General features: G+C 66.6%; 53 protein-coding genes and 1 pseudogene (1 of these 54 running past the window's edge). 26 read left to right on the forward strand and 28 right to left on the reverse strand.

The window, feature by feature from the left end; genetic code table 11:
- Positions 1 to 689: pseudogene (locus AWC07_RS27880) on the forward strand (PPE family protein); the annotation flags it as partial.
- Between the two features lie 10 nt (positions 690 to 699).
- On the opposite strand, the gene AWC07_RS26090 reads toward AWC07_RS27880, so the two are convergent.
- From AWC07_RS26090 to AWC07_RS26135, 10 genes are all read right to left on the reverse strand, one after another.
- Positions 700 to 1002: an ANTAR domain-containing protein gene (locus AWC07_RS26090; RefSeq protein WP_051508244.1), complete on the reverse strand. Its 303-nt coding sequence runs from the start codon at positions 1000 to 1002 to the stop codon at positions 700 to 702.
- A gap of 220 nt (positions 1003 to 1222) precedes the next feature.
- The gene (locus AWC07_RS26095) at positions 1223 to 2587 is read right to left on the reverse strand and encodes a wax ester/triacylglycerol synthase domain-containing protein (RefSeq protein WP_036418932.1); all 1365 of its coding nucleotides are present in this window, start codon (positions 2585 to 2587) and stop codon (positions 1223 to 1225) included.
- Between the two features lie 102 nt (positions 2588 to 2689).
- Entirely contained in the window at positions 2690 to 3976 is a 1287-nt protein-coding gene (locus AWC07_RS26100; RefSeq protein WP_036418929.1) for a D-arabinono-1,4-lactone oxidase, read from the reverse strand.
- Positions 3973 to 5178 (reverse strand): M28 family metallopeptidase, encoded by a 1206-nt coding sequence (locus AWC07_RS26105; protein WP_036418926.1) that lies wholly within the window; start codon positions 5176 to 5178, stop codon positions 3973 to 3975. Before AWC07_RS26105 ends, AWC07_RS26100 begins: the two co-directional genes overlap by 4 nt.
- Positions 5179 to 5221: 43 nt before the next feature.
- Complete coding sequence (locus tag AWC07_RS26110) at positions 5222 to 6463, reverse strand: amino acid deaminase/aldolase (protein WP_036418925.1); 1242 nt, start codon at positions 6461 to 6463, stop codon at positions 5222 to 5224.
- 110 nt (positions 6464 to 6573) lie between these two features.
- Positions 6574 to 8463 (reverse strand): PE family protein, encoded by a 1890-nt coding sequence (locus AWC07_RS26115; protein ID WP_036418922.1) that lies wholly within the window; start codon positions 8461 to 8463, stop codon positions 6574 to 6576.
- Between the two features lie 175 nt (positions 8464 to 8638).
- Positions 8639 to 8995 (reverse strand): carboxymuconolactone decarboxylase family protein, encoded by a 357-nt coding sequence (locus AWC07_RS26120; protein WP_036418944.1) that lies wholly within the window; start codon positions 8993 to 8995, stop codon positions 8639 to 8641.
- 46 nt (positions 8996 to 9041) lie between these two features.
- Positions 9042 to 9464: a DUF302 domain-containing protein gene (locus tag AWC07_RS26125; protein WP_036418919.1), complete on the reverse strand. Its 423-nt coding sequence runs from the start codon at positions 9462 to 9464 to the stop codon at positions 9042 to 9044.
- Positions 9465 to 9509: 45 nt separating this feature from the next.
- Positions 9510 to 9779, reverse strand: a complete 270-nt coding sequence (locus tag AWC07_RS26130) for a metal-sensitive transcriptional regulator (RefSeq protein WP_036418942.1) — start codon at positions 9777 to 9779, stop codon at positions 9510 to 9512.
- Between the two features lie 406 nt (positions 9780 to 10185).
- Positions 10186 to 11406: a CaiB/BaiF CoA transferase family protein gene (locus AWC07_RS26135; RefSeq protein WP_036418939.1), complete on the reverse strand. Its 1221-nt coding sequence runs from the start codon at positions 11404 to 11406 to the stop codon at positions 10186 to 10188.
- A 232-nt stretch (positions 11407 to 11638) separates the two neighbouring features.
- Between AWC07_RS26135 and AWC07_RS26140 the strand changes: the two genes are divergently transcribed.
- The 8 genes from AWC07_RS26140 to AWC07_RS26175 are packed head-to-tail and all read left to right on the forward strand — an operon-like array spanning position 11639 to position 20290.
- Positions 11639 to 12514: a mycofactocin-coupled SDR family oxidoreductase gene (locus AWC07_RS26140; protein ID WP_036418936.1), complete on the forward strand. Its 876-nt coding sequence runs from the start codon at positions 11639 to 11641 to the stop codon at positions 12512 to 12514.
- Positions 12515 to 12560: 46 nt separating this feature from the next.
- Complete coding sequence (locus AWC07_RS26145) at positions 12561 to 13547, forward strand: thiamine pyrophosphate-dependent dehydrogenase E1 component subunit alpha (RefSeq protein ID WP_085105290.1); 987 nt, start codon at positions 12561 to 12563, stop codon at positions 13545 to 13547.
- An 11-nt stretch (positions 13548 to 13558) separates the two neighbouring features.
- Positions 13559 to 14557, forward strand: coding sequence for an alpha-ketoacid dehydrogenase subunit beta (locus AWC07_RS26150; protein WP_036415712.1), 999 nt, complete (start codon positions 13559 to 13561; stop codon positions 14555 to 14557).
- Positions 14550 to 14786, forward strand: coding sequence for a biotin/lipoyl-containing protein (locus AWC07_RS26155; protein WP_036415709.1), 237 nt, complete (start codon positions 14550 to 14552; stop codon positions 14784 to 14786). Before AWC07_RS26150 ends, AWC07_RS26155 begins: the two co-directional genes overlap by 8 nt.
- A 13-nt stretch (positions 14787 to 14799) precedes the next feature.
- The gene (locus AWC07_RS26160; RefSeq protein WP_036415706.1) at positions 14800 to 15672 is read left to right on the forward strand and encodes an enoyl-CoA hydratase-related protein; all 873 of its coding nucleotides are present in this window, start codon (positions 14800 to 14802) and stop codon (positions 15670 to 15672) included.
- 27 nt (positions 15673 to 15699) lie between these two features.
- The gene (locus AWC07_RS26165; protein WP_085105291.1) at positions 15700 to 17226 is read left to right on the forward strand and encodes an acyl-CoA synthetase; all 1527 of its coding nucleotides are present in this window, start codon (positions 15700 to 15702) and stop codon (positions 17224 to 17226) included.
- 23 nt (positions 17227 to 17249) lie between these two features.
- Positions 17250 to 18623 (forward strand): aromatic ring-hydroxylating oxygenase subunit alpha, encoded by a 1374-nt coding sequence (locus AWC07_RS26170; RefSeq protein WP_085105292.1) that lies wholly within the window; start codon positions 17250 to 17252, stop codon positions 18621 to 18623.
- Positions 18620 to 20290: an FAD-binding protein gene (locus AWC07_RS26175; RefSeq protein ID WP_036419685.1), complete on the forward strand. Its 1671-nt coding sequence runs from the start codon at positions 18620 to 18622 to the stop codon at positions 20288 to 20290. Before AWC07_RS26170 ends, AWC07_RS26175 begins: the two co-directional genes overlap by 4 nt.
- A gap of 38 nt (positions 20291 to 20328) precedes the next feature.
- Here the strand turns inward: AWC07_RS26175 and AWC07_RS26180 are convergent, their stop codons facing one another.
- The 4 genes from AWC07_RS26180 to AWC07_RS26195 all read right to left on the reverse strand — a co-directional run bounded on the left by AWC07_RS26180 (position 20329) and on the right by AWC07_RS26195 (position 23936).
- Complete coding sequence (locus tag AWC07_RS26180; protein ID WP_085105293.1) at positions 20329 to 21171, reverse strand: enoyl-CoA hydratase-related protein; 843 nt, start codon at positions 21169 to 21171, stop codon at positions 20329 to 20331.
- Positions 21172 to 21202: 31 nt separating this feature from the next.
- Positions 21203 to 22366, reverse strand: coding sequence for an acyl-CoA dehydrogenase family protein (locus AWC07_RS26185; protein WP_036415356.1), 1164 nt, complete (start codon positions 22364 to 22366; stop codon positions 21203 to 21205).
- A gap of 272 nt (positions 22367 to 22638) precedes the next feature.
- On the reverse strand, positions 22639 to 23184 hold the full coding sequence (locus AWC07_RS26190; protein WP_036415347.1) for a class I SAM-dependent methyltransferase: 546 nt from the start codon (positions 23182 to 23184) through the stop codon (positions 22639 to 22641).
- 122 nt (positions 23185 to 23306) lie between these two features.
- Positions 23307 to 23936 carry a TetR/AcrR family transcriptional regulator gene (locus AWC07_RS26195; RefSeq protein WP_208622476.1) on the reverse strand — a complete coding sequence of 210 codons (630 nt, stop codon included), beginning with the start codon at positions 23934 to 23936 and terminating at the stop codon, positions 23307 to 23309.
- 405 nt (positions 23937 to 24341) lie between these two features.
- Here AWC07_RS26195 and AWC07_RS26200 point away from each other — a divergent pair, with 405 nt between their 5' ends.
- From AWC07_RS26200 to AWC07_RS26225, 6 genes are all read left to right on the forward strand, one after another.
- Positions 24342 to 24824, forward strand: a complete 483-nt coding sequence (locus AWC07_RS26200) for a hypothetical protein (RefSeq protein ID WP_208622477.1) — start codon at positions 24342 to 24344, stop codon at positions 24822 to 24824.
- 103 nt (positions 24825 to 24927) lie between these two features.
- On the forward strand, positions 24928 to 26139 hold the full coding sequence (locus AWC07_RS26205; RefSeq protein WP_085105294.1) for a cytochrome P450: 1212 nt from the start codon (positions 24928 to 24930) through the stop codon (positions 26137 to 26139).
- Complete coding sequence (locus AWC07_RS26210; RefSeq protein WP_036416785.1) at positions 26136 to 26330, forward strand: ferredoxin; 195 nt, start codon at positions 26136 to 26138, stop codon at positions 26328 to 26330. Before AWC07_RS26205 ends, AWC07_RS26210 begins: the two co-directional genes overlap by 4 nt.
- A gap of 162 nt (positions 26331 to 26492) precedes the next feature.
- Entirely contained in the window at positions 26493 to 27281 is a 789-nt protein-coding gene (locus AWC07_RS26215) for a heavy metal-binding domain-containing protein (protein WP_036416788.1), read from the forward strand.
- Positions 27281 to 27664, forward strand: coding sequence for a DUF5073 family protein (locus AWC07_RS26220; protein WP_036416790.1), 384 nt, complete (start codon positions 27281 to 27283; stop codon positions 27662 to 27664). Before AWC07_RS26215 ends, AWC07_RS26220 begins: the two co-directional genes overlap by 1 nt.
- 57 nt (positions 27665 to 27721) lie before the next feature.
- The gene (locus tag AWC07_RS26225) at positions 27722 to 28798 is read left to right on the forward strand and encodes a hypothetical protein (protein ID WP_036416792.1); all 1077 of its coding nucleotides are present in this window, start codon (positions 27722 to 27724) and stop codon (positions 28796 to 28798) included.
- 224 nt (positions 28799 to 29022) lie between these two features.
- Here AWC07_RS26225 and AWC07_RS26230 read toward each other — a convergent pair whose 3' ends face one another.
- Complete coding sequence (locus tag AWC07_RS26230) at positions 29023 to 30129, reverse strand: sulfite oxidase (RefSeq protein ID WP_085105295.1); 1107 nt, start codon at positions 30127 to 30129, stop codon at positions 29023 to 29025.
- 251 nt (positions 30130 to 30380) lie between these two features.
- Here AWC07_RS26230 and AWC07_RS26235 point away from each other — a divergent pair, with 251 nt between their 5' ends.
- Both AWC07_RS26235 and AWC07_RS26240 read left to right on the forward strand, forming a co-directional pair.
- Positions 30381 to 31247: a DUF4344 domain-containing metallopeptidase gene (locus tag AWC07_RS26235; RefSeq protein WP_036419586.1), complete on the forward strand. Its 867-nt coding sequence runs from the start codon at positions 30381 to 30383 to the stop codon at positions 31245 to 31247.
- 112 nt (positions 31248 to 31359) lie between these two features.
- Positions 31360 to 32541, forward strand: coding sequence for a glycosyltransferase (locus AWC07_RS26240; protein ID WP_084293766.1), 1182 nt, complete (start codon positions 31360 to 31362; stop codon positions 32539 to 32541).
- Between the two features lie 418 nt (positions 32542 to 32959).
- Here AWC07_RS26240 and AWC07_RS26250 read toward each other — a convergent pair whose 3' ends face one another.
- On the reverse strand, positions 32960 to 34183 hold the full coding sequence (locus AWC07_RS26250) for an FAD-dependent oxidoreductase (RefSeq protein ID WP_084293508.1): 1224 nt from the start codon (positions 34181 to 34183) through the stop codon (positions 32960 to 32962).
- Positions 34184 to 34350: 167 nt separating this feature from the next.
- Between AWC07_RS26250 and fadD1 the strand changes: the two genes are divergently transcribed.
- Positions 34351 to 35937: a fatty-acid--CoA ligase FadD1 gene (gene fadD1 / locus AWC07_RS26255; RefSeq protein WP_036413027.1), complete on the forward strand. Its 1587-nt coding sequence runs from the start codon at positions 34351 to 34353 to the stop codon at positions 35935 to 35937.
- Here the strand turns inward: fadD1 and AWC07_RS26260 are convergent.
- Together AWC07_RS26260 and AWC07_RS26265 are read right to left on the reverse strand one after the other, a co-directional pair.
- Positions 35934 to 36353 (reverse strand): Zn-ribbon domain-containing OB-fold protein, encoded by a 420-nt coding sequence (locus tag AWC07_RS26260; RefSeq protein WP_036413029.1) that lies wholly within the window; start codon positions 36351 to 36353, stop codon positions 35934 to 35936. The genes fadD1 and AWC07_RS26260 overlap by 4 nt on opposite strands.
- The gene (locus AWC07_RS26265) at positions 36350 to 37513 is read right to left on the reverse strand and encodes a thiolase family protein (RefSeq protein ID WP_036413031.1); all 1164 of its coding nucleotides are present in this window, start codon (positions 37511 to 37513) and stop codon (positions 36350 to 36352) included. The genes AWC07_RS26260 and AWC07_RS26265 overlap by 4 nt, the downstream gene beginning before the upstream one ends.
- A gap of 52 nt (positions 37514 to 37565) precedes the next feature.
- Here AWC07_RS26265 and AWC07_RS26270 point away from each other — a divergent pair, with 52 nt between their 5' ends.
- Positions 37566 to 38435, forward strand: a complete 870-nt coding sequence (locus tag AWC07_RS26270; RefSeq protein WP_036413045.1) for an NYN domain-containing protein — start codon at positions 37566 to 37568, stop codon at positions 38433 to 38435.
- A 44-nt stretch (positions 38436 to 38479) separates the two neighbouring features.
- Here the strand turns inward: AWC07_RS26270 and AWC07_RS26275 are convergent, their stop codons facing one another.
- Positions 38480 to 39142: a hypothetical protein gene (locus AWC07_RS26275; RefSeq protein WP_036413033.1), complete on the reverse strand. Its 663-nt coding sequence runs from the start codon at positions 39140 to 39142 to the stop codon at positions 38480 to 38482.
- 997 nt (positions 39143 to 40139) lie between these two features.
- On the opposite strand from AWC07_RS26275, the gene AWC07_RS26280 reads away from it, so the two are divergent.
- Together AWC07_RS26280 and AWC07_RS26285 are read left to right on the forward strand one after the other, a co-directional pair.
- Positions 40140 to 40496, forward strand: a complete 357-nt coding sequence (locus AWC07_RS26280; RefSeq protein ID WP_084293507.1) for a DUF732 domain-containing protein — start codon at positions 40140 to 40142, stop codon at positions 40494 to 40496.
- A gap of 419 nt (positions 40497 to 40915) precedes the next feature.
- Entirely contained in the window at positions 40916 to 42418 is a 1503-nt protein-coding gene (locus AWC07_RS26285; RefSeq protein WP_036413035.1) for an HNH endonuclease signature motif containing protein, read from the forward strand.
- Positions 42419 to 42459: 41 nt separating this feature from the next.
- On the opposite strand, the gene AWC07_RS29205 is transcribed toward AWC07_RS26285, so the two are convergent.
- Genes AWC07_RS29205 through AWC07_RS26295 form a run of 3 tightly spaced genes read right to left on the reverse strand, consistent with a single transcriptional unit; the run spans position 42460 to position 43919 of the window.
- On the reverse strand, positions 42460 to 42747 hold the full coding sequence (locus AWC07_RS29205; RefSeq protein WP_244187712.1) for an SDR family oxidoreductase: 288 nt from the start codon (positions 42745 to 42747) through the stop codon (positions 42460 to 42462).
- A gap of 59 nt (positions 42748 to 42806) precedes the next feature.
- The gene (locus AWC07_RS29210) at positions 42807 to 43073 is read right to left on the reverse strand and encodes an SDR family NAD(P)-dependent oxidoreductase (RefSeq protein WP_244187713.1); all 267 of its coding nucleotides are present in this window, start codon (positions 43071 to 43073) and stop codon (positions 42807 to 42809) included.
- Between the two features lie 27 nt (positions 43074 to 43100).
- The gene (locus AWC07_RS26295; protein WP_036413037.1) at positions 43101 to 43919 is read right to left on the reverse strand and encodes a class I SAM-dependent methyltransferase; all 819 of its coding nucleotides are present in this window, start codon (positions 43917 to 43919) and stop codon (positions 43101 to 43103) included.
- A 105-nt stretch (positions 43920 to 44024) separates the two neighbouring features.
- On the opposite strand from AWC07_RS26295, the gene AWC07_RS26300 reads away from it, so the two are divergent.
- Complete coding sequence (locus AWC07_RS26300) at positions 44025 to 44807, forward strand: SDR family oxidoreductase (RefSeq protein ID WP_036413039.1); 783 nt, start codon at positions 44025 to 44027, stop codon at positions 44805 to 44807.
- A 103-nt stretch (positions 44808 to 44910) separates the two neighbouring features.
- Entirely contained in the window at positions 44911 to 45327 is a 417-nt protein-coding gene (locus AWC07_RS26305) for a CBS domain-containing protein (protein WP_036413040.1), read from the forward strand.
- A 13-nt stretch (positions 45328 to 45340) separates the two neighbouring features.
- On the opposite strand, the gene AWC07_RS26310 is transcribed toward AWC07_RS26305, so the two are convergent.
- Genes AWC07_RS26310 through AWC07_RS26320 form a run of 3 tightly spaced genes read right to left on the reverse strand, consistent with a single transcriptional unit; the run spans position 45341 to position 48997 of the window.
- Positions 45341 to 46609, reverse strand: a complete 1269-nt coding sequence (locus AWC07_RS26310) for an amidohydrolase family protein (protein WP_036413041.1) — start codon at positions 46607 to 46609, stop codon at positions 45341 to 45343.
- A 5-nt stretch (positions 46610 to 46614) separates the two neighbouring features.
- The gene (locus tag AWC07_RS26315) at positions 46615 to 47388 is read right to left on the reverse strand and encodes a class II aldolase/adducin family protein (protein WP_051507975.1); all 774 of its coding nucleotides are present in this window, start codon (positions 47386 to 47388) and stop codon (positions 46615 to 46617) included.
- Complete coding sequence (locus tag AWC07_RS26320) at positions 47375 to 48997, reverse strand: class I adenylate-forming enzyme family protein (RefSeq protein ID WP_036413049.1); 1623 nt, start codon at positions 48995 to 48997, stop codon at positions 47375 to 47377. Before AWC07_RS26320 ends, AWC07_RS26315 begins: the two co-directional genes overlap by 14 nt.
- Positions 48998 to 49099: 102 nt before the next feature.
- Between AWC07_RS26320 and AWC07_RS26325 the strand changes: the two genes are divergently transcribed.
- The gene (locus AWC07_RS26325) at positions 49100 to 49621 is read left to right on the forward strand and encodes a GNAT family N-acetyltransferase (RefSeq protein ID WP_244187714.1); all 522 of its coding nucleotides are present in this window, start codon (positions 49100 to 49102) and stop codon (positions 49619 to 49621) included.
- 19 nt (positions 49622 to 49640) lie between these two features.
- Here AWC07_RS26325 and AWC07_RS26330 read toward each other — a convergent pair whose 3' ends face one another.
- Positions 49641 to 52298 carry an FHA domain-containing protein gene (locus AWC07_RS26330; RefSeq protein ID WP_036417639.1) on the reverse strand — a complete coding sequence of 886 codons (2658 nt, stop codon included), beginning with the start codon at positions 52296 to 52298 and terminating at the stop codon, positions 49641 to 49643.
- 286 nt (positions 52299 to 52584) lie between these two features.
- On the opposite strand from AWC07_RS26330, the gene AWC07_RS26335 reads away from it, so the two are divergent.
- Entirely contained in the window at positions 52585 to 52890 is a 306-nt protein-coding gene (locus AWC07_RS26335) for a hypothetical protein (RefSeq protein WP_036411851.1), read from the forward strand.
- 10 nt (positions 52891 to 52900) lie between these two features.
- Here AWC07_RS26335 and AWC07_RS26340 read toward each other — a convergent pair whose 3' ends face one another.
- Positions 52901 to 54328 carry a serine/threonine-protein kinase gene (locus AWC07_RS26340; protein ID WP_036411861.1) on the reverse strand — a complete coding sequence of 476 codons (1428 nt, stop codon included), beginning with the start codon at positions 54326 to 54328 and terminating at the stop codon, positions 52901 to 52903.
- Positions 54329 to 54500: 172 nt separating this feature from the next.
- Between AWC07_RS26340 and AWC07_RS26345 the strand changes: the two genes are divergently transcribed.
- A complete protein-coding gene (locus AWC07_RS26345) occupies positions 54501 to 54761 on the forward strand; it encodes a hypothetical protein (RefSeq protein WP_084293454.1) in 261 nt (86 codons plus the stop codon).
- A gap of 10 nt (positions 54762 to 54771) precedes the next feature.
- Here AWC07_RS26345 and AWC07_RS26350 read toward each other — a convergent pair whose 3' ends face one another.
- Positions 54772 to 56330: the 3' end of a PPE domain-containing protein gene (locus tag AWC07_RS26350; RefSeq protein WP_036411854.1), read on the reverse strand. Its footprint extends 3538 nt past the window's final position; the window shows 1559 of its 5097 coding nt (coding positions 3539–5097); its start codon lies beyond the right edge, outside the window — the gene reads right to left on this strand; its stop codon occupies positions 54772 to 54774.

Genomic DNA, 56330 nt, shown 5'->3' on the forward strand with positions numbered 1-56330 from the left:
CCACCACTCCGTTCACCATCAACCCGATCGGCGTGGACTCCTTCGGCCTGCCGCCGATCACCCTGCCCGACATCAACATCCCGCCGATCAAGCTGGGCGCCTTCAGCATTCCGGGGGCCACCACCACTCCGTTCACCATCAACCCGATCGGCGTGGACTCCTTCGGCCTGCCGCCGATCACCCTGCCCGACATCAACGTCCCGCCGATCAAGCTGGGCGCCTTCAGCATTCCCGAACTCGCCGTCAATCCCATCAAGCTCGATCCCTTCACCATTCCGGGCCTGACGATCCCGCCCGTGCACCTCGACGGCTTCACGGTCCCGGGCCTCACGATTCCCAGCATCACGCTGCCCAGCACCACGATCGCGAGTTTCGACGTCCCGCCGCCGCCGGGTTTCGGCAACACCAGCACCGCACCCTCGTCGGGATTCTTCAACACCGGCGGCGGGGGCAGCTCAGGGTTCGGCAATCGTGGGTTGGGCCTCTCGGGTCTGTTCAACGTGAATCCCGCCGGACTTTTCGGCGGCTCGGGTTACCAAAACGTCGGCACCAGCACCTCAGGGCTGTTCAACTTCGGTAGCGCGGTATCGGGCCTCGCGAACACCGGAACCCTTCCGCTGACCCTGCCCAACCTGCTCGCCGGCATTTTCGGCTTCGGAAACACCGGCGCGGGCTTGTTCAGATTCTGAGTGCCGGCCCTCAGCCGGTCGACCCGGCGGGAGAACCAGCCGGGCGGGCAAACCATTGACCCCACTCGCGCCGAACCGCCGATTGGGCATCGGCGAATACGTGAGATGTTGCGCCGTCACCCGCGAGATGGACCAACGCCCATGCCATCGCGAACACCGACACCTTGTGACGTTGTGCCGCCGTGTGCAACTCATCGAGTGCAGTCCCCGGGGGGCACCGGCGCAGCCCGATGAGAATGCCCCGCGCGGTGTCGAGAATGCGACCAGCGTTCGGGCCACCCGAGATCTGGGTCGGCACCCAGTTGGCCGTCATGCCCTGTCAACTCCTGTCGAATCGTCCCGATACCCACCACAAACACCTCGGCCCCGGGGGCGGGTCACCAGGGTGAGCCGCACCGGCTACCGTGCCATGATTCGGGTATCGGCTCCGCAGTGCCAGGCCGCCGCCCACATTGGTATCCGCCCGTGATCACCTCGATACCGGCAACCGAGGCGAGTGCCTCATCCGGTGTCAGGTCCACCGTCAGCGCCAATTAGCCTGCGAGCGCCAATACTTCGTCGAAGCCGGCGACGAGAGCGTCATGGAAGACGTCGTAGTCGGGGATGGCGGCGGTGTCGACGTCGATGCCCAGTGCGCAGGTATCGACATAGGACAGCAGCGTGACGTTGACGGCCGAGCCGATCGTCGGGCCGAACGCGTATTGCGTGCGCACTGCCGCACCTCCGAGGAACACCGGCACCGGGATCCCGGGTACGTCGCTGGTCAGGAAATCAACGTGGCGCAGCACCGAGCCGATATACCAACGCGGCATCAGGTTGAGAACGCCAGCAATCACCTGGGTGTAGGGCAGCGACTTTTCCTGCCGCACCGCGCCGACGCGCTCGTGAATGGCCTTGATCCGTTTCGCCGGGTCAGCCTCGCCGACGGGAATGTCGAACCGCATCAACGTGATTCGGTTTCCACCCATGTCATCGGTGTCCGTCCGCAAGCTGATCGGCATGGTCAGGTGCAAATCGCCAACCGCAACGCCGTGCTTTTCGTGATAGATGCGTAACCCGCCGGCCACCCCGGCGACAAACGCATCGTTGAGCGCGCCGCCACACCGGTGCGCGGCATCGCGCAATTGCAGCCGCGGCACCTCGTGCACCCCGAGGCGCCGGATCAGGCCGCGCTCCCTGATCAGTGGTGAACCCGTGCGGTTGAGCGGCCGGACCGTCCGGTAGACCGAGGCCGCGTTGGCCGCTGCCGACCGGAGCGTCGAGATGGGCCGCCGGATACCGCCGTACACCAGTTGCGGTACCTGCCGTGCCGTGCCGGTCACCACGTTGGCAAGCAACGAGGCGCTATAGCGCCACGAATCGCGGTATCCCTCCAGGCGAGACGGCTGGGGTATCTCCGGTGCGGCGGGCAGTGACTCCAGCTCGTAATGCTCTGCGGAAAGGTCGAATAGCCGCATCGCGATCTGGATGCCCCCGACACCGTCGGTGAGGGCATGGTGGAACTTGCAGATCACCGCCGCGGCGCCGTCGTGCAGGCCCTCGACCAGCGTCGCCTCCCAGAGGGCCCGGGCCCGGTCGAAATCCTGCATCGCGGCCACTCGGGCCATCTCGAGCACGTCGTCGAGGGTGCCGGCTCCCGAAACGGCCACCCGCCGCATGTGATAGTCCAAGTCGAAGTCCGCGTCGTCCTCCCACCGCGGCGGGGCGGGCGGCGGAGATTCCACCACCCGCTGGCGAAACATCGGCAGTTCCCGGCTGATCAGGTCGAATCGTCGCCGCACCTCGTCCCAGTCCGGGGTCCGATCCAGCAGCACGAGCGTGACCACCGTCGATCGCAGCCGTGGGTCGGTTTCCATGGCCCAGGTAAAGGCATCGCTGTTGCGCATGAATTCAGTCATGATTGCTCCACCGACAAACGTACGATGCCTGCCGGCTGCGGTCACTAGCGTGTTGGTAGCCAAGGACTTTGGTCCCTGCAAGTGGGGCCATTGGTCGCCTCGTCAGGGGCCGAGCACCCGCCGGGTGTAGTCGTTGAGAAAGACCCGGTTGGGGTCGAGGCGGTCGCGGACCGCCGCGAAGCGGTCCCACGCGGGATACCGATCACGAAGCGTGCCGGCGCTCTGATAGTGGCGCTTACCCCAATGCGGCCGGCCCGCATACTCGTCCATGATTTCTTCGACGGCGCGGAAATAGGTTTCGAACTCCATGCCGGTGTACTGGTGCACGGCGATGTAGCAGGTGTCCCGGTCGTGCGCGGTCGACAAGAACGCGTCGTCGGGGGCGCCGAAGCGGACCTCGAGCGGGAACATGATCGGCAGGTTGCGGCGGCGCACAAGGTCGATGACCCGCTGCACGCCCTCGCGCGCGTGTTCACGCGGGATCGCGTATTCCATCTCGGTGAACTTGACGTTGCGCGCGCTCGCGTAGACCTTCCAGCCATGATCCCGGACGGTGGCCGGCGACATCAAGTTCGTCATGAGTCGGTTCAATGACGGTGCGGTACTGGGGAATTGCCGGCCGGCGCGGCAGATCAGGCTTAGCCCGGCATTTTCGGCATAGTCGTGGATCGTGCGTTTCCACACCGGCACCGGCCTGGGCTCCTCGTCACTGCGCCGGGTGGTGCGGGTCAGCGCCGTATCGCCGTAGGGAAACACGAAGAACTCGAAGTGGTCGTTGTTATCGACATGCTCGTCGAGTCGCTCGAGCGTATCGGCCAGCGGGCGCAGCTCGTCGTCGCGATGCAGCGTGAACAGCGGCACGACCTTGAGCGTGACCTGAGAGATCACCCCCAGCGCGCCGATCGACACCCGCGCTGCCAGGTAGTCGTCACCCTCCGACAAGGTCAGGATGTCACCACTGGCGGTGACCAAGCGCAGCGAGACGACCTGCGCCGACACGTTGGTAAAGCGCGCCCCGGTGCCGTGCGTGGCGGTTGCGGCTGCTCCGGTGATCGACTGCTTGTCGATGTCGCCCTGGTTTTCCAGCCCTAGCCCACGCTCGGCCAGCTGTGCGAACAGCGGGTGCAGCTTGGCCCCACCTTGCACCGTCGCCAGACCTGCCGCCGCGTCCACGTCGATGACCCGCTGCATGCCGCTCATGTCGAGCATCACCCCGTCGGTGCACGCGCAGTCGGTGAACGAATGCCCGGTGCCGACGGCGCGCACGCATTCGCCACGCCGGGCAGCCTTGACGACGACGTCCGCAAGCTCGGCTTCCGAGGTGGGCCGGACGATCTCCGACGGGGCGCACACCTGATCGCCGGCCCAGTTGCGCCACACGGTGCTCACCGGGCCAGCTCCCGCACCACGGACTCGGCCACCGTCGCCGCGTGCATCACCGTCTCGTAGACGACGTTTTCCGCGGTATCGGACATTTGGTGGTAGTTCGACAGCGCCTTGTGTCGGTCAAACGACGAGAAGCAGGCGGTCGGATAGCCCGCCCGACTCATGATCACGGCGTCGGTGCTGTTACGTGATCGCAGGCCCCGCCGCAGCGGCGCGTCGGCGCGCTCGGCGGCGCGGGCCACCAGATCACGGAACGGCCGATAGTAGTAGTCCTCCATGACCGTGGTGCCCTCGCCTTCGAGCATGATGAGTTCGGGCGAGCCGACGGTGTCGAAGTTGAGGAAATACGTGTGGTCACGGTCCAGCTCGGACTTGTGGCGGGCGATGAAACCGTAGATGCCACCCTGCAATTGCTCCTCGGCCCCTAGCGATACCAGCAGCACCCGCACACCCTGCACCGGGCGGTCGCGTAGCCGCTCGGCCAACGCGACGATCAGCGCGACGGCGGAAAGGTTGTCGTTGGCGCCGGGCACGATCGGGCTGCGGGCGATGTCGGTGAACGCCGCCACCCCGATCGCGCTCATCACGGCCCCGGCGAGCATCATCTTGCGGCTGCCCCGCAGCGCGCCGGCACCGGCCACCGCCGGCGCCAGGATCGACGGCCACCAGTTCGGCAGTGAGGTGTCGATGCGTTCGACGATCCCCGGGAATCGCTCGACGAAGAATCGCTGATAGCCGGGTTCGAAGAACTTGCCGCTGTGCGCGGCGTCGTGATGAGCGCACACCACGACCGTCCGCTCTCCGGTGGGGTCACCGGCTTCGGCCACGACATTCCATGTCGTTCGGGGCTGTTGGAGTCGCTTGCGCACGACGCGTACCCCGTTGGAACAGTCGTCGGCGATCGCCAGCCCCGCACCCAGACCCGCCAGCCCGGCAGGCACCCGCAACCGTCGGCTGATCAGCCCCGCGACAGCGGCCCCGACGCCAACCGCCGACAGCTTGGCGTGCAGCTGTGGGTAGCCGTCATAGAACTGTTCCTCTTCGATCCGCGCGTTCTGCGCCCCGGCGGCGCGTAGGTATTCGACGATCTTGACCGCAGCCTCCTGCTCGCCGGGGTCGCCGGCGCCGCGTTCGATCGGTGCGAGTGTCTCGATGACCTCACGCATCGTGGCCAATTCGGTCGGCAATGCGGTGATCGCAGTCATGGCAGCTCCTTGTCGCGCGGTCCGTCGGCGAACCATTCCATCATTAAAGAAACGTGCGAGCCTCACCCCGGTAGGTCGGGACGGTGTCGATGATCTGCGCGCCCCGAACCAAATACAACCGATCGAACCGCTCACACAGCTCGCCGGCCTTGGTGTGACGGAAGTAGACGTTGTCGCCGATCTTCAGTTGCCGCGCCGCCGCGCCGGACAGCGGCGTCTGGACCTCACCGGTGCCTTCCATCGGGTCCAGTTTGAGCCCGCTCGGTAGGTACGGGGTGGGCATGCGGTCTTTCGCGCCGACGCCGCTGGCCAAATAGCCGCCTCCGAGCGCGGTCACGGTGTTGGCGTCGGGCCGGCGGCATACCGGCAGTGCGAACATCGCCGCCGGCCGCAAGGCGAACGTCGAGTAGGAGTCGAACAGCGTCGGCGCGTAGAACCCCGAGCCGGCGGTGGCCTCGGTGATCGCCGGCTCCTGGGCAACCAGCTGAAGGTCGCCAGTGCCGCCGGCGTTGACGATCTTGATGTCGGCGACCTCGCGCACCAGCTCGACGGCGCGGGCGCGACGTTCCCGCAACTCCGCGAAGGACCGCCGCTGCATCCACCGAACGGCCGCGTTCTGGGCGGACTTGCCGGCCACGTTGTCGCCGAACCCGGCGATATGACCCTCGTAGGACATCAACGCCACCAGCGTCAGCGACGGCCGGCGCGCGATCTCCACCGCGAGCGCTCGGGCCTGTTCCGGCGTATGCAACGGTGAGCGCTTGGGCCCGATCTTCACCCGCCCGCGGGCTCGCCAGTAGCCGGCGTCGAGGTCCAGGCACAGCCGCACCGGCTTGGTTGTTGCATTTTCGATCAGGTCGAGATGTTCGACGCTGTCGACCATGACGATCGGTGCCCGTTCGGGGTCCTCGGCGGTGAGCTCGCCGAGCTTGGGCAGTGCCGCCCTATCGGTCGTCGGATAGGCGAGTAACAGGTTGTCGAAGCCGTGGCCGGCCAACCACAGAGTCTCGGCCAGCGTGAACGTCATCAGCCCGTCGAATCGAGCGTTCGAGTCGAGGATTTCGCGCTGTAACGGCCTGCACCGCAACGACTTCGACGCCACCCGGATCGGCTTGTCACCCGCGCGGGAAAGCAGCTGACCGGCATTGGCCCACATCGCGTCGAGGTCGACGAAGGCAAACGGTGCGTCCAGAGCGGCGAATGCCTTCTCGTACCGTCGCAGCCGACCGTGCGCGTCGAGCCTGAGCGGCTCGTCGGCACGCTGCTCGCGACCCACCTCAGGCACGCCGTCACCTTACTGAACGTGACGGACTCTGGCAGCAGATCGATGATGTATGCCGAATGGCGTGCCGGCTGCGCCGTTTGCGATAGGCGGCCGCGGTGCGTCCCGCCGGATCAGGGCGACCCGGTCGTCCCGTTTTGGCCGAAGAGGAATCCGCCGGCCCCGCCGCTGCCCCCGGCTGCCAAGCCGGTGCCGTTTCCGCCGTTGCCGCCGTTGCCGATGATCACCGCACTGCCGCCGTTACCGCCCGCGCCGAAGCCGCCGGGGGCGCCGTTACCGCCGGCACCGCCGTTGCCGAAGAACACCGCACCCGACCCGCCGGAGCCGCCGGCGCCCTGGCCGTTGGCGCCGCCGGTGCCGCCGGCACCGCCGTTGCCGAAGAAGAACGAGCCGTTGCCGCCCTGGCCACCGCTGCCGACACTGGTGCCGCCGCCGGCGCCACCGTTGCCACCGGTGCCGCCGTTGCCGAAGATCAGGCCGCCGTTGCCGCCATTGCCGCCGCTGGCATACAGCGCTCCGTTGGTGCTGGTGGCCCCGCCGTTGCCGCCGTTGCCACCTGTGCCGAACAGATATCCGGAGCGACCGCCGTTGCCGCCGATGCCGCCCACCGGCTGCGAAGTGACCGGCACCGCGGCCGTGGTGCCGGCGCCGATACCACCGCCGTTGCCGCCGACACCTCCGATCCCGAGCAGCTGGGCATCGCCGCCGGCGCCGCCGAACCCGCCCGAGCCGGCAAAGCCGGTGGTGCCGCCGGGGCCGCCATTGCCACCGAGTGCGCCGTTGCCGCCCGCGCCGCCATTGCCGATCAGCAGACCACCGGGGCTTCCGGTGCCGCCGAGACCGCCGATGCCGCCCTGGCCACCCTGGCCGACGCCTCCGCTACCGCCGTCGCCCCCCAGCCCGCCGTCACCGCCGACTGCGCCGTTGCCTAACAGGCCGGTCGCGCCCCCGTCTCCACCGGACCCACCGTGGCCGCCGAAGCTGGCGAAGGTTCCGTCCCCGGCTCCACCGGCTCCACCTGCTCCGCCGGCGCCCGGGGCGCCGTACAGCAGTCCGCTCTGTCCGCCCAGACCACCCATGCCGCCGTAGCCACCCACGCTCTGGACCGTCGCGTTGCTGAGGCCGCCGGCCCCGCCGGTCCCGCCCGCGCCACCGACGCCGAACAGGGCCGCCGCCCCGCCGCCGGCTCCGCCGGTCCCGCCGACACCGCCCGCGGGGATGATGCCCGGCGAGGGACCGATGGCCGGCGCGGCTCCCCCGATTCCGCCGTTTCCACCTGCGCCACCCAAGCCGTAGATCAGCCCGGCGCCGCCGCCGTTGCCGCCGTTGCCGCCGGTGGTGCCAACGCCACCGGCCAGTGGCGCAGGGCCGCCGTTGCCGCCGGCGCCACCGGCACCGCCGTTGCCCCACAGCAGGCCGCCGTTGCCCCCGGCGCCGCCGTTGAACCCGTTGAGACCGGCGGTGGTCGAGTTCCCCGCGGCTCCCCCGGCACCGCCATTGCCCCACAGGCCGGCGTTGCCGCCGTTACCACCGCCCTGGTTGATGCCGCCGGACCCGCCGTTGCCGCCGTTGCCGATCAAGATCCCGCCGTCACCGCCGCTTTGACCCGTCCCCGGCGCTCCGTTGGTGCCGTTGCCGATCAGTGGACGCCCGAACAGCGCCTGGGTGGGCGCGTTGATCAGGTCGAGCACGTCCTGCTGCAATGATTGTGCGGCCGAGACATTGGCCGCCTCGGCCAGGGAATACGAGCCCGCACCCGCGGTGAGCAGCCGCACAAACTGCTCATGGAATGCCGCTGCCTGGGTGCTGAGCAGCTGATAGGCCTGAGCATGCGCCCCGAACAGGGCAGCGATGGCGGCCGACACCTCGTCGGCACCGGCCGCCAGCACTGCCGTCGTAGGCGCGGCGGCGGCAGCGTTGGCCGCACTTATCGACGAACCAACACTCGCCAGATCCGTTGCCGCAGCCGCCACCAGCTCTGGGGCCGCGATGAGATACGACATCAGGGACCTCCCACCACGTCACGGAAACCCGGCGGTCGCCCGGTCGCCATCAACCCTCGGCAAAGGGTATCGCCATCGGGTCAGCACACCCCGCATTTCCGGGAGACCTACCGATGTTTCGCCGGATGGCCCCGCAATGTTTCAGCGATCTCGCGGCTGCCGCCGGCTGCTTGGCTCAGGATGGCTTGGTCTCGGCGAATTCGCAGAACGCGGTGTAGGCCCGAGCGCCGTAGATGGTGGCCGGTCCCCCATGCATGAGGATGGTGACACCGATCGCCTCGGCGGCTTCCTCGGCCGTGGCACCGGCGCGGGCCGCGGCCTGGGCATGGGAGGCGATGCAGCCGTCGCACCCCTGTACGACCCCGATCGCCATCGCCATGAGTTCCTTGACCTTACGGCTGAGGGCGCCGTCGGTGAGCGCGGCGCCGCTCAGGGCCGCAAATCCCTTGTAGACGTCCGGAATCTGATTCCGAAGCGCCCGGTGTTGCGGCCGCAGATCCTCGAGGACCTGATGATGGTGTTCATCTGACATAGCCGTCATTACACCCTGCGTATGGGTGGGACCGGACCGATTTCACCTATGACCTTTCGGTCGCGGCATCCGAACGTTGCAGCTCGTCAATGACGGCTTGGATCCGGCCGGTGACTTCATCGGCGATCGGGGCAAGCTTCGGTTCACCGGTGACGTCGGCCAACAGCCGCGGGTTCATCGCTTCGATGACGATGGTGCCGGCCTGTTCGGGGTCCGATCGCACCACGACATTGCAGGGCAGCAGGGTGCCGATCTGGCGGGTCGCCTCGATTGCGCGGTGCGCCAGCGGCGGATTGCAGGCGCCGAGGATCAGGTAGTTCTCCATGTCCTCGTCGAGTTTGGCTTTCAGGGTTGCCTTCACGTCGATCTCGGTCAAGACGCCAAAGCCTTGCTGAGCCAGCGCTTCGCGGGTGCGCTTGACCGCCTCGTCGAAGCCGGTGTGCAACGTGGTCGACAATGCAATATCCATCACCAATATCTCCTCTATTCTTTTCGGACTCTTTCGGAACTCTGTTCAGGCCAGTGCCAGGAAAAGCTTCTCCAACTCGGCTTCGCTCAACGGCGCGGCGCCGTCGGACCGGGCTCCGGTGATGCATTCCCGTAGGCCGGTGGCCACAATCTTGAACCCGGCCCGGTCGAGCGCCCGCGACACCGCCGCCAGCTGGGTAACCACGTCTTTGCAGTCGCGGCCCTGCTCGATCATCGAAATCACTCCGGCAAGCTGCCCTTGGGCGCGCCGCAGCCGGTTCAGTACCGCAGCCATGCTGTCTTGGTCACCAATCATGGTGGATCCTCCCGTCTCATCGGTCTTATCGACCATAGTACCCCGGGGGGTATGAATAGCCAGCGAAGACACCGGTATATACCCCATGGGGTATTTGTTCTTGGATCAGTATCCTCGGATGGAAGGACCGACAATGACCACCGTCAATCTTACCCACGACACGTTCGAGTCCGCCGTTACCGACAATCCACTTGTGCTGGTTGACTTTTGGGCAATCCTACGGCCGCCCTTGCCACGCGTTCGCCCCGATCTACGAGAGGTCCGCCGGTGGCATCGCGCCGGGCTGGCTGTAGACCAGTACTGGTGCTGGCGAATCTGATCGACCAGATGAAATCACCGGACATGGATACCGTGCGCGCCAAGATCGCCGCCCGCCGGGCAGCCCCCGCTCGGTAGCCGTCCGCTCTCACAGGATCGCTTTGAGATCCTTGGCCCGTGCGATGTCGTCCCAGTCCACCTCGAGCTCGAGCAGAATCTCCTCGGTGTGCTGCCCGTGCTCCGGGGCACGCGCGGGAGCCGGCGGTGTTTCGTTGAACTGAACCGGCGCGGCCACGATCCGGTATGGCTGCCCGTGGTCGTCGAGGTTGGTCACCACGTACCCGTTGGGTTGCACCTGCGGATCGTTGAGGGTTTCCCGCGGCGTCGCCAGGGCCGCCCACACGCCGGGCTCGTCCTCGAGCACCTGCTGCCAGTGTGCGAGATCGTGACCGGCAAACGCGGTGGCGAAGATCTGCGTGGCTTCGGCCGCATTGGCAATGAGGTTGCGCGACGGCACGAACCGCTCGTCCGCGGCCAACTTGGCAAGTCCCATCCGCCGGCAAAATCCGGCCCAGTATTTGTCGGGTTGTAAGAACACCAGCTGAATCCACCTGCCGTCTCTGGTTTTGTACCGGTTCACCAGCGGATTGACGGCCAACCCGGGCGGCGCCCCGGGAATGCCGTCAATGTCGAAAAAGTCGGCCGCCGAAATCGACGGCGCGATGGCCCACATCGCCTGAGCCAGTAGCGACGAGTCGACGATGCACGGCTCCCCGGTGCGTTCCCGGTGAAACAACGCGGCGCACACCCCGCCGGCGAGTGTCGCCCCGCCCTGCAAGTCGCCGAACGCCGGCCCCTGCACAGCGGGGGTCTCGCTGCCGAAGGGTGTGAGGGTGTATGCGACCCCGCCGCGGGCCAGGTAGGTGGCGGCGTCGAAGCCACCGCGATCGCGATCCGGGCCGCGCACGCCTAGTCCCGTTCCTCTGGCGATGATGATCTTGGGGTTGAACGAGCGGATGTCCTCGACGGTCAGCCGGGCGCGCTGGAGGGCGCCGGGCAGCCAATTGGTCAGGAACACATCGGCACTGGCCAGCAGGCGGCCAAACAGCTCACGGCCGGCCTCGGATTTGATGTCGATCGCGATGCTGCGTTTGCCGCGGTTACCCAACTCGAGGATGAAGTCGGCGTCGACCCGGGCCGCTTCGCGGGTGAAACCACCCACCACCAATGCCCGGCCGGGATCGCCCGCCGCGACGCCCTCCACCTTGATCACGTCGGCGCCCCAATCCGACAGGGCGGCACCGGCCGACGGTACGTAGGTCCACGACGCCAGCTCGACAACCCGGACACCGTTGAGCACCCCTGTCATGCAATCCCCTTGGTCACCGCACGCCATTCCTTGCTATTTTAGATATTCTAGCTAGCGTAGCGAATGAAGATACCCCGGCTGCAGGTACGCGCGGTTCTTTCGGAAGAGATGCGATGGGAACCACCGATGGTTCGACGCCGGTGCGGTGCACCCGTGGGCTGTTGCCGCAGGCGGCGAACGGCTTTGACTCCCAATGCGGGTCGTCGGTTCCGGTACGCGGGCAGGGGTGGTGATGAGCCGGACAGCGGGCCGGGTAGCCGGTAAGGCAGCGGTCATCAGTGGAGCGGCCCGCGGGCAGGGACGCTCGCACGCACGGTTGCTCGCCGCCGAGGGCGCCGACATCGTCGCCGTAGACCTGTGCGCCGACATCGAAACGAACGAGTACCCGCTGGCCCGGCCCGAGGACCTCGCCGAGACGGCACGTCTGGTGGAAAACGAAGGCCGGCGCGCCATCACCGCTATCGCCGACGTGCGCGACCGTGCCGCGTTGTCGACGGCGATCGACAACGCGGTTGCCGAGCTGGGCCATCTCGACATCGTGGTTGCCAACGCCGGCATCTGCCCGCTGACGGCCGGCCTGCCACCGCAGGCCTTCGCCGACGCGGTGGACGTGGACCTGGTCGGGGTGCTCAACCTGGTGCACGCCAGTCTCAAACATCTGAGCGCCGGCGCGTCGATCATCGTCATCGGTTCCAATGCGGCGTTCATGTCGTCGATGAACACCACCGGCATCGACGGCGGCCCCGGCGGAGCCGGCTACGCCTTCGCGAAAATCGCTGCCGCGCACTACGTCAACGACTTCGCCCTGGCGCTGGCCCCTTTCTCCATCCGGATGAACGCCATACACCCGACCAATGTCAACACCGACATGTTGCACAGTGCCCCCATGTACCGGGCTTTCCGGCCGGACTTGAAGAACCCCACCCGCGAGGATGCTGAACCGGTTTTTCCGGTGGTGCAAGCGATGCCGATCCCCTACGTCGAACCCGAGGACATCAGCGAGGCCGTGTTGTTCCTCGCCTCCGATGCGGCGCGCTACGTCACCGGCCAGCAGCTGCGGGTGGACGGCGGCGGCTTTCTCAAGGTCAAGCCGTGGTCCGGCGGGTGACGGCGATGAGGTTAATTCGGCTGCAGCACATAGGCATTGGAGGGCCATGGTGAGCCCCGACGGTTCGGTTGCCTTCCGACGCCTCTATGAGCTGATGGCGCTGATGAAAGCGGCCGACGACCGGCTGGCCAAGGGCATCAGCACCGGGGAGCTCATCTGCGTGTACTGGCCTTCCCGTGGGCAGGAGGCCATCGCCGCGGCCATGGGCGTGGTGTTGCGGCCCGACGATCAACTGGTGACGACCTACCGGGGGCTGCACGATCTGATCGGCAAGGGAGTGCCGCTGACGGAGATCTTCGGGGAGATGCTGGGGCGCACGGTCGGCGCGAGCCGAGGCAAGGGCGGCACCATGCACATCGCCAATCCGGCTGTGGGCGTGATGCTTTCGACCGGCATCGTCGGGGCCGGGCCGCCGGTGGCCGTCGGACTGGCGCTGGCCGGCAAACGCAAGGGCCTGGACCGGGTCACGGTGGTCAGCTTCGGCGACGGCGCCACCAACACGGGTTCCTTCCACGAGGCGGCCAACATGGCCGCGCTCTGGGACCTCCCCCTGGTGTTCGTGTGCCAGAACAATCTGTATGCCGAGATGACACCGACGTCGGCCACGATGAAGCTCCAACATGTCGCGGACCGGGCCGCCGGTTACGGCATGCCGGGCGTCACGGTCGACGGCAACGACCCGCTGGCGGTCAAGTCGGCACTCGACGACGCGGTGAACACCGCCCGCGGCGGCGGCGGTCCCACCTTCGTCGAGTGCGTGACGTTTCGCTTCCGCGGTCACTACTTCGGTGACCGGATGCCCTACATGCCAAGGGATCAGCTGGCGGCGGCCATGGCGGCCGACCCGGTGCCACGCTTGCGCAACCACCTCGCAGAAGCCGGAATCTGCGGGGAGGACGAGCTCAGCGCCATCGACGACGCTGCACTGTATGCCGTGGAGACGGCTTTGAGTGCGGTGCTCAACGCCGAGTCACCGTCTGTCGACGAACTCGAACGTGACGTGTACGCCACGCCGGTCGGGTTTCCGGGGTAAGGCGGGGCAGCATGACCGAACAAGAGATGACGATGCGCGAGGCGCTCAACCTCGCACTCGATCAGGCGCTACGGGCCGACGAGAGGGTGATGCTGATCGGCGAAGACATCGCCGATCCCGGCGCGTCCGGGCCCACCGCGGGTCTGTCGACGAAGTACGGCGCCGATCGGGTGGTGGACACGCCGATCTCGGAGGCCGCCATCATGGGCGCGGCGATCGGCGCGGCCATCGACGGAATGCTGCCGGTAGCCGAGATCATGATCATGGATTTCATCGGCCTCGCCGCCGACCAGTTGATCAACCATGCCGCCAAGCTGCGCTTCATGACGGGCGGACGCACCACCGCGCCGATCACCGTGCGCACCCAGGTGTACGCCGGATTGGGCACCGGCGCCACGCATTCGCAGACGTTGGAGGCGTGGTTCATGCACATCCCCGGGATGAAGGTGATCGTGCCGTCCACCCCGCGCGACGGCAAGGGCCTACTGACCGCCGCGATCTTCGACGAGGACCCGTGCCTGTTCGTCGAGACGATCCGTCTGCAAGGCCAACGCGGACCCGTCCCCGTCGACCCGGGTTTCTCGATTCCGTTGGGCCAGGCCGATATCAAGCGCACCGGCACCGACGTCAGCCTGATCGGCTACGGGCGCAGCGTGTACGACGCGCTCGCGGCGGCGGCCGCGCTGCAGGAACAGGGCATCAGCGCCGAGGTTGTCGATCTGCGCACCCTGGTGCCACTCGATGTCGAGACCGTCATCGAATCCGTGCGTCGCACAACAAGAGCCGTCGTGGTGCACGACGCGGTGCAATTCGGCGGGCCCGGGGCGGAGATCGCCGCGATACTGCAATCGGAATTGTTCGGCGAACTGGTCGCGCCGGTCGAGCGGGTCGGCGCGCGGTTCGTCCCCAACCCGGCAGCCGCGGCGCTGGAGGCGCAGGTGTATCCCTCACCGGAGCGGATCGTCGGAGCCGCGCAGCGGACCCTGGACGGAACGAGAGTGCATGGCTGACTTCGTCATTCGAATCCCGCGCGTCTCGGTCGCGGTATCCGAAGCCGAACTCGTCGAACTTCTCGTCGACAGCGGCCAGCAGGTCGAGGAGGGCACCCCGATCTACGTCATCGCAACCGAGAAGGCTGAACAGGAGATCGAGGCCGGCGCGTCCGGCGTCGTGCAGTGGACCGCAGCAGCCGGTGGGATCTACGAGATCGGAGTACCGATCGGCGTCGTCACCTCATGATTCAGGAGAAGGCATGGACCTCAAGGAAACTCGCGAACGCATCATCTACGAGAAGACCGGCGCGATAGCGCGGGTCACGCTGAACTGGCCGGAGAAGGCCAATGCCCAGGACCAGAAGCTCGCCGAGGAAGTCGACGCCGCACTGGCCGACGCGGACCGCGATTACGACGTCAAGGTGCTGATCCTCAAGGCCAACGGCAAGGGGTTCTGCTCGGGACACGCGATCGGCAACAACGCGGTCGACTATCCGGCCTTCGTCGAGGGCGCCAAGGTCATGGGCACGCCGTGGAAACCGCAATCCGACCTGTTCGTCAAACCGGTGCTCAACCTGTGGGAGTTCGCCAAACCGACGATCGCCCAGGTGCACGGCTACTGCGTCGGCGGAGGCACCCACTACGGGTTGACCACCGATATCGTGATCGCCGCCGACGACGCCTACTTTCAGTACCCGCCGCTGCAGGGGTTCGGCATGCCGTCGGGCGAGTGCTCGATCGAGCCGTGGGTGTTCATGAATTGGCGGCGGGCGTCCTATTACCTCTACCTGAACGAAGTGATCGACGCGCAGAAGGCGCTGGCGGTGGGTCTGGTCAACGAGGTGGTCCCCCGCGATCAACTCGACGCCCGGGTGGACGCGATTGCCCGGCACATCGCGCAGGCCCCGCTGACGACGCTGTTGGCCACCAAGGCCAACATCAAACGGGCCTGGGAGTTGATGGGCATGCGGGTGCATTGGCAAAGCTCCAACGACCTGGTGGCGTTGGCCTCGATCAGCGCCGACGTGCAGGCTTTGGTGCAGCAGGTGCTGAAGGGCAAGATCAAGCCCGCGGAGATGGCGCGCCGCCAGGCGGCGGCGGCCGAGTCGGCAGACGGTGGCCAGGCGACGTAATACGCAGGGACGCAGGACGTTACGCCGATGAACCTGACCGACCACGCCGATAGCGCCGCCCCGGCACTCATCGTGGGTGACGGGCCGGCCATCTGCTACGCGCAGTTGCACGCCCGGAGCCGACGGGTCGCCGCGCTGCTGCACGAGGCGGGGCTCAGGCGCGGCGAGGGGGTGGCTCTCCTGGTGGCCAACCGCCCAGAGTTTCTCGAAATCACCTGGGGCTGCCAGCTTTCCGGGCTCTACTACACGCCGGTGAACACCCACCTCACCGTCGACGAGGTCGCCTACATCGTCGAGGACTGCGAGGCCCGGGCATTGTTCGTCGACTCCGCTGTGGCCGATCTGGCCGGCACGCTGGCCGAACGCAACCCGCGGCCCGAGCTCCTGGTCTGCGTCGGCGGGTCGTTACCCGGCTGGCGTTGTTACCGGGACGCGCTGGCCGGCTCCGGTTCGGAATTCCCGGCGTCCGACGGCAGCGAGATGCTGTATTCGTCGGGCACCACCGGCCGGCCCAAGGCGGTGCGCCGTGCGCTGCCCACCGCCAACGGCTCCTGGGCCCAGGCGGTTCTGGAGATGGCGCTGACGCAGCGCTACGGGATGAGCCCGGCCAGCGTGTACCTCTCCCCCGCGCCGCTCTACCACGCCGCCGGCGTGAACTACGCCATGGCCGTCCACCGTGTCGGGGCCACCGTCGTCATCATGGGCAAGTTCGACGCCGAGACCGTGCTGCGGCTGATCGAAACGCACCGGGTCACCCACGCCCAGTTCGTGCCGACGATGTTCGTGCGGATGCTCAAGTTGCCCGAGCCGGTGCGCCGCGCCTATGACGTCTCCAGTCTGCAGTGCGTGCTGCACGCGGCCGCCCCCTGCCCGGTGGACGTCAAGTACCGGATGATGGACTGGTTCGGACCCATCATTCACGAATACTATGGGGGCACAGAGGGATTCGCAGGCACCACGATCGGCCCACGGGAGTGGCTGGCTCACCCTGGCTCGGTCGGCAAGCCGTTGAGCCCGGTGCATGTCGTCGGCGACAACGGAACCGAGCTGCCCGTCGGGCAGTGCGGCGAGCTCTATTTCGAGGGCGGCCCGCCGTTCGAGTACTTCAAAGATCCCGTCAAGACCGCGTCGGTGTGCAACGAACACGGGTGGCGCTCCTTGGGCGACATGGGCTACCTGGACGCGGACGGATACCTCTACCTCACCGACCGCTCGACGTTCATGATCGTCTCCGGCGGAGTCAACATCTATCCGCAAGAGGCGGAGAACCTGCTCGTCATGCACCCCAAGCTGGTCGACGCGGCGGTATTCGGCGTTCCCAACGACGAATTCGGTGAGGAGGTCAAGGCCGTGGTGCAACCGGTGGACGGCGTTATGGCCGGACCCGACCTGGAGGCGGAGCTCATCGACTACTGCCGTGCGCACCTGGCCTCCTACAAGTGCCCGCGCAGCGTCGACTTCGCCGCGGAGCTGCCCCGGGACCCGAACGGAAAGCTCTACAAGCGGCGCATTCGCGAACGCTACTGGCAGGGCCGAACATCGCGGATCGTGTGAGCATCGTGTGAGGGAGAAACCAGATGGTGAGCATTGAGGTGAACTGGACTCCGCTGCCGGTGCCGTGGGCGGTCCAGACCGCCGACCGGATTCCCAAGCAGCGCTATTACGACCCCGAGTTCTACGCGCTGGAAACTGAACTGTTGTGGCCTCGCGTCTGGCAGATGGCCTGCCGGCTCGAAGAGATCCCCAAGCCCGGCGACTACGTGGAGTACCAGATCCTGGATGAGTCGATCATCGTGGTGCGGGTAGCCGGTGACGACGTGCGGGCCTACCACAACGCATGCCGGCATCGTGGGGTAAAGCTGGTGGACGGCAACGGCTCTCGGCGCACCTTCGTCTGCCCCTTCCACGGCTGGTGCTGGGGCATCGACGGACACAACACCTATGTGCCGCGACCGGAGGTGTTCGACGAGCGCAACCTGTGCCCCGAAGACCTGCAACTCGTGTCGGTCCGGTGCGAACTGTGGGGCGGTTGCGCGTGGATCAACCTCGACGACGGAGCACCGGCGTTGCGTGCCTGCCTGGAGCCCTTCGCCTCCGTCTACGACGCCTGGAGGGTCGAATCGCTACGCACCGAGTGGTGGCAGTCGTGCCGGCTGCCGGTGAACTGGAAGCTGGCCACGGCAGCGTTCATGGAGGGCTATCACGTGCCGCAGACCCACCCGCAGCTGTTGCCGTCGGCGCAGGGCAACCGTCCGTCCGCGCCGCGCACCCACCCGGTCATCCAGAGCAGCCTGTATTTCATGCGGACGCTCGGCGTGGGCATGGGCGGCATGACCCACGCCAACGACATTCGCATCGCCGAAGGCCTGCAGCACATCGAGTTGCCGGCCGATCCCGCCGAGGCGGTGACCGCGTGGCGCGGCATACTCAATGACGCCGTCGTCGCCTGGCATCGGGCGCGGGGTTGCGATGTTCCCGATCTGAACGAGTTGGCGCGCCGCGGCATCGTCGACGCGATCGGGTTCGGCTTCCCGCATTACTTCCTGTTGCCGCAATACAGCAGCGCCTCGTCGTACCGGATCCGTCCGCTGGGGCCGGAGGAGACGTTGTTCGAGATCTGGTCGCTCACCCGGATCCCGCCCGATCAGGTCACCAAGCCCACCCCACCGGAACCCAAGGCGCCCGACGACCCGGCCTGGCCGCCGATTCCCGCGCAGGACTTCTCCAACCTGCCGCGGCAGCAAAAAGGGCTGCACTCCAAGGGCTTTGAATACATGCGATTGTCGAACCAGATCGAAGGACTGATCTCGAACTTCGAGCGGGTCATCGACGGGTTCCTGGCCGGGCTGCCCTACGACACGCTGGTGCCCGCGATCCAGCAGACCAACACCACCATCGACGTGCCGATCGCCGACCTGGGATTCACTTCAGGCGTTTCGGCGGCACAATGAGCGCCCGGTGGGACCGCTCGGTCGACCTGCTCATCGTGGGCAGCGGCGGGGGCGGCATGGTGGCGGGGCTGGCCGCACTCGACTGCGGCCTCGAGCCGCTCATCGTCGAAAAGCAAACCCTGGTCGGCGGTTCCACGGGGCTCTCCGGCGGTATCGTCTGGCTGCCCAACAATCCGTTGATGCGGGCCGAGGGCATCGCCGACACCCACGAAGACGGGCTTGCCTACCTGGCCGACGTGGTCGGCGACATCGGCGCCGCCTCCTCCCCCGCCCGCCGGGAGATGTTCCTCACCGCCGGCTACGAGATGATCGATTTCCTTGTCCGCAAAGGGGTTCGGCTGATCCGGTGTGCCGGCTGGAGCGACTACTACCCGAATCACCACGGCGGCAACGCCGCCGGCCGTGCCGTCGAGGGAGTTCCGTTCAACGCCGCCGAGCTGGGGGTCTGGAGCGATCGGCTGCAGCCGCCGCTGGCCAAGAACTACGGCCACGTGGTGCTGACCAACGAGTTGCGGTCGGTGCAGTACTTCAACAGGTCGCCACGCGCCTTCGCGGTAGCGGCCCGGGTATTTCTGCGCAGCCGCGCCGCGCGGGTCCGCGGCCGCCACATCCTCACCAACGGGGCATCATTGATCGGCCAGTTGCTCAAGGTGCTCATCGACCTCAGCGACGGCCGGCCGCCGCTGTGGACCAGCGCCGCCATGGACGATCTCATTGTCGACGACGGCCGGGTGGTCGGGGCACGCGTCACCCACGACGGCGTTGCGATGAGTATCGAGGCGCGTAAGGGAGTCCTGCTGGCCGCCGGTGGCTTTGGCCACAACGCCGAGATGCGACGGCAATACAGCGGCGATCAGCCCAACGACGGTAAGTGGTCGATCGCCAATGCCGGCGACACCGGGGAGGCGCTGCAGGCGGCCATACGGCTGGGCGCGAAAACCGACCTGCTCGACGAAGCGTGGTGGCTGCCTTCGGTATTCATCCCCAACGGCGGAGCGGCGGCGGCGTCACTGGGGTCCGGACGGCAACGGCCGGGCGCCATCTACGTCGACTCGACCGGCCGCCGATTCTGTAACGAGTCGAACTCCTACGTCGAAGTCGGCAAGGCCATGTACGCCGCCAAGGCGGTGCCGTGCTGGATGATCTTCGACCACGGCTACGTCCGCCGCTACGTCACGGGCGCCAACCCCCTCAAGCGGCGGTTGCCGCCCGAGTTCGTCGCAAGCGGCGCCGTCAAGCGCGGCGACACCATCGGCGAGCTAGCCCGCGGGATCGGAGTTCCCGTCGACGTGCTGACGCGAACGATCCAGCGGTTCAACCACTTTGCGGCCCAGGGCCTTGATCCCGACTTCGGGCGCGGTCAGTCGGCGTACAACATCTGCCTGGGCGACCCGGGCTATCGGCCCAACGCCGCCCTCGGCCCGCTGCGCCGGGGGCCCTATTACGCAACCAGGGTGTTCCCGGCCGACGTCGGGACCTGCGGTGGTGTGCTCACCAACGAGCACGCCCAGGTTCTCGACGGGGATGACCGGGTGATCGAGGGCCTCTACGCCACCGGCAATACCACCGCGACCGTGATGGGCCGAACGTATCCGGGCGCCGGCGCGAGCATCGCCAGTTCGATGGTGTTCGGCTACGTCGCCGCCCGGCACTTGCGCCGAGCGTGACGCTATCGTCACGCTCGGCTGCGAATGTGACTGCAGCGTCACGTTGGCGGCAGGTCGGAATCGTCGACGAAATCGCGCGGCGTCATTCCGGACTGCATCAGCTCGGCTCGCCGGGCCTGAACATCGGAGGCGGCGCCCACCATATTCGTCAGAATATGGCTGACCTGAAGGTGCACCCGCATACCCATCAGCTCCCAGGCCCGCTTCACGTTGTTCTTCACCGCCATCAGCGTGGTGAGCGGGATCTGGGCGATCTTGCGGGCCATCTCCTCCACGGTGGCTTCGAGGTCTTCGCGGGGTACGACCCGGTTAAGCAGGCCCCAGTCGAGGGCTTGCTGTGCGGACAGGGTTGGCGCCAGCAGCAGCCAGTCCATGGTGCGGTGCCAGTTCATCAGCAACCACGGCTCGATCATGGTGTGCCCGCCGGGCTCGCCAAGGCTTTGGGCAAGCGGCATCTGGAAGTACGCGTCCTCGGACGCGACACAGAAGTCGGTCAACAGGCCAAGATAGATGCCGCCGCCCATGCAGTAGCCGTGGATCTGGGAGATCGTCGGCTTGGGGAATTCCCACAGATACAGCGTGGGCCACAGGAACAGATCAGCGGTGCCCTTGTACAGGTCCTCGAAGGTATTGCCGAAATCCGGATACGGATTTTCGTCCGGACCCCAGCGTGCCACGTGCCCGCCACAGAAACCTTTACCGTTGGCCTTGAGAATGACGACCTTGATCTCTTTATCGCGGTCGGCCTCGTGCAGGCAGTTGTCGACTTCGGTGACCAGGATCGCATCCTTGGTGTTGGCCTTGTCGACCCGATTCAGGATGATCCGCGCGATCGGTGGTTCGCGCTCGTAAATGATCGCTTCGAGGACGCGCCGTTGCATGCTGGTGACAGTACCCGACGCAAGCGTGCGCCTAGAGCGACCGGCTGATGATCTCCTTCATGATTTCGCTTGTGCCGCCGTAGATCTTGGTCACTCGCGCCGCCGCGTAGGCGCGCGCGATGGGGTATTCCATCATGTAGCCGTAGCCCCCGAAGAACTGCAGGCACCGATCGACGATATCGACCGCTTTGTCAGCGGCGATCAGCTTGGCCATCGACGCCGTGGCCGGGTCGTTATTGCCGTCGATGTACTGCTGCACGCAGTGGTCAACGGTGGTCTTGACCGACAACGTCTCGGCCTTGAGCTGTGCCAATTCAAACCTGCTGTGCTGGAACTTGATCAACTGCCGCCCGAACGCCTCTCGCTGCCTGGAGTAGCGGATCGCCTCGAGCACCGCGCATTCGGCCAGACCGGCGCACTGCGAGGCGATGACCAGTCGCTCGCGGGCCAGCTGGTCCATCAGCTGGTAAAAGCCCAGCCCCTCGTTTTCGCCGAGCAAGTTCGCCACGGGCACGCGCATGTCCGAGAAGAACAACTCACGGGTGTCCTGGCCATGCTGGCCGATCTTTTCCAGGACCCGCCCGCGCTCGAAGCCGTGCAGATTCTCGTCGGTTTCGGCGACGATCAGGGAGACCCCTGCCGCACCGGCTGCTGGATCCGTCTTGGTGACGATGATCAGCAGATCACAGTGAGTTCCGTTGGAAATGAAGGTCTTCGAACCGTTGATCACATAGTGTGAGCCGTCGCGGACGGCGGTGGTGCGGATCCCCTGCAGGTCGGAGCCGGCACCGGGTTCGGTCATCGCGATCGCCAGCACGGCGTCGCCGCTGATAACCCTGGGCAGCCAGCGTTGCTTCTGTTCCTCGTTGCCGTAGGCGTTGAGGTAGTGCGCGGCGATCGGTGAGTGCACCGCCCACCCCGAGGAGGTGTCGTGCGCCAGTGCCTGCTCTTCGGCGAAGACGGCGGAATACCCGAAATCGCCACTGGCGCCGCCGAACCGCTCGGGCAGGTCCAGGCCGAGCAGCCCCGCGTCGCCCAGCTTGTTCCAATACTCACGATCGACCTGATGCTCGCGGGCCCAGCGTTCTTGGTTGGGAGTGGACTCCTTGAGCAGGAACTCGGCAGCGTACTTGCGCAGCTCGCGATGTTGATCGGTTTCCCAACTGGCCCGGTAGGCCGGGAAAAGCTCGGACATGGCTGCCCCTTGGTGTTGCTCCGCGCAATATCGGTTCAGGTTCGCATAGTTTTCGATCGTTGGCGGTGGATTCGGCAAAAAGCCCCGGCCTGCTGCCCGGCCGCTGGCACCGTTGCCGCCGAGCACATCCGGACCGGCCGGCCCCGCCGTTGCGGGTCGGTGCTGCCGAAACCGTCGCCGCCGCACCACCGCGCACCCGAAAGTTGCGATGAGTATGCTGATGTCACTGCAGCGCAAGCATTTTCACGGTCCTGGCTCGCCGAGCCCGGCGGCTAGGCCCGCGCCAACAGCCAGGCCTGCCCCTGACCTTCGCCAGCGGCAATCACGTCCAGTCCGGCAAACGCCGCCCGGAGCTGGCCGCACCCGGCGCGGAAGGGTCCCGCGGCCGCGCCGACCTCGCTGAGCACGGCGATGGCCAGCAACCCGCCCGGTGCCAATCGCTGGGCCATCGGCTGGTCCAGGCGGCGATCCAGGAACTTATGGCAGACGATCAGGTCGACGGGTGGCCCGGGCGGTAAACCCGTGTCCAGATCGACAACGTCGAATCGACAGCGATCGGCGACCCCGCAACGCGCAGCCAAATCCCGTGCCTGGCCTATCGCCACCGTAGAGATGTCCACTCCCCACACCTGCAAGCCGCGGCGGGCCAACCAGACCGCGCCCAGCCCCTGACCGCAGGCCAGATCGAGAGCCTTTCCCGCGGTTGGGAATACGTCCGCGTGAGATCCGAAGGCGCTGGGCGGCCCGACAGCGCCGACATCCGGCGGTCCCTGGCTGCTGTACCGCTCGTCCCAGCCGCGGCGATCCTGCTCGGCCACAACCTGTTACACCGGACCGGTGCGCAGATATCCTGCGGCACCGGCCGGGCCTGCTCGCCCGTCCGTCGGTTCTGACCGTCGGCCGCATACCATCAGCAGGGTTCCGGATGCTCGGACGGAAGTCACTGTGCCCCAGAGTTTTCCAGATAGGCGACGATAGCATTGGTCAACCCGCAGCGCGCCTGATCGAGGTCGGAGTAGGTACCCAGCTGCCTTTCGGAGGTGATACCGCGCATCGCTCCCGGGATGAACGCGGCGACCTCGCGTACCCGGTCGGGATCGACATCCATATCCGCGAATGCATTCTGGCAGGCCGCAGCCCAGCTCTGCTGCCAAGATGCCAGCTCGGCAGCGGTTCGAGGAAAGTGCCGCTCGAGTTCGGCGCGGTTGTTGGGCAGTGCGCGGCGAAGCGTCTCGATCGCACGGGAATCGGCCGAGGTCAGCCCGTCGTACAAGGTGTTGATGATGACCGAGACCCGCTCGTGAAGCGGACCGCTGGAGACGACATTCGACGGCAATTCGCCACGCCGCTGCGCCGTGCGGTGCAAAACCGCGGCCCACAACCCGTCGATATCGCCGAACTGGTACTTCACCGCGCCCCAGGTAGCGCCGCTGTCCTTGGCGATGCGATTGGCCGACGCGGCCCCGGGTTCGCCGGTGGCCAGCGACCGTATCGCAGCCTCCAGCATGCTTTCGCGCGTCGCAAGGCCGCGCTTGTTGGCACGCCGCCCCGCTATGCCCGCCTCAGCCATTCATGCGATGTTAGCGGCAGCGCTCATCGCGCGGCTAGCACTGCGCGTCAGCGATTTCTGCCCTCTTCGACGGAGGCTGTGGCAATCCCGGATTCAGCGCCACGGTAATTCAAACCCATTGCCGGCAGTGTGATTTGGGCTGTCGACAGCTCCCAAGCTGCCGGCTGTCGGAAGTTGGGCCGCGCACCGGGATTCGCGACGTCCGTCGTCGACGCCACCGGCGATGCCGGGGGCCCGGGTTGCCGGCCACCACCCGAGACGAGTGAACCCACCGCTCAACGCCTATAGTCCTGCTCGGATCACGTAAACGGCTCTCGACCGGTCAACAGTGCCACGGTTGCCGCACCTCTTCTGGCCCGGCAATCCGCAGCCGGCCGACGGTGGCGGTCTGGGCCCGGAGGAGGAATACAGGTGTCGGGTCTACGAGAGCTCGCATTGGGCAGTGCGCCCGTCTTCGGTGGTGTCATGCTGGCCGTTGCGGCTGGGCAATTCAAGGGCACCGACTTTCGCGGCCAGCTCAAGCAGGACATGGACCTGCTCGATCGGCTTCCCGCCGACGCCCCGCAACGCGCCGACCTGGAGCGCACGATCAACGAACGCATCGGTGATCTGGTGGACGCCGCCGACAGAAGCCGCGCGCTGCGCAAAGCCGCAATGTCCTACCAGGGCAACTGGCGCGACATCGTGCTGTTGCTCTGCGCGGTGCTGTTCACCGTCATCTGGTGGGAGGTCAACCACAGCCGCAGCAACTGGCTGCCGACATTCATCCTGCTGATCGTGCTGTCGGTGGTGGCTGCCGGTTACGCACTGCGCGGCGCGCTGGGCAGCGTCACCTCGCTGGCCCGCAACCGGCACGGCCGCCAGCGCCACGAACCGACTTCCGGTTGAACGCGGCAGCGGCGAACCATAACATCGGTAAGTTACGTATTTTTGTAATGTAAAGGACCCGCAGGCATTGCCCCGCTCCCGGCGGCGGTGCCACGCTATCCGCATGACAGAAACCGAGGGGTATGTCGATCAGGCGGTGACCGGCATCGCAGAACCACAACCGATGTACAAGGCGCTGCGGGACTCGACGCCCGTGTTCCGGACGCCGCAAGCGGTGGTTCTGAGCCGGCTTGCCGACATCGAGATGGCGCTGAAACGCACCGATCTGTTCTCGTCCAACATGGATGCCGTCGATCTCGGCAACCTGCGGCCGCTGATTCCGCTGCAAATCGACCCGCCCGAACACGCCAAGTACCGCCGTATCCTCGATCCGCTGTTCACTCCGCGGGAGATGGCTCGGCGTGAACCCCACGTCACGCAGCTGGTGAACGAGATGATCGACCGGTTCGCCGGCCGGGGTGAATGCGACTTCCATGCCGAGTTCGCGGTGCCGCTGCCGTGCACGGTCTTCCTGCAGCTGCTGGGCCTTCCCCTGGAAGACCTCGACAAATTCCTGGAGTGGAAGGACGGCGTCATCCGTCCGGCGGGTTCCACCGGCTACGACGACCGCCACGAGGCTTCGGCAGCCGTAGCGGAACAGATCTACGAGTACTTCGACCGCGCCATCGACGACCACATCGCCCACCCGCGCGACGACGTGCTGTCGGCGATGATCGCGGCCAACGTCAAAGGGCAAGAAGGGCCAGAAGGGCTAAAAGGCGAGGTGGCCGGCCAACCGCTATCCCGCGAGGAGCTGCTCGACATCTGCTTCCTGTTCCTGATCGCGGGCCTGGACACGGTCACCGACTCGCTCGACTGCTTCTTCGTCTACCTGGCGCGACACCCCGACCATCGTCGTCAACTCATCGAGCAGCCCGACGTCCTGCCGCATGCGGTTGAGGAGCTGTTGCGCTGGGAAACGCCGGTACCCGGCGTCGCCCGGGTGGCCATGCAAGACGTCGAGGTGGGGGGATGCCCGATCAGCAAGGGTGAACGCGTCAGCCCGTTACTCGGCGCGGCCAACACCGACCCGGCGGAGTTCCCCGATCCGGAACAAGTGGACTTCAACCGCAACCCGAACCGGCACCGCGCGTTCGGCGGCGGCCCGCATCGGTGCCTCGGTTCCCACCTGGCGCGCATGGAGCTGCGGGTGGCGTTGCGCGAATTCCACCGCCGCATCCCGGATTACGAGATCAAATCCGGCACCCAGCTGGTTTACACCGCTGCCCTGCGGTCGGTGGAATCGTTGCCCTTGACGTTCCCGGTCACGCTATGACGCACGTCTCGGTCGACGCCGATCGCTGCGTCGGGCATGGACGCTGCTACACCCTGGCGCCGGATGTCTTCGACGCCGACGAGGTCGGACACTCCGTCGTGCGGGTCGCGGACGTCTCGGGCGAGCTGGAGCGGCAGGCCGTGACGGGAGCGGAAAACTGCCCGGAGCAGGCGATCACCCTGTCCCGGTGAGCAGCCGGCCAGATCGATTGCCGCACAACGCTCTCACGGCCCGACGCCGCGAAACCTGAGGATGCCGGTGACCGACGCGGAAGCATCGGACGTGGGATATCACCGACGCTGGCGCTGGACTCGTCGTACGCTGACGCAAACCACAGAAGGGAACGCCTGCACATGCAACCAGGTTCGCTCGATCCGGTGGCCAGCGATCGTTTGTCGCACGCCGAGAAGTCATTCACGTCCGACTTATCGATCAACGAGTTCGCGCTGTTGCACGGGGCCGGGTTCGAACCCATCGAACTGGTCATGGGTGTCTCGGTCTACCACGTCGGCTTCCAGTTCAGCGGCATGCGGCAGCAACAGGAATTGGGCGTGCTGACCGAGGCGACCTATCGGGCGCGCTGGAATGCGATGGCGCGCATGCAGGCCGAAGCCGATGCGCTCAAGGCGGACGGGATTGTCGGGGTCCGGCTCAACTGGCGTCATCACGGTGAAGGCGGCGAGCATCTGGAGTTCATGACGGTCGGCACGGCGGTGCGCTACACCGCCAAGCCCGGGTCATTTCGGCGTCCCAACGGACAAGCGTTCTCCAGCCACCTGTCCGGGCAGGACATGGTGACGCTGCTGCGATCGGGGTACGCGCCGGTGGCCTTCGTGATGGGCAATTGCGTGTTCCACATCGCCGTGCAGGGGTTCATGCAGACGCTGAAACAGATCGGCCGCAATATGGAGATGCCGCAGTGGACACAGGGCAACTATCAGGCGCGGGAACTGGCGATGTCGCGCATGCAGAGCGAGGCGGAGCGCGACGGCGCCATTGGCGTGGTGGGCGTGCATTTCGCCATCTCCAACTATGCGTGGGGCCTGCACACGGTGGAGTACTACGCGGCCGGAACCGCGGTACGCCGCACCGGCAGCGGGGAAACCATCACGCCGTCGTTCGTCTTGCCCATGGATAGCTGATGACCCATTTCGACGCCGAGCAGGTGAGCCGGACCATCGGGGCCGCGCTCGCGGGCCCCGGCGGAATCGCCTTGGTGGTCAACGTTTTCGCCAACCTTCCGGGAGTGATTCACACACCCGCACGACGCGGCCTGTTCCGGTCGAACCCGGAGCGAATCCAGATCGGTGATTGGCGTTATGAAGTTGCCCACGACGGCCGGCTGGTCGCCGCACACCTGGTCAACGGCATCGTCATCGCCGAGGACATCCTGACCGCCGGCGCCGTCGGTCCGCACGTCGCCCGCGCGCTCGGGCAGGTCGTCAGCCGCTACGGGCCCACGGTCATCCCGAACATCAGCGCGGCGGTGGAGATTCTGGCCACCAGTACCGGCTATCGGTACTGAGCCGTCTCCGCGGGCCATCCGCGCCGCCGTATCCCGGAGTCGATAGGGTGCCCCGTCATGGGCGTCTTGCGGTTCCTTTGGCAACGCGTGCTGGCCTTCGACCGAATCGGCTCCCGCATTCCGCAGTTGATCCAGGTCTGGCTGCAGGAATTGTTCTTCGTCATGCCGCTGGCCTTCTTCATCGGCAAAGTCATCGACATCCATGGCGCCTTCGGCGTGCCCGGCACCGGCGAGCGGCTCGACGCGACATTCTGGGGAGCGCTCGTCGTCGCGCTCGTTTTCGGGTTCTTGTTCGTGCGTTCCCTGGTGAAGCCGCGCATCGCCCAGGGCTCCTGGACCCCGACGGTGCACGCCGACATCGGAGCGTTCACCGTCTATGGCGGAAACCGAAACTGGACGGTGATCTATCCCTACCTGACCAGCCACCCGTCTTATGCACTGCTGCTGCTGCTGACCGCACCGATACCCGCCGTGATGGTCGCGGCGACCATCAACCAGGGCGACAGCACCTTCTACTTCCGGGTGTGCGGGATCGTCGGGCTGATCATCCTCGCCTGCATGGCGGTGGCGCGCCTGTTGTCCTGGTACGTATTCCGCATCGGCCGCCGCCGGCTCGACGAGCAACTGCGCGGCCTGCCGATCTCGCAACGTCGCCTGGGCTGGGAAATCGCCTGGAAACCCGTGCTGGTTCTGGTGGTGCTGATGTATGCGATCGTGTGCATCCCGCTCGGTGCCATGTGGCTGAAGGAACAGCGCACCATCGCCGCCTTGCCCGTCGTCACCGTTGCCGACACCCAATATCCGGGCCAATACCGCCGCGTAACAGGCAAAGTGGCGTCCCAGCCCGTCTACTGGGCGCCGCAAGGGACCGGCCGCGGCGGCAACAACTACGCGGGAGCGGGGATCCTGGTGACGCTGCCGAGCGGCGGTGAGGCGCTGCTGCTCGCCGACTCGATGGCGGTGCCGGATTTCAAGGGCATGATGGCCCATGTTCACCACGGCGAACTCAGTGCCACTGGCAAGGTGATCGACGCCGTGACCGCGACCCAGCGCAAGTACTACGGATTCAACGAAAACGCCTTTCCCGCGCCGGCTGCCGGCGGGCGGGTCATGTTGCTGTTGTCAGAACCCTGAGCCGAAGGAGCCTTGGAATGAGCATCGTTTCGGCAGCGGCCGAGACGGCGACCGCGCTGGGCGTGCTGGCGCTGGCCGGTTGTGGCGGCCATCCGATGTCGGCGACGGCCACGTCAAGCACCGTCGGACTTCGTCACCGACGTCGGGCGCAAACAAGACGCGGCCATCAAGAAGGGGCTCGCCGGCGGAGCTGCCGAGGGTCACGTCACCGCGCCGGTGCCGAGTTAGCGCACCGTGCAGGTGGCCCTGGCCCAGGCGTTGTTGCCGTAGCCGCCCGGATTCCACAGGGACGCCGGCGATTGCGGCTGCAGCGTTCCGGTGTCGTCCCACGCGCGGGCGGTGATGTGCAGCCGGCCGGGCTCGACGTCGACAGTCGATGACCACGACCGCCATGACCATGTGCCGGGCGCCGGGTGCAGCTCGGCTTGCAGCCAGGTGTGCCCGTGGTCGAGCGATATGTCGATGCGCGCGACGCGGTGACCGTCGCCGGCGATGCCGTAGCCGCGGATTGTCAGAGCGCCGGCGGCGACGACGTCACCGTCGACGGGGTGCAGAATGTCGCAGTTGAGCGCGAGCGTCGAGAGCGGAATGCCTTCTCCCGCAGCAGCAGTGGCGAGGTCGGCGCCGGGGGGCAGGATCCGGTAGTCATACGCCTGGAAGTAGTTCTCCGACGGGCCGGGCTGCACGGTGATCGCATTGACCCACTTGACGCTGCGGGCGCCGATGTACCCCGGCACCACCACCCGGACCGGGCCGCCGTGGGCAGGTGGCAACGGTCTGGAGTTCATCTGCCATGCCACCAGCACTTCCTGCGACATCGCCTTGCGCAACGGGATGGAACCGCCGTAAGTCTGGGCGGGCCGGGCCTCCGGAGCCACATCGGGAGCGTCGAAGGCAACATGCAGCCCGTCTTCGACGTGGGTCCCGGCCGCGCCGAGAATGTCGGCCAGGCGCGCGCCATACCACTGTGCTGTCGAGATCGCGCCGTGTTGCCAGGGCTCCTTACCCGGGATCGCTCGCACGCGCAGCAACTCGGCGCGCCGATTACCCGCACAAGCCAACGTCGCCACCACGCTGTGGCGCTGGAAATCGTTGATCAGCCGGTCGTAGGTCAGCGTCAGCGGCTTGTCCACGCACCCGCTGACCGTCAGGCTCCAATTAGTGGGCGCGATACCGGGAATAGGGCCGTGATTGCGGGCATAGAACGCATCGATCGGGGTGATGTCGCTGCCGGCCAGCGCCGCGACCGGCGGCTCAGCGTTGTAGGGCAGCTCCGCATGCACGATCATGTCGTCTCGCTTGCCCCATGTCGCGGTGGCGTCGGCGGCCATAGTAGAGATGGTCCGCCATCACCCGAGACTGGTCTAGCGGCCGGTGACATTGCCGGCTCGAGCGTGCGGTCGCCGAACAGCTCGGCCGGCGCTAGACGGTCATCGGTCCGGCTGGCTCAGGATCGCAAATCCGCATCGGGATGGCTCGGGTGTCGTACCGTTCTCACAGGTCTCACGCGGTTCAGCGAAATGCCGGATGCGAGGTCACCGCATCGTGGGACGGGCTGCGCCGAGGGAAAGGGTTCAACGCGATGAATAAAACGACGACCGCGCTGGCGACACTTAGCGTGCTCCTCGTGACTGCCGGGTGTGGCGGCTCCACCAGCCGCCAGGCCACCGAAAATTCGCCGTCGGGAAACCAATCGAGCTCAAACACCGCCGCCACTATCGAGCCCGCATCCTCGGGACGGATGAACCCCCGCTACGAAGACGCCGAAACACCGGAGGCACAACAAGGTCGCCAGCTCATGACGGACGCGAAACTGCTGGAGGCGCTGGCTCAGCAGGTCAACGACACCCTGAATCTGCCCCACGACGTGGCGGTTCTGGGCAAACAATGTGGTGAGCCCAACGATTATTGGGACCCCAATACCAACGAGATAACCCTGTGCTACGAGGACATCCAGCAAAGCGAGCACCGGTTCGCCGCCAGCGGAAACCCGGATCCGGTGGTCGCCGCGACCGATGCGACGACCTCCGGGTTCTATCACGAACTTGGTCACGCCACCCTGGCCATCTACCAACTCGCGTTCACCGGACGCGAAGAGGATGTGGCCGACCAGCTCTCGGCGTTCATGCTGCTGGCTCCCGGCGCCGACGGTAAGCCCTATCCCAACGGTGTCCGGATGGCGACCAACACCGCCCAGGACTGGAAGTTGAGTGCCAAGGAGGCTGGCGACGCGAACGATCTTCCGTTCTGGGACGGGCACTCCATGGACATCACCCGCATGTACAACTGGGAGTGCTGGATCTACGGGTCCGACCCGACGGCCAACGCGAACATGGTCGCCTCCGGCGACCTCCCGGAGGACCGGGCCGGCAATTGCGAGGAGGAGTTCCAGAACATGTCCAAAGCATGGCAGCAGATGCTGGGGCCCCACCTCAAGAAGCCCAGCTGAGCCGGCCTAGCCGCCAGCTCGGCAGCCGTCCCGAGCAGGAGTTCATGGACCGTTCAGGCATCGGTCGAGTGGACCTCATGGACCGCACACGAGCGACCGTTTTTCTCACGGTATGCGTGTCGTTCAGGTCGCCAACTTCTACGGACCTCGTTCCGGCGGGCTCCGGACTGCCGTCGACCGGTTGGGATCGGAATACTGCGCACGCGGCCACCAGGTATTTCTGATCGTTCCCGGTGCCCAGGCCACGCATACTCGGTTGCGTACCGGTGTCGTGCGAATCACCCTGCCGGCCAAGCTGATTCCATTCACCGGAGGCTACCGCGCGGTGCTGCCCGGGCCCGTGCGAGCGCTGCTGGAAACGCTGCGGCCCGACGCCCTGGAGGTCTCCGACCGGCTCACCCTGCGATCACTGGGCCGCTGGGGGCGCGACCACGGCGTGACAACGGTCATGATCTCTCACGAACGCCTCGATCGCTTTGCCGGCCAGCTGCTTCCGCGACGCACGGCAAAGGCGTTCGCAGACGCGGCGAACCGGCGAACCGCCGCCGACTACGACACCGTGGTGTGCACCACCGGATTCGCGCGTAGCGAATTCGACCGCATCGGCGCGACGAATATCGCCACCGTCCCACTGGGTGTCGATCTGCAGACCTTCCACCCGCGGCGGCGCAGTTCCCTGGTGCGACAACGCTTTGCCGCACCGACACAGATCCTGCTGGTCCACTGCGGCCGGCTCTCGGTCGAAAAGCGTGCCGATCGCAGCATCGATGCGGTCGCCGCATTGTGTGACGCCGGTGCCGACGCCCGCCTGGTCGTCGTCGGCGACGGTCCGATGCGCGCCAGACTGCAACGTCAGGCCGCGGGTCTACCCGTCGAGTTCACCGGGTTCATCTCCGATCGGCGCGCCGTCGCCACCATGCTGGCCTGCGCCGACGTGACCCTGGCACCCGGACCGCACGAGACCTTCGGGCTGGCCGCGCTGGAATCACTGGCCTGCGGGACGCCGGTGGTGGCATCGCGCACGTCGGCGCTGGCCGAGATCATCACCACAGACAGCGGTGCATCGGCCGACAACAACCCGGTCGCCATCGCGACGGCGGTCCGCAGCGTCGTCAGCCGTCCCGAGCACAATCGTCGTGCCTGCGCAAGGCGCCGCGCCGAGGCCTTCACCTGGCAACAAGCCGCGGCCGGCATGTTGATTGCACTAAGTGGCGGCGACGTTCAACGCGGCGTTTCCCGTCCTATGGACGAGCCGGTCCGGTTGACGGACGCGGGTTTCCGATTCACCGCATGAGGGTCAGGTGCACGGTAACCCGTGCGGGCCTCCGACCCAGTGACCGGGCGGCGCCCGCCAGGGGCAAACTTGCTGAACCTGCCCCGGTGGCAGGGGGTTCCCGATATGCCCGTCGCCGATATGCGGTACCGGCGGAACCCACGGCTGACCTGGGTCAGCCTGGGTAACCGCACCCCCGATTCCGAGCGCGGATGCTCCCAACGCTGCGGCGATTACGGCTTTCGCTGCCAACTTTTTCGCGATCATCGTGTCGCCCTCCTTCAGTCGCCCTTCAGTCGCCCTGGGCACTACGCCAGCGACTACGGTGACGTCTATCCAGTAAGTATCCCCGAGACGGCGCTGTCAAACGTAATCCCTGCCGCGGGCGCTTCGATGATCCACGGGGCTTCGGCCCGCGTCCCAGGGTCAGCCGCTGGAGTTAACCGGGTCCGCGGCGGGCGAATGCGGGGGCATGCTCGGGCCGGACCCCAACGCCGACAAAGTAGGCGGGCAGCATCGAGAGCCACGGCAATTTGTCCACCACCGCGAGTAACGCCGCCGGCGGGGTAGGGTCCTTGCCGCCAAGCAGTGGGCCGACCAGCGTCCGGTGCAATACCCGTTGCACGGTTTGGGTCACCACGGTGGGAAGGAGGCGGCGGCGCCGCACGGCGGCCAGGTCGCGATCGGTGATCCGGTGTCGCAGCAGGGGCTCGGCCAATATGGTCGCCGCCGCGACGGCATCCTGCACGGCCAGGTTGATCCCGACGCCGCCCAGCGGTGACATCGCGTGCGCGGCGTCACCGATGCACAGCAAGCCATCGGTGTGCCAGCGCCGCAGCCGATTCACCTTCACGTCGAGATGTTTGACGTCGTCCATGGACGTCAGCGCCGCCGCCGACTCGGCCGCCTCGGGAACCAGCGCCGCGACGTCGCTGCGGAATGCCTCGATGCCGCGCGCCCGCAACGCGGCGTCAGTTCCCTTGGGCCCCAGGTAGGCGATCTGGAAGTACCCCTGGCGGGGAATCACCACCAGGGCTTTGCCTGGTCCGAATCGGGGCAGCAACGAGAACTCCGTGGTGTCCTCGTACGGCAGCTTGAACCACCACACGTCGAACTTGACCGGGTAGTCGTGTGCTCTCAGCCCGGCCTCCTGACGAGCCATCGACCAGCGACCGTCGCACGCCACGGTCAGCTCCGCCCTCAGCTCACCGGGGCCGTCGGGTCCTTGGTAGCGCACTCCGAACACCCGATCGCCGTCTCGCAGCAGCCCGGTGGCTTCGGTCTTCATGCGCAGCGTGAAGCTCGGCTCGGCCTGGGCCGCCTCCGCGAGCAGGTTCAGCAGATCCCACTGCGGCACCATCGCGATATACGGATGGGGCAGGCGCAGCCGCTCGAAGTCGACGTAGGTCACCGAACGCCCGCCTGTGTCGAAGGTTGCCTTGCGGACCTCGCTGAAGGGCAGCGCCGCGAAACGCTCCCACAGTCCCAGCTCATCAAGCAGCCGCAGGGTCGTCGGATGCACAGTGTCACCGCGGAAATCCCGTAGGAAGTCACCGTGCTTCTCCAGCAGGGTGACCTCCACACCAGCCCGGGCCAGGAGCAGCCCGAGGACCATGCCGGCTGGGCCGCCGCCGATAATCGCGCACGTGGTTGTCTCAGACATCAGCGCAAGCATAAGGTGCGCAGGCGGCTTACTCGCGCTCAACAGAGCACCGCGGCGCCAGTCTCGGCCCGCGCCAGCGGTGTGCCCGCCGCCGACGCGGTGGTGGGCGGTGCCGCATCGCCGCGGGCCCGCACGGGGCGTCCCGGCCGGCAGACGGACCACACACCATGACTGACACCATCCAAACCCTCCTGCAACAGCGCCTGTCCGATTCGTCGGTCGCGGTGAAATACCATGATCTGCAATGGACTTGGCGCCAGTATCTGGCGGAGTCAGCGGCGCGCGCCGCGGCCTTGATCGCCGCCGCCGATCCGGACCGACCGATGCACATCGGCGTTCTGCTGGGCAACACACCCGAGATGCTGGCGCAGATGGCGGCGGCCGGACTGGGCGGCTACGTGCTGTGCGGCCTGAACACCACCCGCCGGGGCGCGGCGCTGGCCGCCGACATCAGAAAAGCGGATTGTCAGATCGTGGTGACCGATGCCGAACACCGCGACCTGCTGCACGGTTTGGACTTGGCCGACACCCGGATTCTCGACACCACGACACCGCAGTGGGCCGAAATGATCGCTGCCGCCGGTCCGTTGGTCCCGCACCGCAAGGTCGGCATGACGGACCCGTTCATGATGATCTTCACCTCCGGCACCAGCGGAAGCCCCAAGGCGGTGCAGGTGTCCCAGCTGATGCCGGTGTTCGCCGGGCGCAGCCTCTCCGAGCGCTTCGCCCTGACCGATCAGGACACCTGCTATGTGTCCATGCCGCTGTTTCACTCCAATGCGGTGGTCGCCGGATGGGCGCCGGCGGTGGTGTCCGGCGCGGCCATTGCGCCGGCGAAGTTCTCGGCCAGCAATTTCCTGGCCGACGTCCGCCGCTACCACGCCACGTACATGAACTATGTCGGCAAGCCGCTGGCCTACATCCTGGCCACTCCGGAGCGCGAGGACGACGCCGACAATCCGCTGCGGGTGGCGTTCGGCAACGAGGCCAACGAGAAGGACATCGAGGAGTTCGCGCGGCGCTTCGCGGTGCAGGTCGAAGACGGCTTCGGCTCGACCGAAAACGCGGTCATCGTGATCCGCGAACCCGGGACTCCGCCCGGCTCGATCGGTAAAGGTGCCCCCGGAGTCGCCGTGTACCACAGCGACACCGTCACCGAGTGTTCCGTCGCCCGCTTCGACGACCACGGTGCCCTGCTCAACGCCGACGAGGCGGTGGGCGAATTGGTCAACACGACGGGGTCGGGGTTTTTCAGCGGCTATTACAACGATCCCGACGCCAACGCCGAACGCATGCGCCACGGCATGTATTGGTCCGGCGACCTCGCCTACCGCGACGCGCAGGGCTGGATCTATCTGGCCGGCCGCACCAGCGACTGGATGAGGGTCGACGGCGAGAATTTGACGACCGCGCCTATCGAACGAATCCTTTTGCGCCACAACGCTATCAACCGGGTGGCGGTCTATGCGGTGCCGGACGAGCATGTCGGTGACCAGGTGATGGCCGCGGTCGTGCCGCATCGGGGCCGCGCCTTCGACCCCGACTCGTTCGAAGCGTTCCTCGACGCGCAGCCCGACCTGTCCCCCAAGGCCCGCCCACGCTATGTCCGCATCGCCGCCGAACTGCCCAGCACCGTCACCCACAAGGTGCTCAAGCGCCAGTTGATCGCCGAGGGAACGAGCGTCGGCGCGGGCGAGACGCTGTGGGTGCGCGAGCCGCGGGGCACCGCCTACCGGATCGCCGCCGGCGGCTAAAGTCCGAAGTACGGGAGCGCCAGGTCGGTGCCCACTTCATGGAATCGCACCCGCACTCGCATGCCGACCACTAGATCCGCCGGTGCTATGCCGATGATGTTGGTCAGCATCTGGTAGCCCTCGTCCAGCGTGACGATCGCCGGCGCGTACGGTGGCTCGAACTCGGGTGTCACCGGCCGGTAAACCACTGTCCAGCTGTATATTTCGCCGATCCCGGCACTGGGCGTCCAGGTGAGATTCCCGGACAGACACTGCCGGCAGTGCTCGGCCGGCGGGAAATTGGCGGTGCCGCACGCCTGACAGCGTTGATAGCGCAGCTCGCCTGCCCGGCATCCGTCCCAAAAAGGAGCGCTGAGCGGACTGCTCGGGTGCGGCACCGGCCCGGTCTGCGGCTGCAACAGATCCTCCGAACTCATCGCGGCTCGGCTCCGAGGATCAGCACCGTGGTGAACAGGGCGCCCGCTCCCCCGTTGCTGCACAACGCGATACGCGCGTTCGGAACCTGAAGCGCGCCCGCCTCACCGCGCAACTGCTGAACCGCTCGGATCGCGCGCTGCATCATTTGCGGATTCTTTCCGGCATGACTGAAGGACATGGTTCCGCCGTCGGTGGTGACCGGGTGGCTGCCGCCGATGGCGATGTGACCGTCGGCCACGAATGGTCCGCCTTCGCCCTGGCCGCAGAAGCCGAACGCTTCCAGCTGACGGATGATCTCGAACGAGAACGGATCGTAGAGTTCCAGCACGTCCACCTCGTCACGACGCAGCCCGGCATGCGTGAACGCACGATCGGCCGCACGGCTGCCCACCAGGCCATTGACCGGACCACCGCGCCGCCCCGCGAGGTCCCATGCGGGCGGGTGCTGATACGACGGGCCGTAATAGTCTGCGCCACTGCCCAACACGTAGATCGGCCGTCTGGCGACCTGCAGCTTGTCCAGGTTCGCCACTACCAGGGCACAGCCTCCCTCGGAGGTGGTGGCGCAGTCGAGCAGGTGAAAGGGCTCGGCTATGGGCCGTGATGCGGTGATGTCGTCAGGGGTGAACGGTCCGCGTTGGTAGTAAACCGCCTCCGGGTTCCGCGAGCCGTTGTTGCGGATGGTGGCGGCCACGATGGACAGCTGTTCGCGCGTCGTGCCATAGACGTGCATGTGACGACGAGCGATGAGAGCGAACTCGGCGGCGGTGAACATTCCCCACGGCGCCACGAACTCGTTCTCCGGCCGGGTCCACGGCGCCGTGGCCGCATGGTCGCGATACTCGCCGGCCTGGGCGGCGACGAGGACCACCACGTCGGCCATGCCATGCTCGATCGCGGTGACGGCCTCGGTGATCATGCCGATCCCGGCGGTCAGTCCCTGCCAGGCCGGGCCGATGCGCAGGTCATAGATCAGTGTGGTGGACAGCGCGCCGGCACTGATCCCGTCCACGTCTTCGAGGTCGAGGCCGGCGTCATCGAGGGCGCCCCGAATGGCCTTGACCGCCAGGCTGCGAGAGGTTTCACCGTCGAGGCGGCGCCCCTGGCGGGTGTTGTGTACGCCGACGACGGCTGCGGTGCTGCGCCTGGTCGCGCTCACTGTCACTCCGTTCTGCTGCCATGTGGCTCTGGCACACGGCACGATGACGATCATGACCGATTCCAGCGCGACCCGAGTGGCCGTCTACTTCGACTTCGACAACATCGTGATCTCGCGCTACGACCAAGTGCACGGACGCGGCAGCTTCCAAAAGGACAAGGCCAAGGGTCTGGACCCGGAGCGGCTGCGGGCGGCGACTGTCGACCTGGGCGCAATCATGGACTTCGCCTCGTCGTTCGGCACCCTGGTGCTCACCCGCGCGTACGCGGATTGGTCGGCCGAGGTGAACGCCCGCTACCACGGCCAGCTGGTCGGACGCGCGGTCGATCTCGTACAACTGTTCCCGGCGGCCGCGTACGGCAAGAACGGAGCCGACATCCGTCTGGCCGTGGATGCCGTCGAGGATATGTTCCGGCTGCCCGACTTGACCCATGTGGTGATCGTCGGCGGCGATTCCGACTACATCGCACTCGCGCAACGCTGCAAGCGGCTGGGCCGGTATGTCGTCGGCATCGGCGTGGCCGGTGCCAGCAGCCAGTCGCTGGCCGCAGCCTGCGACGAGTTCGTCACCTACGACACGCTGCCCGGGATATCCACCACGGTCGTGGCGGCGCAGCCCAAGAAACGAGGACGGCATGCCGGCACCGCGGAGCCGGACGGGGAGCCGACTCCACCCGACCCGCAGGCCGCCGCCACCAGGCTGCTCGAACGCGCGCTGCGGATCGGCCAGGAGAAGGACGACGCGGACTGGCAGCACAACTCGATGGTCAAGGCCCAGATGAAGCGGATGGACCCCTCGTTCAGCGAGAAATCGCTGGGCTTCAAGTCCTTCAGCGACTTTCTGCGCTCCCGTAGCGACGTGGTGGATCTTGACGAGAGCAGCACCACGCGAATGGTGCGCCTGCACAGCGACGCAGGTTGATCGCCGAGCAGTAGCTCCGCGCAGGCAGCGGATTCAGACCGTGGTTACCCGTCGATTTCGCCGGCTATTCCGCGCTCGAGGCTGGCCCGGGTGCTGCCCGGCAATACAACGAGGCCGTCGAGCTCGGTACGCGCCAAACCATATGCCCGCTGCCGCTCCTGCTGCGTCGCGGAAGTGTCGGCCGCCACCCGTAACAGGCTCTGAGCACGCGCCAGCCGCTGCCGTTCCTCCCGGGAGAAGTCGCTTCTGCCTTTGCGAATGGCCTCTGCCTCCGCGGCGTTGAACGCGGTCACATAACTTTCGACAGCGTCGAGGTACTGTCGCGCGCCCTCGCGGTCGTCGAGGAGATCTTCCGCACGGACCGGCCGGTGGAAGTCGGCCGCCAGTTTGGCTTTGTGAAAGGCGGTCGTCAGTGGATCTCGCATGTCGGTCATGGCCGGGAAGTCGAGGAGCTTGGCGGCGTCGAGCTCGTACTGAAGCCAACGGGCATCGGTGTGGTCGTGCGCATCGATCGCGCGACGTATTGCTCGCCAACGCGATGCTTGATTGCCGGTTTCACCAGAGTCGGCCACCGCAGGTTCTGCGGGATCGCTTGACGCCTCCCGTTGCCTTTTCAGGGACGAGAGCGCCCGGATGCCGGCATAGATCACACCGGTCACCGGAGCGGCCAGCACCAACAACTCGAGCAGCCGAAACAGCAGTCCCACCAGGCAAGGATGCCATCATTGGGCGTCGGGGGCGCCTGCTGGACACACTGGACCCGGGAGATACGGCGTCGAGCTTAGCGTCGATGTGCGTCGACGTGAGTGACACCGAATGGTTATTGCCGGAGCCGTGAATCTTGCACCGCGCCAGGATCATCCGTTGTCGCAGCGCTTGCGCTTTGGCAAGCACCCAATGCCCCCGCCGTGGCGGCCGGGAAGGAGGTGTCGGCTGCTGTTGTGGTGGGGGCTGAGGGTACGCCCGGTTGCGGTGGTGCCACCTGTGGTGGACGTTCCAGCTGTGGTGGTGGAGGCGCCGGCTGCTGAGACGGCGGTTTTACCTGTTGTCGTGGAGGGGGCAGCCGGCGTTTTGGTGCAGCTGGCGGTGCCGCGCTCCGTGGCATAAGCGGCTTTATCGTCGGTGCCGGGATACTCGGCGGCGGCGGCGCGGGTGGAAGCTCCCCCAGGGGGACTGTCTTGATCAGTGCCGTGCCGACCGCGCCTCGGGCGTTAGTGCCCGGCCGGTCCCGCTCGCGTCGGGCTGCCGCGACGATGCCATCGACCGCTCATTCCCGCCCCGTCGCCGGCGTGGTGATCATCTTCGACGTCGGCGGCAGCGTCCAGAGGCCATTTTCCGAGGAATCCGCGTTTTGCGCGCCAGCAGTGGCCCGTTGAATCGGCTCATACACCGCAGGATGACCGCGCGCCGATCGGAGCCATATCGTCACCGGCACCGGTGCGGCACCGACGACGCTCGAGGCGGTGCCTATTAGGGCAGTGATTACCGCATACTCAGCGGGTGGTTGCCAGCTTGTGCATGGCCGTCGTCAGTCAGTAGATCCCGTCGTCATAGACGACGCCGTACCGTTATGTTTTGATTTGGTCATGCGATTGTATAGCCGTCGTGTACGTCGCCAATCACCTTATTCTGTATCGCCCGGGTGCGCTGGTGTCGATGGATCCGACGTCCATCCGGTGACCCGCAACGGAATGGAATCCCGCCGTGTCCACAGCAGGCGCTCTGGTTAGCGCCTCGGCGGTGGTGATCGCAGCAATTGTCTGTGGTGGCACGGCAGAAGCAGACCCAAACCAGGACCAGCGGTTTCTGGCGCTGCTCGATGAATTGGAAATCCCCGCCGTCGACAACGTACCGGTACTAATAGCCCGAGCCCATCAAATTTGTAGCGAACTCGATCACGGCACGTCGTTCCAGACCACAGTGGACGAGAATACCGACATGATTTATGGGGACGATCCGTCCTTACGGCGAGTTCCTGATCGCGTTAATAGAACCGCGGTCAGGTTCAGCACCGCATCAGTGGTGGTCTACTGCCCATCTCACCAGGGCGAGCTCCCGTAGTGTCTCGATAGCGATGTCCAGGGCTGCGCGTTTTCCGCCCAGGCCTTGTCAAAATGGCTGGTGTGCAGCGCCTCTCGTAGCACGGTCACCGAATTGGACAGCCGGCGTCGTGAATCATGAACCGCACCAATCTGATCCAATGCCTCAGCGCAATCGCCGCGCCGAACAACCGTGCCAACTCATGGTGGCGCCCGCCGCCGACGGTTTGGGGCGAAGCTCACGGAGGCCGTCGCGCTCAACATCGCAAACCGAAACTTTCGCCAGCGTCATCGACGACGGCAACGCCTTCGGCTCGGGGCGGCACCGCCGATCCACGGGCTGCTCGACTGACCTGGCGGGAGGTCGAGAGCCTTGCGGGTTATCCACAGCCTGATGGTGAACACCCGGTGTTGTCCGCCGGCTGTGGCATAATCGAATGTATGTTCGAGGCCCGCGGCGGTGAGGTCGCTGAGATGGATGAGTGGTTTGAGCGCCGTCATCCGTCCAAGACGCTCGAGTCGGCGAAGTTGGTGGATCGGATATGTGCGGCGGGGCGGGCAGAGAATCGGGCCGCTGCCGCCCAACTGAGCGCGATCGGGGAACTGTTTGCCTACCGGCTCTCCCGGTGTTCGGAGACCGAGGACTGGGCCATCGACACCATGGAGGCGGTGGCTGCCGAAGTCGGGGCGGCGTTGCGGATCAGCCAGGGGTTAGCGGCCAGCCGGCTGCGCTATGCCCGGGTTATGCGTGAGCGGCTGCCGCAGGTCGGCGAGGTGTTTAAGGCCGGTGACATCGACTTTCGGGCGTTTCAAACGATGGCCTATCGCACCGAGCTGATCGAGGATCGCCAGGCGCTGGCCGCCGTGGATGCCCAGTTGGCGGCGCTGGTGCCGCGCTGCCCCTCGCTCAGCCGGGGCCGGCTGGGCGCCCAGGTCGACAAGATCGTGGCCAACGCCGACGCCGATGCGGTGCGGCGCCGCAAAGAACAGCAGATCGAGCGCCAGATCCGCATCGACGAAGGCATCGGCGGTATCTCCCAGGTCGAGGGCACCCTGTTCACCCCCGATGCCCATGCGCTGGACAAGCGGTTAACCGCGCTGGCGGCCACGGTATGTGCCCATGATCCGCGCACCCGTGCCCAGCGCCGCGCCGATGCGTTGGGGGCCTTGGCCGCCGGGGCCGATCGGCTGGGGTGTGGTTGCGGGCGCACCGAGTGCGCGGCCGGAAAACGGCCGGCCGCCTCCCCGGTGATAATCCATGTGATCGCCGAGCAGGCCAGCATCGACGGGCGCGCCCAGACGCCGGCATCCCAAGTCTGCGCCGACGGGCTCATCGGCCCCGAACTGGTGGCCGAGTTTGCCGCGTCGGCCAAACTGATACCGCTGACCCACCCCGGCGATGCCCCACCAGAGCCACGCTATGTGCCATCGAAGACGTTGGCCGATTTCGTGCGGTGCCGCGATTTGACGTGTCGCTGGCCCAACTGTGATCGCCCGGCCTTCGATTGCGACCTCGACCATTCGATTCCCTATGCCCGGGGCGGGCCCACCCATGCGTCAAACCTCAAGTGCTACTGCAGAACTCACCACTTGATCAAAACCTTCTGGGGCTGGAAGGACCAACAACTGCCCGACGGCACCCTGATCCTGACCTCCCCGACCGGGCACACCTACGTCACCACCCCCGGCAGTGCACTGCTGTTCCCCAGCCTGTACGCACCCACCGCCGATCTGCCCACACCCGAAACCGCACCACCAGACCCCTGCGCCGAGCGCACCGCGATGATGCCCAAACGCCGCCGCACCCGCGCCCAAGACCACGCCTACCGTGTGGCCGCCGAACGCCGCGACAACCACCACGCCCGCACCACCCCACCAACCGAACACACCAATCAAACCGGACCCGCCCCACCCGGCATCGACGACGAACCACCCCCGTTCTGATACAGAACGGGGTCGACGTAAGCGAGGTCGCTGCCGCGCCGTTACCGCTTGTCGGTCTGACCGGCCGCGATCTCGTCTGCCGCCTTGGCGACGATCCCCCCGGCCAGCCGGGCCCACATCTCGGGAGCGTTCGCCGCGAATCGGACCAGCGCCCGCTGACGCAGCGGGGCCACGGTGACCTCGGCGCGATTTCGCTCGATGGCGGTGACTACCGCTGCACCGACCTGCTCGGGGGTGCCGGCGCCGATCAGCGGCGGCACGGCGGCGCCCGAATCGGCGAACATCCCGGCGCCGCCGATTGCCCCCGGGCTGACCACCGAGACACCCACCCCGGCGGGCCGCAGGTCGTCGCGCAGGCATAGCGCGAAGCCCCGGATGCCGAACTTCGTTAGGCCGGCAGCGCGGCATTGGCGACCAGGACGTCAATCTCCCCCGCTTCGGCGAGCAAGGCAACTGCGGCGCCGGAATCAGACAGGTCGCTGACGACCGTCCGATGGTCGAGTCCGCTCAGCGAAGCCGCAAGCTTATCCAGCTCCGCCGGTTTGCGGGAGCTCAGGATCAGTCGCGCGCCGCGGTCGGCGAGTGCCGCGGCGATCGCTCGTCCGAGGCCGCCGGTGGCGCCGGTGAGCAGGACAGTCTTGCCGGTCAGGTCCATTCGCTCGACGCTAGTCGATCCGGCGGCTCAGTATTCGAAGCGGTTCAGCACGTCATAGTCGCCGAAGGTCGCATGCAGCAGCCGGTACATCAACCGCACCGGGGTCGCCTCGATTTTCTGATAATTGGCCAGTGCGGAGGTCTGTTCGCGGAAACGCAGCCTCGGGTTCCACTGTTCAATGTCGCGGACATCGCCGATGCCCCACTTGACGATGCCTTTGGTGAATATCTTCGACAGCCGGGGACCCATCGGCGAGATGGTGTCGAAAAGCATTTCGCCGTGCTCGAATCGGTCGGTCAGGCGCGCGAGCAGCTCCCGGACGTCGCCTTCGGCAAGGTACATCAGCAGCCCTTCGGCGGCGACCAGCGTGGGACGTCCGATCGGAATCTGCTGCAGCCAGCCGGGATCGGTCACCGACATGCCGATCATGCGGTAATTGTCCATTTCGTCGTACAACCGGCGGCGCAACTCGATGACGCTCGGCTGGTCGAGATCGAACCACAGCGCCGACGCGGGGACCGCAAGACGATATGCGCGGCTGTCCAGCCCGCAACCGAGGTGCAGTACAACCGCATCGGGGTGCCGTCGAAGGAAATCAGCGCACCAGTCGTCGAGCTGCTTGGCGCGCAGCACCACCAGATACTGATTGGTGGCGGGCAGCGAGTTGCGATGTATCCGCTTGAAGTCGTAGTCGATCCGATCCACCGCTTCGGCGGCCGCCCGATCGCCCAGAATGGGTTTACGGGAACGACTTTCATACGCACGCAAATACAGGGTCACCAGGTTCGTCCATTCCACAGAACCCCAACCGACCGAACTGAAGTCGACTTTGGCTGGTGCCACCATTGCCCACCAATCTCCGGATCTCACCGGCCCAGCGAGCGTACCGAAGCGGGCTGCCACCGCTGAGGGCCGTGGTCTTCGCGGACCTGATCGTGGAAGTATCGAGGAATGCCAAACCGACTGACCGGCAAAGTCGCCCTTGTCAGCGGGGGCGCCCGGGGAATGGGTGCCTCACACGTGCGGGCGCTGGTGGCCGAGGGCGCCAAAGTTGTCTTCGGCGACATCCTCGACGAGGAGGGCAACGCCGTGGCCGCCGACATCGGAGACGCGGCCTACTACGTCCACCTCGACGTCACCGATCCCGATCAGTGGGAGGCAGCGGTCGAGGCGGCCCTGAACAGGTTCGGCGGGCTCGACATTCTGGTGAACAACGCCGGCATCCTCAACATCGGAACCATCGAGGACTACGCGCTGTCGGAATGGCGGCGGATTCTCGACGTCAACCTCACCGGCGTGTTCCTGGGCATCCGCGCGGTCGCCAAGCCCATGAAAGCCGCCGGCCGGGGGTCCATCATCAACGTCTCCTCCATCGAAGGGCTGGCCGGCACCATGGCCTCCCACGGCTATACCGCGACCAAGTTCGGGGTGCGAGGGCTGACCAAGTCAACGGCGGTCGAACTCGGAGTCAACGGAATCCGGGTGAACTCCATTCATCCCGGACTCGTCAAGACACCGATGACGCAGTGGGTGCCCGAGGACCTGTTCCAGACCGCGCTCGGCCGCGCCGCCGAACCGCAGGAGGTGTCCAACCTCGTCGTCTACCTGGCCAGTGACGAGTCGAGCTATTCCACCGGCTCGGAATTCGTCGTCGACGGCGGCACCGTGGCGGGCCTGGGACACAAGGACTTCTCCGCCGTCGACGTTGCCCAGCAGCCTGATTGGGTCACCTAACCCGGCAGCCGAGCCGTCTTGGTCGCTGCATCGGTACCAAGGCCACCTGATTTGAGGACTCAAGTCACTAGAACGAGCGGGCAGCGCCGGGTGAGATGGTGGCGTGACTACCCTTCCTTCTGCCGGATCACTTCCGATTTCCACCGTTACCGGAGACCCGGTGGCGCGTGTGGTCGCCGACGCCACAGTGGCCGACGTCGCCAACGCGATGGTCGCCGACAACGTCGGGGCAATTGTCATCGGCGACGACGAACGGCCCGCCGCGCTGGTCAGCGAACGCGACATCGTCCGGGTCGTGGCCGCCGGGAAAGACCCGAATACGGTACGGGCCCTCGACATCGCCAGCACCAAGCTGGTGTGGTGCGACGCCGAGGCGACCGTCGACCAGGTGGCCAACTGGATGATGCAGCGCTACATCCGTCACGTTCTAGTGGAGCAGGACGGCACGCCGGCCGGGATCGTTTCGGCTCGCGACCTGCTCGGCGTCTACTGCGCCGAAGCCGATCTCGACATGGGCTGACCCCGAGTAGCGGTCAGAATGCGTCAGGGCTGCGCTGGACGTCGGCGGGCACCGGGTGACGGTATAACCGCGCGGCGTTCTCCCAGGTGACCTTGCGGATCACCGGCTTGGGCAGCCCGCCGATCTGTTCGTGAATCGTTTGTTGGGTGTGCGGCCACGTCGAATCGCAATGGGGATAGTCGGCTTCCAGCATGATGTTGTCGGCGCCGATGCGGTCGTACTGGACGAACGACGACTTGTCCTCCACCGCGCAGAACCAGAAGTTGCGGGTGAAAACCTCTGCCGGAGTAAGGCTTTCACCCAGAGCCTGCCAGGTGCCATACATCTGGTGGTAGCTCAGCATATGGTCGAGGCGATCCAGCAACCCGGCGACCCAGCCGATTCCGCCCTCCGACAAACAGATCTTGAGATCGGGGAACCTGCTGGGCAGACCCGAGTACAGCCAGTCGACCGCAGCCGAAATGGCATAGGCGAAAAACAGCACACCAGCGACATCCGGCGGTGCGTCAGCGGTAGTGGACGGCGACGAACCCGACGAGCCGATGTGCAGATTCACCACGGTGCCGGTTTCGGCGCACGCGGCCATCATCGGATCCCAGTGGCCCGAGTGGATGCTCGGCAACCCCAGCATCGCCGGGTTCTCGGTGAATGTGACCGCGTGAAAGCCACGCTCGGCGTTCTCACGGATCATCGTCGCGCCGAGTTCGGGATCCAGCAGCCAGGGCAACTGGCAGGCGATGATCCGGTCCGGATACGACCCCGCCCACACCTCGAGGTGCCAGTCGTTCCACGCCCGCACCGACGCCAGCGCCAGGTCGCGATCCTTGGTCACCTGCTGCAGCCGCTGGCCGGCGAAGCCGGGCAGAAACGACGGGAAGTTCAGCGAGGCGTAGACGCCGTTGAGGTCCATGTCTTTGATGCGCTCGTGGATATCCCATGCGCCCCTGCGCATCTCGTCAAAGCGCACCGGCTCGAAACCGTACTCGGCCACCGGCCGCCCCACCACGGCGTTGAACCCGACGTTGGGCAACACCTGACCGTCGTAAACCCAGGTCTGGCCGCCGTCGGCGGTGTCCACCACGCGCGGCGCCCGGTCGGCGAACCTGCGGGGCAGACGTCCGGTGAAGGTGTCCGGCGGCTCGACGATGTGGTCGTCGACCGAGATCACCGTGTAGTGGCGTTGTGCCCGCGGCGGGTCGGGCAGAAACGTCACCGACCGGTCCGCGCCGGTCTTGGCGGTCGTGAAGTTCAGGTCCGCGGCCAGCTCATCAATCGATTTCATGCTCGTCACCGGAGAACTTCTGGGTCGGCCTTGATGGTCGTCCGCGCGGCGCCGGCCCAGTACACGTCGGCGGCGCGTTCGATAAGCGAGCGTTGCATACCCGCCATGTCCGCCCATTTCATCTGCGCGGGTTCCTTGCCGGTGAGCATGACGTCGTAGGCCAGCTTGCATACCCGTTCGATCGACGCCGCGCGGTAGACGGCTTCGGCGAGCGTGCGGCCGGTTGCGATGACGCCGTGGTTGGCCAGGATCGTCAGGTTGGCGTCTCCGATGTGCGCCGCGAGATCGGCTGCGCGGGAAGGGCTGTCGACTTCACCATCGTAGGTGTCAACCAGGCACAGGTCGTCGAGGAACAGCGAGCCGGTCTGATGCACCAGGTCGGGCAGCCTGCCCAGCGCAGCGAGTACGCACACGTAGTAGGGGTGGTTGTGAATGACCACCCGTGCGTCGTCGCGTACGCGGTGCAGTTCGGTATGGATGTGGATAGCCGGGGTGACATCCCACCGGCCACGGACCACTCGCGCCTCGGCGTCCACCACGCAGATATCCGACGCGGTGAGCTCCTGCCACCACAATCCCCACGGATTGACCAGCATGTCGGTGTGCCCGTCGGGTTGCCAGGTGATGTGTCCGGCCATGTTCTCGGCAAACCCGATCGCGGCGAGGTGGCGGAAGGCCACGGCCAGCGCCTGCTCGTCGGACAGTTCGACGCCGATCGGGGGCATCACGGCCGGCACCCACACCTCCAGACCGCCCGGGCGTGGCTCAGCAGTGTTCATCATCGACCTCCATCCTGGCGCGAATGTCTTCGCGGAGAGCGCTTTTGGCAACCTTGCCACCCGAGGAACGGGGCAGCTCGTCGACCGCGATCAGTCGCTCGGGCAGTAGCTCCTTGGAAAAGCCCAAGCCCAGCAGATGATTCACCAGGTCGGCCAGCTCCAGGGTGCGCGAGCCGACGAGTTCGGCATAGAGGCAGACCTTTTCGCCGAACACCGGATCGGGCATCGCGACCGCTGCGGCCACCGCGATCGCCGGATGAGTCAGCACGGCGTCTTCGACCTGCGCCGCACTGATGTTCTTGCCGCCGCGCACAATGAACTCGGAGATCCGGCCGGTGACCGTCAGGTACCCCTCGGCGTCGATCTCGCAGAGGTCACCCATGCGCATCCACCCGTCGCTGGTGAACAGCTTGTCGTGGTCGGTGCCGTCCAGATAGCCGAGGCTGGTCGCCGGTCCCCGGCAGGCAGGCTGGCCGCGACCCGTCGCGGTGACGTCGCGATCCCCGTCGAAAAGCCGGACCGACATCTCCGGCAGCACCCGTCCAGCGGTCCGCAGCCGGCGTTGCCGCTCATCATCCAACGTGGTCCCGCTGAGCAGCCCGGTCTCGTTGGAGCCGTAGAACTGCAAAATCCTGGCCCCGGTGATTTCCTCGAACTCCGCGGCCGGCCGGTACGGCACCGCCTCACCGCCGGTGAAAACGACACGCAGCGAGCTCAGATCGTAATCCCGGCACCCGGCGTCGGCCATCAGCATCGTCAACTGCGTACTCACACAACACAACACCGTGACCCGGTGGTCGGCTATCGCCTGCGCAGCCGCCCTTGTGGTGAACCGGTCCAGGATCACCGCGGTGGCGCCAAGATGGATCGGAGTCGTATGACTGGTCCAGATCCCGAACCCGAACGGTGTCGCGATGACCGGCAGGAACACGTCGCCAGCGGTCAACAACCCATGGGCGACGGCCTTCAGATGAAAGTAGTGCCAACGGTTTTGGGTATGCACCACACATTTGGGGCGCCCCGTGGTGCCGGAGGTGGAGTTGATCAGGAAGACGTCATCGGGCCCGAGCCGGCAGTCGATGTCCAGCGCCCCGGGTTTGGTCTCGACGCTCAGCGCCGGCGCTCCCCCGCGCCGGCCGAGCACCAGCAACGGCACCGGGTATTGCGCGGCCACACCCGCAGCAGCGTGGCTGCGCAGCCGGTCGCTGATCAGGATTTTCGGCCGGGTATCGCGCACAATCCGCGCGACTTCGCGAGGACCGGCACGCTCGCCGAGCCCGACGACTACGGCCCCGCAGCGCTCGATCGCGACGAACAGCACGTGGATGGCTGCCGAGTCGCCGTGCCACACCGCCACCCAGTCTCCCCGCGCCACCCCGACGCTCGCCAGTTGTTCGGCCAAAGCCATAGCCGCACAGTGAAATTCATGCCAGGTCAGTGGTCCGCCGGGGTAGTCGACATAGGCGGCCCGGTCGGGTAAGAGCTCGGCGTTTCGACGCACCGCATCAGACAACGTGGTGTCCGACCACCAACCGGCCGCACGGTAACGAGCCGACTCGTCGGCACTGAACGCCGCAGAACCCACGGCATCGAGCCCACCGGCACCCATCACCAAATGAAAGGAAAGCAGCGTGGCGTCATCCGAAGCCGCCACGGCGCTACCCTCAACACATCCCCTCGAGCAAAACCAGCGGGAGCGAGCGTGACGGAGATGCCCGACGGTATCTCGATCCGGCAAGCCGAGCCGGCGGACTACGCGAACGTCGCGCCGCTGCACTACCAGAGTTGGCGACTGTCCTACCGGGGAATCGTGATCCCCGAGCTGCTCGATCTCTTCGATTGGCAGACGTGGATCGGTCGGGAATACCCGCTGGCGTTGAGCCGCGACGGGTGGGCGATGTGGCTTGCCGAGTCGCGCGGCCGCATCGTCGGCGTGAGCATCTTCGGCCCGGAGCCGGGCAATCCCGACCATCTCGAGATCGACGCCCTCTACGTCGCCGCGGGACATGAACGCCGGGGCATCGGCAGTCTCTTGCTCGACCATGCGCTCGGCTCCGAGCCCTCGCATGACGCAGTCCTGTGGTGTGCCGAGATGAACCATCAGGCGCAGCGCTTCTACCAGAAGAAGGGCTTCCAGCCCGACGGGCGCTCCGACCTCTTGACCTTGATACCGGGCGTGCTGGCGGTACCCCAGATAGGTTTCACCCTGCATCGATCCACCGGCCGGGGCTGAGTCGTCCTACCGGTAACAATCAGCCGCGCGGCAGGCGGATCTTCCACCGCACGAAGCCGACGTAGAAAACACTGATCAGAACCAGCATGCCCATGTCGAACCACCACGCGCCGGGCGTGTGCTGCCAGTGCGAATCCTTCGGAGTCAGCGGGCCGGGCACCAACTTGATCAGGTCGACGGTGGAGGCCGATGCCGCGAATCCCCAGCGCGCCGGTGTCGCCCAAGACATCTGGTCGAGGCCGGCACGCCCGGTGACCGGAATCATGCCGCCGGAGAACACCAACTGCGACATGACCGCGACCACGAGCAGCGGCATGATCTGTTCATTGGATTTGGCGATAGCCGACAACGCCAGCCCGAGCATCGCTGAGGCGACACAGGTCAACGCGACGTCGGCGAACAGTTCGAGACCCGGCTTGCCCAGCGCCACCGCACCCTGCGTCGGGCCACCCTTGCCGATCAGCACGATGATCGTGACGATCGCCGACTGAACCACCGCGAACACGGTGTACACACAGATCTTGGCGATCAGGTACGCGGTGGTGGACAGGCCGACCGCCTGTTCTCGCCGGAAAATGGGCCGCTCACCGATGAGGTCGCGGATGGTCAGCGCGGTTCCCATGAAGACGGCGCCGACATTGAGCAACACCAGGATCTGGCCGGGCTCGTTGGGGGCATTGCCTATCGGATTGGGAAACCCGAAGCCGACGTCACCGGGTACCGACATCGACAGCGAACCCATGATGAACGGCAGCAGCGCCAGAAAGATGAAGTAGCCGCGGTCGGAGACGATCAACCGGATCTGCCGCCGCGCGATCGTGGAGAACTGCCGGAACAGGCTGGTATGCGACGGATCACCCAACTCGGCGGGTTGCTCGGCCGGCGGTGGTGGCGGGGGCGGGCCCGTGCGCGTCAGATACCGTGCCTGGGCGCCGTCCGGGTCGTCGGCGACCGTGCTGAAGATGTCGGCCCAGTTGGTGGTGCCCATGGCCGGGCCGATCTGGTTGGGCGGTCCGCAGAACGCGGTCTTGCCGCCGGGGGCCAGCAGCAGCACCTGATCGCAGACGTCGAGATAGGTCAGCGAATGGGTGACCACCAGCACCACCCGGCCGGCATCGGCCAACTGCCGCAGCATGGTCATGACCTGGCGGTCCAGCGCCGGGTCCAGACCCGACGTCGGCTCGTCGAGGATCAGTAGCGACGGTCCGGTCAGCAGTTCCAGCGCCACCGACGCACGTTTACGCTGACCGCCCGACAGCTTGTCGACCCGGGTCTCGAGATGCTTGGACATCTCGAGTTCCTCGAGAACCCGGGCAACCACCTGTTCCCGGTCTTCCTTGGTGGTGTCGGGCGGCAGCCGCAGCTCGGCGGCATACATCAGCGCTTGTTCGACGGTCAGCTGGCCGTGCACCACGTCGTCTTGCGGGACCATGCCGATCCTGCTGCGCAGCGAGGCGTATTCGGCGTGAACGTTGTGGCCTTCGAACGCCACCGTGCCGCTGGTCGGATGCGTGTAGCCGGCCACCAACCGCGCGAAGGTCGACTTGCCCGCGCCGGAGGGGCCGATGACGGCCGTGAGCATTCCCGGGCGCGCGGTCAACGAAATGTTGTCCAGCAAAGCCTTGTTGTTCTCGATCGTCCACGTCACCCCGCGTACGTCGAGACCGCCGGTGCGCGTCTCCAGCAGGGTCTCTTCGCGCCGCGCCAGTGCGCCGCCGGCGAAAACCAGGTCGATGTTGCCGATCGTGACGACGTCGCCGTCATGCAGCAGCGCCGATTCGACCCGCACCCCGTTGACGAAGGTGCCGTTGATGCTGCGGTTGTCGCGGATCTCGGTGCCGCCGGGCGTGGGGACCAGGGTGGCGTGGTGGCGCGACGCCAGCACCTCGGGGATGACGATGTCGTTGTCGTCGGCCCGGCCGATCCGCAGCGAGCCGGGCGGCAACTCCCCCGCGGCTTTGCCGGGCCGCAGGATCTTCATCATCGACGTCGCGATGTTGCCCGTTTCCCCGCTACGGACGGCTACCGGAGGCGGCGGACCCCCCGCGGATGGGCGGTAAATCTGCGGTGCGGCCTGCGGCCCCGACTGCGGGCGGACCGGTTGAGCGCCGGTCGGGTAGTGCGGCGGCGGTCCCGACGGCGGCGCGTGCTGTGGGCCGCTGGACGGTTGGGCGGGTATCCGGGTGGTCGGCGGTGGCTGCTGCGGCGCTTGTGGCTGCGGCGGCGCTTGTGGCTGCGGTGGCGGCTGGTGCGGCTGCCATTGGGCGCCGGTCTGCGGCGCAGCGTGGGCCGGCCAGGGTCCGCTCGGGATAGGGGGCACCGGCATCGCCGTGGTCGGCGGTGGACGCCCGACAGAACCCTGCTGGCGGCGACCGACCTCGAAGTCCAGCGCCGGACCGTCGGGATTGCCGATGTTGACCCGCTGGCCGTCGTGGATGTCGACGACCGGTACACGGCGATTGTTGACATAGAGGCCGTTGAGGCTGCCGTTGTCGATGGCGATCCAGCGGCCCTGGTCGAAGCGCAGCAACAGGTGTACTCGCGAGATAAGCGGGTCCGCGACACGCACGTCGGCGCGTAGATCACGGCCGATAACGACATCGTGGCCTGCTGCGAAGGTGCGCTCGGCTCCGTTGTATCGCACGGTCAGCACTGGTGGCGCGATTGTTTGGGTCATCGGGACCAACTGTAACGGCAGCAGCGCCAAGTGCAGAACAAGACGTGGATGAGTGTTCGTCGCGTGGAATCAGTTCGAGACATCTCGTCTCCCGCCGCCGTTGCCGGCAGCACGGACTGTGGCGCACGCGGGGACCGGCAGGCCGTGGGGCCGATTCGGCGGCGCGCAGCGCGAACTCCGTGTGACTGCAAACGGACGCGGATATACTTCATTGCCCGACGAAAGCCTCACACTCCATCCGACAGGACCGCCGGGTACGCGCCTGTCGGCCAGCAAGGAGATCTCGATGCGTCCCTGGAAGCGGCCTGCGGCCGCCTTGGCGGCAGGGGCATTGGCGTTCACCGCCGTGCCGGAAGTGTTCGACATCATGGCGCCGGCCGCCCAAGCGCGCGCGGATGTGTGCGTCAACGCCGGCCGGCGGGTTTCGGTCAGCGGGTGCGCCAACATTGCCGATGCGGTAGCTCCCTACGTTCCGCCCCCAGCCGAATACGCACCGTTGCCGGAGGACTACCCACCTCCCCCGCCACCGGCGCCAAATGTCAACGTCTGCGCCAATGTCGGTCGGCGGGTCAGCGTCAGCGGCTGCGTGTAGCCGCGGTCCATCAGGGCCAGCCGTTGCTGCGGCGAATCTCCTCGCGGCATTGACGACGGGTTTGGCCGGTCTGTTGCATGCAGATCTGGATCGGCGATTCCTGCTCGGTGGGTAGCGGCGACTCGGTGGGCTCCGCGGTGGCGGTGATCGTCGGACTCGCGACCGTGCCGGACGTGAGCGACCAGATGGTCGTGTTGGTGCCCTGCAGCGGCGAGCAGTAGGCGGTGGCCCCGGTTTTGGTGACGCCGGTACTGCCCAGCGGTGAACAGACGGCGCCGATGACCACGACGGGTGCCGGGGCTGCCGACGTAGTGGTTTCGGTCTGTGCGGCCGCGGTAGTAGACGGTGTAGTCAGTGGCGTCGCGGTGGTAGGAGTGGCGATAGAAGTGGTGGTTGTCGCCGGCGAGCCGGATGTTGTTGCGGACACGGCGCGCTCGTCGTCGGCGCGCTGGAACTCGCGGAGCGCTACTACGATCGCGATGACCAGCAGTATCGCCAGCACCGCGGGGACCAGCACGGCTGGTCGTACCAGCGACCGTTTGGCCGGCGGCACGGGCACCGCGACGGGTTGGGCGATAGTTTCGTCGGCATCGCCAGCACCGCCCAGCCGATGGCCGAGTGCCCGGGCGAAGTCGATGCACCGCTGATAGCGGTCCTTGGGATCTTTGGCCAGTGCTTTGGCGAACACGGGGTCGAGGTCCGCCAGGGCGGGCAGCCGATCACCGATCGGCGGGGGCGACGCGCTGAGGTGCTGGCTGATCACCACGGCGGGGTTGGAGTGCTGGAACGGTGGGGTGCCGGTGAGCAGGTGAAACGCCGTCGCGGCCAGGGCGTACTGGTCGGCCCGGCCGTCGAGGTCTTGGCCCATCAGCTGTTCGGGCGCCGCGTAGGACACGGTGCCCACCGTCATATTGGTCGCGGTCAACCCGCTGGCTTCGCCCACCCAACCGGCGATCCCGAAGTCGGCCAACATGATTCGCCGGTCCGCGGAGTCTGGCTTGGCGATGAGGATGTTGGCGGGCTTGACGTCGCGGTGCAGCAGCTTGTGTTCGTGGGCGTAGTCGAGCGCTTCGGCGACCGCAGTGATGATCGCGGTGACCTCGGGGCCCGGCATCCCGTTGGGATAGCGCTCGCGCAGCAACCGTACGGCGTCCACACCGTCGACGTAGTCCATGTCGATCCACAACTGGCCGTCGGCTTCGCCCCGATCGTGGACCGCGACGATATGCGGATGCCACAGCGAAGCCGCGGCGTCCGCTTCACGGTTGAAGCGTTCCCGGTACTCGGTGTCGGCCGACACCTCCGTCCGGAGTACCTTCAGGGCATCCTGGCGGGGCAGTCTCGGGTGCCGGGCCAGGTAGACCTCGCCCATCCCGCCGGAGCCCAGCTGTCGGACGATGGTGTAGCCGGCGAACGTCGAACCTTCGGCGAGCGGCATGGCGGCATCGTAGCCCGCCATGTCGATGAGGGGTCGAAGATCAGGGTGTCCGGCCAGGTCAGGACTTACCGGCTGTGATCGATCACACGGGCGCTGCGGCGACCGACTACCGGTTGGTCGCGTTTTCGAGGCCAAGACGCCGGGTAACCCGGCGTCCATGCGCGATAGCCCCATGCGTGATAGCAATGTCTTTCCCGACGACGTGCCCGTCGCCGATGCCGTGCAACAACGGCTGCCGACCGCGGACTCTCCGTCGAACGACCTGTCCGACGGATCCGAAGGAGCGGTCCCAACCTGGTCGCACCCCGACGATGTGCCGCTCGAGACCACGGCATACGACTGGCAGGAGCAGCGGGAAACGGTGCTGATCGACGACGAGTTGGACGAACCGCAGCGGCAGGAATTGGACCTGCCACCGGGCCACGAGGCCTAGGTCGCGCGGCTCAGGCGCCCGGCAGAATATCGAAGAGCGGCCGGATGCTGACTTGGAAGTTGCCCGGACCCGCGGTCGCCAAGGTGCCGTCTGCCACGGACACGGCGAGATTGAGGAATCCGTTGAAGGCTTTGGCACCCGAGCCGATGCCGCCGACGATCGCGAGGTTGGCGCCCGCCAACGCGCCCGCCGCGTCGCCGGCCAGGGCCGTGTTGTTGCCTCCCACGACGACCGCGACATTGAGCGGTCCGTTGGCGCCGGCGAGGATCCCGTGGTTGTTGTCACCGACCACGGTGGCGGCGTTGAGGATGTTGGCCGGGCCGTTACCGACGGCTTCGACTCCGTTGTTGCCGAAGCCGACGACGGTGGCGACGGTGGCGAGATCGGCAGCGCCCTGCCCGCGGGCCGCGACGTTGATGTTGGAATCACCGACAGCGGTGGCGATGCTGCCGATATTGACCCCGCCACCGCTGGCCGCGATGGTGTTGTTGTCGCCGATGGCAGTCGCGGCGATGGCGATGTTGCCGCCCACGCCACCGGCCTGGGCCGCCACGTTGGTGTTGCCATCACCGATGGCGGTGCCCAGGGTGGCGATATTGCCGCCGAGCCCCGATGCGGTGGCCGAGGCCCCGTTGTTGCCGCCGGCGGCAGTCGCCAAGGTGGCGATGTTCTCCACGCCGGACGCCGAGGCTGTGGCCGAATTGCCGCCACCGATGAACGCGGTGGCGACGGTAGCGGTATTGCCCGCGCCGCTGGCGGTGGCCGAGACCGCGTTGCCGTCGGTGATCGTGGTTCCCAGGGTGGCGATATTGCCGCCGATGCCGACCGCTCTGGCCACCGCGGCGGTGTTGTTGTTGCCGATCACAGTGGCCAGCGTGGCGATGTTGCCGCCCACCAGACCGCCGGCTTCGGTGACTCCCCCGGTGTTGTTGTCGCCGATCACGGTGCCCAGGGTGGCGATGTTCTCCACGCCGAAGGTGCTGACTTTCATCTGGTTGCCGCTGCCGATCACGGTGGAGGCGGTGGGGACATTGCCCACGCCGGTCGCACCAGCCGTGGCGATGTTGTTGTCGCCGAACGCATTGGCCAAGGTGGCGATATTGGCGCCGATTCCCCCGGCCGCGGCGCTGACTTGACTGTTGCCGTTGCCGATTGCGGTGGCGACGGTGGCGATGTTGCCTCCCACGCCCGTCGCGCTGGCGGCGACCCCATTGCTGTCGCCGCCTGAGGTCGCAAAGGTGGCGATATTCTCCAGGCCGAACACGGTGACTTCGGCGGAGCCCTTGTCGCCGATGGCGGTGGCAACGCTGGCGATATTGCCCGAGCCGGTGGCACTGGCCGCGACCGTGGTGTTGCCGTCACCGATCACGGTGCCCAGGGTGGCGATGTTGCCGCCGATGCCCACGGCTTTGGCGCCCGTGGTGGTGTTACCGCTGCCGAACACCGTGGCCAGGGTGGCGATATTGCCGCCCGCTCCGCCGGACTCGGCGGCTACCGTGCCGTTGCCGTCACCCCACGAGGTCGCCACGGTCGCGATGTTCTCCACGCCGAACGAGTTGGCAACCAGCC

The organism is Mycobacterium gastri (assembly GCF_002102175.1).
GTDB classification, from domain to species: Bacteria; Actinomycetota; Actinomycetes; order Mycobacteriales; family Mycobacteriaceae; genus Mycobacterium; species Mycobacterium gastri.

Excerpts from the sequence above, each read along its gene's own strand:
- AWC07_RS26090 (WP_051508244.1), bottom strand. The coding sequence starts at position 1,002 with ATGACGGCCAACTGGGTGCCGACCCAGATCTCGGGTGGCCCGAACGCT.
- AWC07_RS26095 (WP_036418932.1), bottom strand. The coding sequence starts at position 2,587 with ATGACTGAATTCATGCGCAACAGCGATGCCTTTACCTGGGCCATGGAA.
- AWC07_RS26105 (WP_036418926.1), bottom strand. The coding sequence starts at position 5,178 with ATGACTGCGATCACCGCATTGCCGACCGAATTGGCCACGATGCGTGAG.
- AWC07_RS26115 (WP_036418922.1), bottom strand. The coding sequence starts at position 8,463 with ATGTCGTATCTCATCGCGGCCCCAGAGCTGGTGGCGGCTGCGGCAACG.
- AWC07_RS26120 (WP_036418944.1), bottom strand. The coding sequence starts at position 8,995 with ATGTCAGATGAACACCATCATCAGGTCCTCGAGGATCTGCGGCCGCAA.
- AWC07_RS26125 (WP_036418919.1), bottom strand. The coding sequence starts at position 9,464 with ATGGATATTGCATTGTCGACCACGTTGCACACCGGCTTCGACGAGGCG.
- AWC07_RS26130 (WP_036418942.1), bottom strand. The coding sequence starts at position 9,779 with ATGATTGGTGACCAAGACAGCATGGCTGCGGTACTGAACCGGCTGCGG.
- AWC07_RS26135 (WP_036418939.1), bottom strand. The coding sequence starts at position 11,406 with ATGACAGGGGTGCTCAACGGTGTCCGGGTTGTCGAGCTGGCGTCGTGG.
- AWC07_RS26140 (WP_036418936.1), top strand. The coding sequence starts at position 11,639 with ATGAGCCGGACAGCGGGCCGGGTAGCCGGTAAGGCAGCGGTCATCAGT.
- AWC07_RS26145 (WP_085105290.1), top strand. The coding sequence starts at position 12,561 with ATGGTGAGCCCCGACGGTTCGGTTGCCTTCCGACGCCTCTATGAGCTG.
- AWC07_RS26150 (WP_036415712.1), top strand. The coding sequence starts at position 13,559 with ATGACCGAACAAGAGATGACGATGCGCGAGGCGCTCAACCTCGCACTC.
- AWC07_RS26155 (WP_036415709.1), top strand. The coding sequence starts at position 14,550 with ATGGCTGACTTCGTCATTCGAATCCCGCGCGTCTCGGTCGCGGTATCC.
- AWC07_RS26160 (WP_036415706.1), top strand. The coding sequence starts at position 14,800 with ATGGACCTCAAGGAAACTCGCGAACGCATCATCTACGAGAAGACCGGC.
- AWC07_RS26165 (WP_085105291.1), top strand. The coding sequence starts at position 15,700 with ATGAACCTGACCGACCACGCCGATAGCGCCGCCCCGGCACTCATCGTG.
- AWC07_RS26170 (WP_085105292.1), top strand. The coding sequence starts at position 17,250 with ATGGTGAGCATTGAGGTGAACTGGACTCCGCTGCCGGTGCCGTGGGCG.
- AWC07_RS26175 (WP_036419685.1), top strand. The coding sequence starts at position 18,620 with ATGAGCGCCCGGTGGGACCGCTCGGTCGACCTGCTCATCGTGGGCAGC.
- AWC07_RS26180 (WP_085105293.1), bottom strand. The coding sequence starts at position 21,171 with ATGCAACGGCGCGTCCTCGAAGCGATCATTTACGAGCGCGAACCACCG.
- AWC07_RS26185 (WP_036415356.1), bottom strand. The coding sequence starts at position 22,366 with ATGTCCGAGCTTTTCCCGGCCTACCGGGCCAGTTGGGAAACCGATCAA.
- AWC07_RS26195 (WP_208622476.1), bottom strand. The coding sequence starts at position 23,936 with ATGGCTGAGGCGGGCATAGCGGGGCGGCGTGCCAACAAGCGCGGCCTT.
- AWC07_RS26205 (WP_085105294.1), top strand. The coding sequence starts at position 24,928 with ATGACAGAAACCGAGGGGTATGTCGATCAGGCGGTGACCGGCATCGCA.
- AWC07_RS26210 (WP_036416785.1), top strand. The coding sequence starts at position 26,136 with ATGACGCACGTCTCGGTCGACGCCGATCGCTGCGTCGGGCATGGACGC.
- AWC07_RS26215 (WP_036416788.1), top strand. The coding sequence starts at position 26,493 with ATGCAACCAGGTTCGCTCGATCCGGTGGCCAGCGATCGTTTGTCGCAC.
- AWC07_RS26220 (WP_036416790.1), top strand. The coding sequence starts at position 27,281 with ATGACCCATTTCGACGCCGAGCAGGTGAGCCGGACCATCGGGGCCGCG.
- AWC07_RS26225 (WP_036416792.1), top strand. The coding sequence starts at position 27,722 with ATGGGCGTCTTGCGGTTCCTTTGGCAACGCGTGCTGGCCTTCGACCGA.
- AWC07_RS26230 (WP_085105295.1), bottom strand. The coding sequence starts at position 30,129 with ATGGCCGCCGACGCCACCGCGACATGGGGCAAGCGAGACGACATGATC.
- AWC07_RS26235 (WP_036419586.1), top strand. The coding sequence starts at position 30,381 with ATGAATAAAACGACGACCGCGCTGGCGACACTTAGCGTGCTCCTCGTG.
- AWC07_RS26240 (WP_084293766.1), top strand. The coding sequence starts at position 31,360 with ATGCGTGTCGTTCAGGTCGCCAACTTCTACGGACCTCGTTCCGGCGGG.
- AWC07_RS26250 (WP_084293508.1), bottom strand. The coding sequence starts at position 34,183 with ATGTCTGAGACAACCACGTGCGCGATTATCGGCGGCGGCCCAGCCGGC.
- fadD1 (WP_036413027.1), top strand. The coding sequence starts at position 34,351 with ATGACTGACACCATCCAAACCCTCCTGCAACAGCGCCTGTCCGATTCG.
- AWC07_RS26260 (WP_036413029.1), bottom strand. The coding sequence starts at position 36,353 with ATGAGTTCGGAGGATCTGTTGCAGCCGCAGACCGGGCCGGTGCCGCAC.
- AWC07_RS26270 (WP_036413045.1), top strand. The coding sequence starts at position 37,566 with ATGACCGATTCCAGCGCGACCCGAGTGGCCGTCTACTTCGACTTCGAC.
- AWC07_RS26285 (WP_036413035.1), top strand. The coding sequence starts at position 40,916 with ATGTTCGAGGCCCGCGGCGGTGAGGTCGCTGAGATGGATGAGTGGTTT.
- AWC07_RS29210 (WP_244187713.1), bottom strand. The coding sequence starts at position 43,073 with ATGGACCTGACCGGCAAGACTGTCCTGCTCACCGGCGCCACCGGCGGC.
- AWC07_RS26295 (WP_036413037.1), bottom strand. The coding sequence starts at position 43,919 with ATGGTGGCACCAGCCAAAGTCGACTTCAGTTCGGTCGGTTGGGGTTCT.
- AWC07_RS26300 (WP_036413039.1), top strand. The coding sequence starts at position 44,025 with ATGCCAAACCGACTGACCGGCAAAGTCGCCCTTGTCAGCGGGGGCGCC.
- AWC07_RS26310 (WP_036413041.1), bottom strand. The coding sequence starts at position 46,609 with ATGAAATCGATTGATGAGCTGGCCGCGGACCTGAACTTCACGACCGCC.
- AWC07_RS26315 (WP_051507975.1), bottom strand. The coding sequence starts at position 47,388 with ATGAACACTGCTGAGCCACGCCCGGGCGGTCTGGAGGTGTGGGTGCCG.
- AWC07_RS26320 (WP_036413049.1), bottom strand. The coding sequence starts at position 48,997 with ATGGGTGCCGGTGGGCTCGATGCCGTGGGTTCTGCGGCGTTCAGTGCC.
- AWC07_RS26325 (WP_244187714.1), top strand. The coding sequence starts at position 49,100 with ATGCCCGACGGTATCTCGATCCGGCAAGCCGAGCCGGCGGACTACGCG.
- AWC07_RS26330 (WP_036417639.1), bottom strand. The coding sequence starts at position 52,298 with ATGACCCAAACAATCGCGCCACCAGTGCTGACCGTGCGATACAACGGA.
- AWC07_RS26335 (WP_036411851.1), top strand. The coding sequence starts at position 52,585 with ATGCGTCCCTGGAAGCGGCCTGCGGCCGCCTTGGCGGCAGGGGCATTG.
- AWC07_RS26340 (WP_036411861.1), bottom strand. The coding sequence starts at position 54,328 with ATGCCGCTCGCCGAAGGTTCGACGTTCGCCGGCTACACCATCGTCCGA.
- AWC07_RS26345 (WP_084293454.1), top strand. The coding sequence starts at position 54,501 with ATGCGTGATAGCAATGTCTTTCCCGACGACGTGCCCGTCGCCGATGCC.